At 61.6% G+C, this 54,266-nt stretch carries 8 protein-coding genes and 1 pseudogene; 5 read left to right on the top strand and 4 right to left on the bottom strand.

The genetic code is table 11. The features are described 5' to 3' along the window. The 4 genes from LIX91_RS24240 to syrB1 form a co-directional block, all read right to left on the bottom strand. On the bottom strand, positions 1-1,977 hold a 1,977-nt coding region (locus LIX91_RS24240; protein ID WP_226489326.1), incomplete at its 3' end, for a condensation domain-containing protein. 396 nt (positions 1,978-2,373) lie between these two features. Further along, a complete protein-coding gene (syrC, locus tag LIX91_RS24235; RefSeq protein WP_003426751.1) occupies positions 2,374-3,585 on the bottom strand; it encodes a syringomycin E biosynthesis aminoacyltransferase SyrC in 1,212 nt (403 codons plus the stop codon). A 72-nt stretch (positions 3,586-3,657) separates the two neighbouring features. Then, on the bottom strand, positions 3,658-4,590 hold the full coding sequence (syrB2, locus tag LIX91_RS24230; RefSeq protein ID WP_003383694.1) for a syringomycin E biosynthesis L-threonyl-[L-threonyl-carrier protein] 4-chlorinase SyrB2: 933 nt from the start codon (positions 4,588-4,590) through the stop codon (positions 3,658-3,660). A gap of 17 nt (positions 4,591-4,607) precedes the next feature. Continuing rightward, the gene (gene syrB1 / locus LIX91_RS24225; protein ID WP_103688503.1) at positions 4,608-6,452 is read right to left on the bottom strand and encodes a syringomycin E biosynthesis L-threonine--[L-threonyl-carrier protein] ligase SyrB1; all 1,845 of its coding nucleotides are present in this window, start codon (positions 6,450-6,452) and stop codon (positions 4,608-4,610) included. Between the two features lie 332 nt (positions 6,453-6,784). Here syrB1 and LIX91_RS24220 point away from each other — a divergent pair, with 332 nt between their 5' ends. The 5 genes and pseudogenes from LIX91_RS24220 to sypC all read left to right on the top strand — a co-directional run. After that, the gene (locus LIX91_RS24220) at positions 6,785-7,846 is read left to right on the top strand and encodes a TauD/TfdA family dioxygenase (RefSeq protein ID WP_003426763.1); all 1,062 of its coding nucleotides are present in this window, start codon (positions 6,785-6,787) and stop codon (positions 7,844-7,846) included. Between the two features lie 80 nt (positions 7,847-7,926). Then, positions 7,927-9,627: a cyclic peptide syringomycin export ABC transporter SyrD gene (gene syrD / locus LIX91_RS24215; RefSeq protein WP_099314617.1), complete on the top strand. Its 1,701-nt coding sequence runs from the start codon at positions 7,927-7,929 to the stop codon at positions 9,625-9,627. Positions 9,628-9,765: 138 nt separating this feature from the next. Further along, on the top strand, positions 9,766-25,905 hold the full coding sequence (gene sypA / locus LIX91_RS24210) for a syringopeptin non-ribosomal peptide synthetase SypA (RefSeq protein ID WP_226489325.1): 16,140 nt from the start codon (positions 9,766-9,768) through the stop codon (positions 25,903-25,905). A gap of 38 nt (positions 25,906-25,943) precedes the next feature. Beyond that, positions 25,944-42,317 (top strand): syringopeptin non-ribosomal peptide synthetase SypB, encoded by a 16,374-nt coding sequence (gene sypB, locus LIX91_RS24205; protein WP_226489327.1) that lies wholly within the window; start codon positions 25,944-25,946, stop codon positions 42,315-42,317. A gap of 425 nt (positions 42,318-42,742) precedes the next feature. After that, positions 42,743-54,266: pseudogene (sypC, locus tag LIX91_RS24200) on the top strand (syringopeptin non-ribosomal peptide synthetase SypC); the annotation flags it as partial.

Here is a 54,266-nt window from a genome sequence, read left to right as displayed (position 1 = left end):
GACCTGATAGGCGTCGCGGGCCCAGAGCAGGCGGTTGACCACGCCAAGGTGTTCGTTCATCACGCCCTTGGGCTGCCCGGTGGACCCCGAGGTGTAGAGCACGTAGGCCAGATGGTTCGGCTGCAGGCCCAGGGCCTTGGCATCCGGATTGCCGGTCGGCTGCCTGGTCAGCTGCGCGCTGTCATCGCGGTCATCGAGCACCAGCACCGGAAGGTCCAGGGCCGGCAGGTTGTCGCTCAGGTCCTGAGTGGTCAGCACCGCCTGCGACGAGCTGTCCTCGAGCATATAGGCCTGGCGAGCGCTGGGCAGGTCAGGGTCGATCGGCACGTAGGCGCCACCGGCCTTGAGAATACCCAAGAGCGCCACGACCATTTCAGCGCCGCGACGCAGGCTGACTGCGACCCGCGTATCCGGCTCCACACCCAGTTCGATCAGGCGATGGGCGAGCTGGTTGGCCTGTTGGTTGAGCTTGGCGTAAGTGAGCAACGGCCCGCTGTCGCCGCGTAAGGCGCAGGCATCCGGACGCTGGGCGGCCTGTTGTTCGATCAGTTGGTGGATAACGACATCGCGGGGATAGGCGAGGGCGGTTTCGTTGAAAGCTGACAGTTGCTGATGCTCGGTTTCGCTCATCAGCGGGAAGTGCGCCAAAGGCGTGTCGTGCTGATTCAGCACTGCTTCAAGCATGGCGAAAATGCGCTGCTGTACGCGCTGCGCTTCCTCTAAGGTGAAATAAGCCGTGTTGAAGTTGAAATCCAGGTGGATGTCTTCAGAGGGATGGTAATCGCGTACGAAGATCGCCATGGGCGTCTGCTCGTAACCATTGTCCAGCATCAGCACCCGTGCCGGGTCCTCGCAGCCGAACGTGACGTCACCATCGAAGCTTTCGAACGAAAGTGAAACATCGAACAGCTGGTGGCGTCCGTTTTGCGCCAGCCGCAGGCTGCGATTGAGTTCGGCAATCGGGAAACGCTGGTGGCGGTAAGTGCGACGTAGTTGCGTGCCGATGTTATTCATCAGGTCGACCAGCGTTTCATGCGGATCGAAGCCCACGCGAATCGGGCTGATAGACGAAAACATACCGATGGTGGCTTTCTGACGAGCATTGGTACGGTTATGCACCGGCATGCCGACAACGATCTCATCGACCCCCGCGGTACGGCAGAAATAGGTGCTGATCACTCCGACCAGTACATGAGCCACGGACAGGTTGCATTCGCCGGCAAACTGAGTCAGCGCGTTGTAAAGCGCGCGGGGCAACATGGCTTGAACCTGGTCACTCGGGGCTGGGCCGTTGGTTACGCCTGCCTTGAAATCTGCTCTGCGTTGCAGCAGAACCGGCGGCAGTTGGGCGTAGGCCTGCTCCCAGAACAGTCGATCACGCTCGTAGCGAGAAGACGTCATATAGGCCTTGTCTTCTTCAAGGAACGAGAGGTAAGAAGGCCCCTCGGCCAGCGTTTGCTTGCCTTCCAGCAAGCCTGAGTAGGCATCGCTTACGGCGTGCGCGATCAGCACTGCTCCAATACCGTCGGCGACCAGGTGGTGCAAGCGATTGAACCAGTAATAGAGTTGCGGCCCGCAACGAACCAGACGCGACTCCCAGAGTTGTCCGGTCATTGACTCAAAGGGTTGGCGGAAGGACTCGCGCAGATGCGCAATGGCCTGCTCGGCGTCGCCGTCGACGTCAGGCAAGTCGGTCACTTCAAGCGTGAACGGCGCCTTGGACAGAACCCGCTGGCCGCCCATGCCCCTTTCGTGGCTGAAACTCAGACGCAGCGCGTCATGGCCGTCGACGACCATCTGGATGGCTTTCTCGAACAGCGCAATATCGATGTCGCCCTTGATCTCCAGAGTCATGCCGATGTTGTAATAGGGCAGGTGCGGATAGGCGAGCTGATCAAGCCAGATACCTTGCTGAACCGAAGCCAGCGGAAGGAGCTCTTGTCCTTGCGTGCACAGATTGTCGATCAACGAATTCATCTCAAAGCACCTGTTTGCGAAATCAATTGGCTCGTCTCCGGTCGAAGGGCGGCGCGGCATGGCGCTGGACGAATGCCAGTCGGCGGGAGGATTAAGAACATTGAAAAAAAAATAGAGCATCCACCTGGGGATGTCTGTCATGGGAAGCTGGGACAACTGCGCGCGGTGGTCTTCCGGGCTGGGTGATCAATGACTCAAGGCTGCGCTGCGCCTCGCCGGTATAAAGGCCTGGACCGATTCCATTGGCCTATGGAGCGGGTCGGTGAAGGAAGGTTGGTGCTTCGCCAGTGTGGCGCTTTGAAGGTGAGCCGGTCGCCGCCGCGCTCAAGGTCGCCGCGCAGAGTAAAGTCAGGGGCCTGAGCCCCCTTTTTTACTCGACGAGGTATCGAACGACTGTCAGGCAACAGCGGGCTGAAGAACTTCTTCGAGGAAGCTGAAGGCGGTTTGTTTCGATTGGTGGCTTGAGGCAAAGAACGCGAGGTGGCTGCCATCGCGCTCTACGTGCAGCGTGGCGTCCTTGATCGACGCGGCGATATACCGTGAGCCGCCGATGTGCGTAGTCGAGTCGGCGTCGCCAGCCACTACCAAGGTTGGCGCGGTGATGCGCGTCAGTCGTGGTGCCAGCTCGGTCTTGTTCAGCGCGTCATTCAGGCGCGCATAGCGATAAAACAACTCGGGATTGACGTAGGGGTAAAGCACCACGTGGGCAATGGGCTCAGGGGTGGTGGCCAGCGTCGCCTGGTCCAGGAACATCGTTTGCAGGTCAGCAGCCTCGCCACGATCCTGAGCTGCGCTTTCCATCAGCCACTCGAAGTTTTGCTGGTGAGCGGTGCGCAGGTCGTTGTCGCCCAGGTTGTAATCCCCATGCCACAGGCTCAGGGAGTTGACCCGGTCGGCGTGGGCAGCAGCGGCGCTCAGGGCGATCACTGCGCCGCCGCAGATACCCATCAGATGTGCGGTTGATAACCTGAAGTGATTCATTACGCTGATCATGTCGGCAACCTGGGCATCGGTGTCCACCGCGATCTGGTCGAATGCCTCGCAGGCACCGAACAGCCCTCGGGTCTCCCAGGTCACGACAAAAAACCGCTCGCTCAAGGCATTGAACCAGTCGCGGCAGAGATCGAACGGAATGCCGCAGGGCAATGCCAGAACCACAGGAGGCAGCTCGCGGTTGGCGCTCGCATGCACCAGCAAAGGCGCATGGTCACGGGTGGTCAGGTGCAATGTCTCGATGTGCGGCACTGCACCGCTGAATTCAAAATGCTTGAGCAGTCGATTGAAGGCGGTGACGTCTTCAGCATCGTCGAAGTGCTCGTAGCTGTAGTCGAGCGCCTCGCAGAGTTTGCGGCTTATAAAGTATTCGAACGACGACAGTTGTGCCTCGCCACCGTGCAAGTACTGCAGGGTGCGCACACCAATGCGCGCAAACGCGGCATTGATCGCCCGCTCTGTGGCTCGCACGCTGGAGCACGCCGGCTCTGGCAGAGGGTCATTGTCCCGGGCGAGAAAGCTCAGGCACACGGGATCGGGCAAATTGAGGGCAAGGTGCCTGAGCATCCTCACCGTCTCGCACAGACGCATCGCTGCATCGGAGGAAATAGTCATGGATCTACACTCTTTGTTGGGCGCTTTTTTCAGGCACATTGCGCGAGGCTACGTTCGTCTGACGTCTGTGGGTCAAACCGCTTCGAATTTCTTGCCGCGTGTGGTGTGGGTCACGAGACGGTTGTATTCGGGTGTTTCGTCACCGATCACCTGCACCGCGCCGTATTTCTCGAGACTGATGCGGCCGCCGTACTCTTCGATGTGGTCCGAATCCGGATAGACGTGCACGAACGACGGTACGTAGCGTGACGCGAAGCCCATGCGCATCTCCTGTGATTCGCCGCTGTGCGGATAGGACGCATGCATCAGCGTTGACCAGAAAATGATGAACTGCCCGGCTTTCATCTGCATGGGCACAGCAGAGGCCTCGTCGGGTTTCCAGTTCTCATCGATCTGTAACTGCCGATAGTCGTAACCGAAGAAACCGCGACGCACGCCATCCTTGACCACCGAGTTGTTGGCATCGGGTTCATAGCTCATGCGCTTGGTTTCGTCGTAATTCATGCTGTTCTGGGTGCCAGGAATGAACTGCAGGCAACCATTGGCAATGTTTGCGTCGGTGAACGCCGTCCAGACGGTGATGGTGCCGCCGAACTCTTCATTTTCCGGCCAGATGATCTGCGGCTTGCCGGAGGCATTGGCGAACGTATCGGCCTGATGCCAGTCGGTGCCTTCATCGCCCGGGTACTTGGGAAAGAACTCGGTGCGCCAGCAGAGCACATTAGGGCCGAGGATGCTTTCGACACGGTCACAGATTTCCGGGCGGCAGATATGGCTGGCCAGGAAGTCATCATCCAGATGGCGGTCGTAGTTGGCGATGTTGGTCCCCCCGGAAATGGCGTCCAGATCCTGGTAGGCCGCGGCGCTGCGGTCGAGCAGGCGCAGACGGGTGCGCTTCCAGGTTTCTTTCATTTCTTCTGGCGAATAGGCGTCAAACGGACCGATAAAACCATTTTTTTCGAACGAGGCACGCTGTTCCGCAGTTAAAGCGAATTTTTTGCTCATGAGCTTTTCCTTTTCGGTCAATGGGCTTGAACAAGGCTACGGGAGATGTGGTCGGCCAGAACTTTGGCCGTTGCGCCATCCGCCAGGATCCCGGGGTCGAGGTTGATTTTGTAATGTGTCTTGAGCTTGCTCAGCGAGCGGATCAATGCCAGTGAAGTGCCACCGGAATCGAAGAAATCATCATTGACGCCGATGTTTTTCAGACCCAGGTCTTCGCTCCAGACCTTGAGCACGAAGTGCTCCTGTTCACTGAGGCCCTTGACGTCTGCCGCGCTTGAAGGCGCCGTGCCAGCGGCAGGCGAGGGCAGTTGTTGCTTGTCGATTTTGCCGTGATGAGTCACCGGCAGTTCTGCCAGCGGCACATACACCGAGGGCCGCATGTACTCCGGCAAATTTTCGGCCATCAACGCGGCAACTTCGCTGCGAGCCTGTTCGGTCCAGGCATCGACGCCCTGGCCTGGTACCACGTAAGCCACCAGACGCAGGTCGCCATCACCGTAATCATGTACGCCGACATGGGCAGCGGCCACGCTCGGGCTGGTTTGCAGAGAGGCTTCGATCTCGCCTGGCTCGATGCGGAAGCCGCTGATTTTCAATTGCTCGTCGCAGCGACCGGCATAGCGGTATTCACCATTACTCTCCAGGGTCATCAGGTCGCCAGTACGGTAAGCGCGTATGGCACCGGGCAACTCGACGAAGCGCTCGACGTTGAGCGCCTCACGGTTCAGGTAGCCCTTAGCCACGCCTGCGCCTTCGATGTACAGCTCGCCGGTAGTGCCTGCCGCCACCGGCGCCAGGCTGGCGTCAAGCAGGTGCAGGCGCCAGCCGTCCAGCGGCTTGCCCAGCGACACCATGGCTGCTGTTTCCAGGTCCTGCGCCAACACTCGCTTGAAGGTGGTGTGAACGGTGGCCTCGGTGATGCCGTACATGTTGATCAGCGCGGGCTTCTGGTCGCCGTGACGCTCGACCCAGGGACGCAGCACGCTGGCGGGCAACGCTTCGCCACCGAACACTACGTAGCGCAGCGCCAGCGGCGCGGTGTTGCCACGATCGGCCTCATCAAGACCACGGAAAGCCGATGGCGTCTGGCTGAGTACGGTGATGCGCTGATCGGCGAGCCATTGACGCAGAGCGGCAGGAGAGCGCGAGACGTCATACGGGACAACGGCCACCTGGCCGCCGTGGGCGAGGGCACCCCAGATTTCCCAGACCGAGAAGTCGAAACCGATGGAGTGGAACATCGACCAGACGTCCTGGGCGTTGAAGCCGTAGGCGCGTTGAGTACTTTCCAGCAGGCGACTGACGTTGCCATGAGAAACCTGTACGCCCTTGGGCTCACCGGTGGAGCCAGAGGTGTAGATGATGTAGGCAGTGGAATTACTCGGGTCGATACGGGTGTCTTCAGCGGCCGGTTGCAGCGCCGGCGCGGACAGTAACTCGTCGAGCGCCAATACGCGCAGGGACGGTATTTTCGGCAGGTTGGCGGCATCACCGATGATCAGGCTCAGCTCGCTGTCGCGCACGATGTGCTCGACGCGTTTGCCAGGGTATTGCGGGTCGACCGGCACATAGGTGCCACCGGCTTTGAGAATACCCAGCAGGCTGGTGACCAGATCGACGCTGCGCGGCAGGTACATACCTACACGCGTGCCATAGGTCACACCTTCATCGCGTAACCGTGCAGCCAGCTTTGTCGACAGTGCGTCGAGCTGTGCGTAGCTCAACGTCCGGGCCGCATCGCTGACGGCGGTACGCTCGGGAAATTGTCGCGCCCTGTCACTGAATATCTCGTGCAGGAACGCACCGGGTTTGAGAGGGGCTGACGCGGCGCTAAGCGATTCGTCAGTGTTCGTAATCGGCATGACCAAGGCTCCTGTGTAATAACCAGATGCAGCGTACAAATCCGCTGCAATCGAGACATCCCTGCGGCCTGACGAATCCGTCAATGGGCCGGCATGATCCGCAGTTGGCGCATTTCAGCACCGTCTGCCGGCCTGCGTCTGTCGAGGGAAATGGGGACAAAGCCTGCCGAACTGGATCAGTACGCATCGACACGCTGTGCGACCGATGTCCCGGATTGCGGTGACAGACGCCCCTGGCCATCAGTGTTTTTATTCTTGCGCGGTGCCGGAGCGTGTTGGTCTGGCTCCCTACAAAAAGTGGATGTGAAGGGCTGAGGTCCAGGAGTTTGTTCATGAGTCTTCAAGCTAACACTGCGTCCGTTTTCGCTGATGAGCAGCAAACGGATACGCCAACCTGGCCCGACAGGGCCGCTGACCCGTCGGTACGGTTGTCCTTGCTGGCTACCGGTAACAGTTTGCCTGTGGTGATCGAGCCAACAGCTGACGAGCTGGACCCGGTGCTGTGGGCCAGCGCCCGGCGCGAAGCGATCGAGACGCTGCTGTGCCGTCACGGCGCAGTCTTGTTTCGGGGATTTGATCTGCCTTCGGTCGCCGCCTTCGAATCGTTCGCCGAGGCGCTTTCGCCTGGCTTGCACGGCACGTATGGCGACCTTCCGAAGAAGGAAGGTGGGCGCAATGTCTATCGCTCCACGCCGTATCCCGAGCGCGAGATGATTCTTTATCACAACGAGAGTTCGCACCTGGAAAGCTGGCCACGCAAGCAATGGTTCTTCTGCGAGCAGCCATCGCGGGTGGGTGGGGCAACGCCGCTGGCGGACATCCGTCAAGTGCTCGCGTACCTGCCGAAAGAGGTGGTCGAGCGCTTCGAGAGCAAAGGTCTGCTTTACAGCCGCACCTTCACCGCCGGTGTCGAGCCAAGCTGGGAATCGTTCTTCGGCACGTCCGAACGCAGCGTTATTGAACAGCGTTGCCGCGAGCAAGGTACAGACTTCGAATGGCTTGACGGCGACACTTTGCAGCTGCGCACCCAGTGCCCGGCGGTGATCACCCATCCCTTCACGGGCGAGCGTTGTTTCTTCAACCAGGTGCAGTTGCATCACCCGTACTGCATGGGCGAGGAGTTGCGCGAGGACCTGCTTGACATGTTCGGCCCCGACCGCCTGCCACGGTTGGTCAGCTATGGCGACGGCTCAGCCATCGAGGACCCGGTAATGGCCTTGATCGGTGAAGCCTACGAGGCTTGCGCTGTGCGTTTCGAATGGCGCAAGGGCGATGTGGTGATGCTTGACAACATGCTTGCCGCCCACGCCCGTGACCCCTATGAGGAACCCCGGCTGATCGTTGTCGCCATGGGCGAAATGACCGCTCGGGGCGACGTTTGGCAACCGGCCTGAATGATCGACATCCCGTTATCAAGCCAGGACTTTCAACCACCGGCGCCCGCGCTGGCTAATGCATTCAAGGGCAGCAGCTAATGAAAACCAAGCAAGAGAAGAAGGCCAGACCAGGCTCGATCATGCGTCTGTTATGGAGCAGCCATCCCTGGCTGACGTTCTTTACGCTTCTGACAGGGCTCATCAGCGGCGTTGCGTCCATTGCCGTGGTCAACGTGATCAACCAGGCGATTCATGAGGAGACCTTTCAGCGTCAGTCGCTGTTCTGGTTCGTCGGCCTGAGCGTGGTGGCGCTACTGTTCCGCAACGGTGCGTCGCTGTTTCCGGCTTATGCCAGCATGCGCATCATGACCCGTCTGCGCATTGCCCTGTGCCGCAAGATCCTCGGCACGCCGCTTGAGGAAGTCGACCGCCGCGGTGCGCCGAATGTGCTGACCCTGCTGACCAGCGATATTCCGCAACTCAACGCCACGCTGTTGATCATGCCGACGATCCTGGTGGAGTCGGCGGTGTTCCTGTTCGGTATTGCCTACCTGGCCTACCTGTCCTGGGTGGTGTTTGCGATAACCATCTCGCTGATGATGCTGGGCGTTGCAATGTACCTGCTGTTTTTCATGGGTGGCATGAAGTTCACCCACAAGGTGCGCGACGAATTCACGGCCTTCAACGAATACACACACGCGCTGGTGTTCGGCCTCAAGGAACTGAAACTCAACGGTATTCGCCGCCGCTGGTTCAGCCGCTCGGCGATCCAGGAGTCTTCGATCCGGGTCGCGAAGTACAACTACATCGAACGGCTCTGGTTCACTGCCGCCGAAAACGTTGGCCAGTTGACCCTGTCGTTGCTGGTCGGCTGCCTGCTGTTCGCTGCGCCGATGTTCGCTGTCATCGATGCCAAGACCATGAGCGCCAGTGTGCTGGCGGTGCTGTACATCATGGGCCCGCTGGTGATGCTGGTCAGCGCCATGCCGATGCTGGCCCAGGGACGCATTGCCTGCACGCGACTGGCGGATTTCGGATTCTCCATCAACGAACCGCATCCGGAGCCGGAAACCAGCGATACAGACAATGTGCTGCTTCTCGATCACAAGAAGTCCTGGGGCAGTATCCAGCTCAAGAACGTACACATGAACTACAAGGACCCGCAAAGCAGTTCCGGTTTTGCCCTGGGACCTATCGACCTGACGATCCACTCCGGTGAGCTGGTCTACATCGTCGGCGGCAACGGTTGTGGCAAAAGCACCCTGGCCAAAGTGTTCTGCGGCCTGTACATCCCGCAAGAAGGTCAGCTACTGCTCGACGGTGCGGCGGTCACAGACGACTCGCGCGGCGACTATCGCGATCTGTTCTCGGCGGTGTTCTCTGACTTCCATCTGTTCAACCGATTGATAGGTCCTGACGAGAAAGAGCATCCCAGCACCGATCAGGCGCAGACATACCTGTCGACTCTGGGCCTGGAAGACAAGGTTCAGATCGAGGGACTGGGTTACTCGACCACCACGGCCTTGTCATACGGCCAGCAGAAACGCCTGGCACTGGTTTGCGCCTACCTGGAAGACCGTCCGATTTACCTGCTGGACGAGTGGGCCGCCGACCAGGACCCGCCGTTCAAGCGTTTCTTTTACGAGGAACTGCTGCCGGACCTCAAGCGTCGCGGCAAGACGATCCTGATCATTACTCACGACGATCAGTACTTCCAGTTGGCCGACCGCATCATCAAGTTGGCGGACGGTTGCATCGTCTCCGACGTGAAGTGCGCGGTTGAGGGCAAACGCGCCTGATCTGAAGCGCTGTTCAACTTTCCAGGGACGATCCTTCATGAAGTTGCATGAAGCCGGTTGCTCCCTGGCCACGAACTGACTACCGGCTGCCGCCGCCTTTTGCGCGCGGCGAGGCCGACCCTTTGCGAGAAGAAATGTATGGCACTTGCCCTGACCGCTGCCCAACGCAATATCTGGCTGGATCAGATGACCCAGGGCGACTCGCCGCTATACAACATCGGCGGCCATCTGGAGATCGACGGCGCCCTCGATTACGAATTGTTCCAGCGGGCCGTGGACCTGTTGATTGCAAAACACGACGCTCTGCGCATGGTCCTGCTCGACCAGCGTGACGAGGAGGGCGTGCCGCTGCAGGCCTTCGCCACAAGCATGCCGATGCCGGTAACACCGATTGACCTGCAAGGGCAGGACGATCCGTTTCAGGCTGCCGAATGCTGGATGCAGCGTCAGCTTGAGCGTGCGTTCCGGCTCGATGGCGAACCGCTGTTCCGTATACATTTGCTCAAGCTCGAAGCACAGCGCTTTTACTGCATGATTTACGCCCACCACATTGCACTCGACGGCTGGGGCATGGACGGGCTCTGCGCGTCGCTCAGTGAGCTTTACAATGCGCTGCACGATCAGCAAACACCCGATCTGACAGCACCGTCCTATGTCGACTTCATCCAGGACGACAGCCAGTATCGCGGATCGCGACGGTTTGCCCTCGATCAGGCTTACTGGCTGGACAAGTACCGCGACATTCCCGAGCCCTTGCTGGTGCCACGCCCGCGTCCGGCTCAGATTCAGAACGAAGCACCAAGCCGCAGCGGCCACCTCAGCTACGGTCTGGCCCGTGACCTGGAACAGCAGATCGACGACCTGGCGCTGGGACTGAACGCCTCGTCGTTCCATGTTTTGCTGGCCGTGCTTTACGTGTACTTCACCCGCGCCTATCAGCGTGATGAACTGGTTATCGGCTTGCCGATCCTCAATCGCCCCAATGCCAGCTACAAAAAGACCCTTGGGCTCTTTACCCAGCTCAGTTCAGTGCGTCTGAAATTCAGCGCCGACCTGCCGTTCGGCGAGCTGGTCCAGGGCATCTGCCGGGCGGTCAAGCAGGATTACCGCAGCCAGCGCTTTCCCGTCAGCGACCTCAACCGTTTGCTTGAGTTACGCCGTGCAGAGCGTACCCAACTGTTCGATCTGACGTTCTCCTATGAGCGCAACGATCACCTGCTGCGCTTCGGCCAGGCAACCGCCCACGCCGTCAAATCTTCGAACAATCACGAACAGACACCGCTGGCCATACACCTGCGCACCAACGCTTACGAGACTGAATCGCGACTGCACTACATCTACAATGAGGGGTATTTTCAGCACGACGAAATCGCCCCCCTTGCCGAGCGCTTGCAGCATGTCATAGAGCAGGGGCTGGCGAACCCGCACCTGCCTGTACACGGGTTCTCGCTGATCGGCAAGACCGACACTTTGCAGATGCAGGCGTGGAATGCCGGTCAGCCACCTTTCGCCAATGACCTGACGATTCACCAGCAGTTTGAAGCCCGCGCCGCAGAGCGACCAGACGCCGTCGCGCTGATGTTCGAAGAGCAGACCCTGAGCTACGGCGAACTCAACGCGCGTGCCAATCAGGTCGCCCATCGTCTCTTGGCCCTGGGTGTACGTCCTGACGATCGCGTGGCCCTCTGCGTCGAACGCGGCCCGGCGATGATTATCGGCTTGCTGGGCATCCTCAAAGCCGGCGCCGGTTATGTGCCGCTGGACCCGGCTTACCCGCTTGAGCGCCTGGCCTACACGCTCGGCGACAGTGCGCCGGTAGCATTGTTGAGCCAGCAGTCAGTACAGCCGGTATTGCCGGTGTCGGATGTGCCGCTGATCTATCTCGACGATGTCGACCTGCAGGACGAGCGCGCCTGCAATCCGCAGGTATCGGTCAGGCCCAGCGACCTTGCCTACGTGATCTACACCTCCGGTTCCACCGGCCTGCCCAAGGGCGTAATGATCGAGCATCGCAACGTTGCACGGCTGTTCTCGGCCACCCAGGACTGGTTCAGTTTCAATGAACAGGATGTCTGGGCGCTGTTCCACTCGTTTGCCTTCGACTTCTCGGTCTGGGAAATCTGGGGCGCGCTGTTGCACGGCGGACGTCTGCTGATCGTGCCGCAATTGGTCAGCCGTTCGCCTGATGACTTCCACGACCTGCTGTGCAGTGCCGGGGTCACGGTGCTCAACCAGACGCCGAGTGCATTCCGCCAACTGATCGCGGCCCAAGGCGACAAAGAGCAGGCACATTCGCTGCGCCAGGTGATTTTCGGCGGTGAAGCGCTGGAAACAGCGATGCTCAAGCCGTGGTATGCCCGCAAAGTAAACGCCTCAACACAACTGGTAAATATGTATGGCATCACCGAAACCACGGTGCATGTGACCTATTACCCGTTACAGCCTGAGGACGCGCAGCGCGTCGGCGCGAGCCCGATCGGCAAGCGCATTCCTGACCTTCAGCTTTACCTGCTGGATACCTACGGCCATCCGCTCCCACCGGGTGCGGTGGGCGAGTTGTACGTCGGCGGGGCGGGTGTGGCCCGTGGCTACCTCAATCGCGACGAATTGAATGCGACGCGCTTTCTCGACGATCCATTTGCCTCGGCGCCCGGCGCGCGGATGTACCGCTCTGGTGATCTGGGTCGCTGGTTGCCGGACGGCAGCCTGGAATACCTGGGCCGTAACGATGAACAGGTCAAAATCCGCGGTTTCCGTATCGAACTGGGCGAGATCGAAGCCCGATTGAGCGCCTGCGAAGGCGTGCGTGACGCCGTGGTTGTGGTACGTGAAGACGAACCGGGCGACAAGCGTCTGGTGGCCTATGTCACCGGCACAACAAACCGGAATCCGGACGCTACGTACTTGCGTGAACAGCTGCGCCTGTCGCTGGCCGAGCACATGCTGCCGAGCGCTTTTGTCAGCCTGGAGGCTTTCCCGCTGACCGCCAACGGCAAGCTCGACCGCAAGGCTCTGCCGGTGCCAACTGCCGAGGCCTTTGCCCGGCGTCAATATGAGGCGCCGGAGGGCCTGGTGGAAACCAGGCTGGCCAAATTGTGGGTAGAGCTGCTGGGCGTCGAGCGGGTAGGCCGTCATGACCAGTTCTTCGAACTGGGTGGGCATTCGATGCTGGCGGTAAAACTGATCGAGCGCATGCGCGACATCGGTCTGAATGCCGACGTGCGCGTACTGTTCGGCCAGCCGACCCTGGCCTCGTTGGCGGCCGCCAGCGGCAAGACCACAGACGTGCAGGTGCCCGCCACCAGGATTTCAGCCGACTGCCGGCATATTACGCCGGATATGCTGCCCCTGGCCCGACTCACCCAGGCACAGATCGACCGTGTGGTCGCCACAGTGCCGGGCGGGGTGAGCAACGTGCAGGATATCTACGGGCTGGTGCCGTTGCAGGAAGGCATCCTCTATCACCATTTGTCCAGTGAGGAGGGTGATCCGTACCTGTTGCAGGCGTTGTTGCGGGTCAATAGCTTCGAGCAACTGCTGGACTTCACGGAGGCCTTGCAGCAAGTCATTGACCGTCACGACATTCTGCGCACGGCGGTAGCCTGGGAAGAACTCGACGAGCCAGTGCAGGTGGTCTGGCGTCAGGCACGGCTGCGCGTCGAGGCGTTTTTGCCGCATGCGGAGCAGGGTGATGTCGCGGCCCAATTGCAGGCACAGTTCGACCCACGACGGATACGCATGGATCTGCATCAGGCACCGATGATGCGCCTGCATTACGCAGAGGATCCCGTCAACCAAAGCTGGGTGGCGGTGTTGCTGTTCCATCACCTGATCGATGACGCCACCTCGCTGGCCCTGCTGGGCGCAGAGATCGAGGCGTTCAGACAAGGGCGCGGCGACCATCTGCCAGCGTCGGTACCGTATCGCAATCATGTGGCTCAGGCGCGATTGAGCATGAGCCGCGAGGAGCACGAAGCGTTCTTCCGCGACATGCTCGCCGATGTTGACGAGCCGACCCTGCCGTTCGGCCTGCAAGACGTGCAAGGCGATGGCAGCGGAGTGGACGAAGCCCTGCTAACGGTTGACCCGGAACTGGCCGAACGTCTGCGCGCCCATGCCCGGCGCCTCGGCGTCAGCAATGCCAGCCTGCATCACCTTGCGTGGGCTCAGGTGATCGGGCGCCTGTCAGGGCGTCAGGATGTGGTCTTCGGTACTGTGCTGATGGGCCGCCTGCTCAGTGGTCAAGGCGCCGAGCGGGCCTTGGGCATGTTTATCAATACCTTGCCATTGCGCGTCGCTGCCGGAGAGCAGGGCATCGAGGCTGCAGTGCGCACCACCCACGCACGGTTGGCGGCGCTGGTCAGTCATGAGCATGCACCGTTGTCCCTGGCCCAGGGATGCAGCGGCGTGGCAGCACCGACACCGTTATTCAGTGCACTGATGAACTACCGCCATGTTGCGGTCGGCGCCCAGACACCTCAGCAGGCGGGACAGACCAGAACCTGGGCCGGTGTCGAGGTACTCGGCGGTGAAGAGCGCACCAACTATCCGTTGTCGTTATCGGTGGACGACCTCGGCGAATCCTTCGGCCTGACCGTTCAGGCGGTGGCCGGAATCGATGCCCGGCGCATCTGCGGTTACATGCACACCGTCCTGGAGCAACTGGCCGACGCGCTGGACAGCCGGCCCGATGCACCCTTGCACAGCCTCGATTGGTTGCCCGTGCACGAGCGTCGCCAATTGCTGGAAGACTTCAACGCATTCGATCGCGCCTACCCGCAAGACCTTTTGCTGCACCAACTGTTCGAAGCACAGGCGGCTGCGCAACCGGATTCGGTGGCGGTGACCTACGAAGGCCAGCGCCTGAGTTACGCCGAGCTCAATCAGTGGGCCAACCAGATTGCCCATCGGTTGATCGCCCAAGGCATTAGTGCCGACGACCGGGTGGCAATCTGTGTGGAACGCAGTCTGGAAATGATCGCCGGCCTGGTGGGCATTCTCAAGGCCGGTGCAGGCTACGTGCCACTCGACCCTTCTTACCCTGAAGAACGCCTGGCCTATATGCTTGAGGACAGCGCACCAAAAATGCTGCTGACCCAACGTGGTTTGCGCGAGCGCTTTGCGCAGGCCGCCATGCCGGTGTTGCTGCTGGAAGCTGACGCCCGCGCCGAGAACGGTATCGGCCGCGCGCCGGTGACCAATCCGCAGCTCGCGGGGCTTGATGCACAGCACCTGGCGTACCTGATCTACACCTCCGGCTCTACCGGTCAGCCCAAAGGCGTGGCCATGCCCCATGCTCCGCTGGTCAACCTGATGCATTGGCAGATCGCCCAGACTGCTGAGGACCGTCGCCCGAGACAACGCACCTTGCAATTCGCAGCACTGGGTTTTGATGTGGCTTTTCAGGAAATCTTCAGCACCTTGTGTGCAGGTGGTGAGTTGTCGCTGATCCACAGCGATACCCGTCTGAATTTCCGCCGCCTGTTCGAGCATATCTGTGAACAGCGTATCGAACGCCTGTACATGCCGTGCATTGCCCTGCAGGCATTGGCCGAGGCCATGGTCGCCGAGCCCGAACAGCCTGAGTGCCTGTTGCAGGACGTGATCACTGCCGGCGAACAACTGCGAATCACCGAGCCGATGCGCCAGTTCTTCGCGCGTCTGAAGGATGCTCGCCTGCATAACCACTACGGTCCGACCGAGTCCCATGTGGTCACGGCGCTGACCCTTGATGGCGACCCACAGGCCTGGCCGACCTTGCCAAGCATCGGCCAGCCGGTGGCCAACACCCGCATCTACCTGCTCGACGAACACATGCGCCCGGTGCCGGTGGGCGTGGCAGGCGAACTGTACATCGGCGGCGCGTGTGTCGCCCGTGGCTATCTGAACCGCGATGACCTGACCGCTGAACGCTTTATCGCTGATCCGTTTGCCGCCAGCGATGTCGGCAACCCGTGCGCACGTCTGTACAAGACCGGCGACCTGGGTTGCTGGCAGGCGGACGGCAGGATCGCCTACCTGGGCCGTAACGACGACCAGATCAAAATCCGTGGTTTTCGTATCGAGCTGGGGGAAATCGAGGCACGCCTTGGTCAATATCCAGGCTTGCGCGATACAGCGGTGCTGGCCCGCGAAGACCTTCCCGGTGAAAAGCGCCTGGTGGCGTACTTCAGCGTGCAGAAAGGCGAGGCTGCGCCCGAAGCCGACCAGATGCGCCTGCACTTACAAGCGTTGCTGCCTGATTACATGATCCCGGCGGCCTATGTACACCTGGAAAACCTGCCGGTGTCGCCCAATGGCAAACTGGATCGTCGCGCGTTGCCGCAGCCATCTGCCAATGCCTTCGTCAGTCGCGACTATCAGGCGCCACTCGGCGATACCGAAACCACGCTGGCCGCGCTCTGGTGCGAAGTACTGAGTGTGGAACGGGTCGGTCGGCAGGACCATTTCTTTGAGCTGGGCGGTCATTCGCTGCTGGCGGTGAAGCTGATCGAGCGCATACGCCAGGCTGGCCTGAGTGCCGATGTGCGCGTCCTTTTCGGCCAGCCCACCCTTGCCGCACTGGCGGCAGCGGTTGGCGGCGGCATCGAGATCGAAGTGCCCGCCAACGGCATCCCCGAGGGCTGCACACACATCACCCCGGACATGCTGACCCTCACCACGCTGGACCAGGCGAGTATCGAGCGTATTGTCGCCGGCGTTCCCGGTGGCGCAGCGAACGTGCAGGACATCTACCCGCTGGCACCGTTGCAGGAAGGCATTCTTTACCATCATATCGCTGCAGAACAGGGCGACCCGTATCTGCTGCAAGCGACCTTCGCCCTGCGTGACCCGGCACATATACGACGCTTTGCCGAGGGCTTGCAGGCGATGATCGATCGCCATGACATTCTGCGCACGGCGCTGGTCTGGGAAGGTCTGGAACAACCGCTGCAAGTAGCTCTGCGCCGGGTCGAGCTGTCGATGGAGCAGATCACGCTGGCCCTGGACGGCGGCGACATCGTCGCTCAGTTGCAGAACCGTTTTGATCCGCGCGAGTGCCGCCTCGATCTCAGTCAGGCCCCGCTGATTCACCTGGCCTTTGCCGAGGACTCTGAGAACCAGCGCTGGGTGGCGATCCTGCTTTTCCACCATATTGCCCTCGACCACACCGCGCTGGACGTGATGAGCGCAGAAATGCTCGCCCACTTGCAAGGCACTGCGGCGCAACTGCCGGCGGCGATGCCTTACCGGAATTACGTGGGTCAGGCCCGTCTGGGCGTGAGTCGCGAGCAACACGAAGCGTTTTTCCGCGAGATGCTTGGTGATGTCGATGAACCGACCCTGCCGTTCGGCCTGCTTGAGGTGCAGGGTGACGGGCAGGGCATCAAGGAGGTTCGCCACGCGCTTGCGGCTGATCTGTCCCAGCGTCTGCGCACTCAGGCGCGGCAACTGGGGGTGAGTGCAGCAAGCCTGCATCACCTGGCCTGGGCGCGAGTACTGGGCAGCGCCAGCGGGCGTGAAGATGTGGTGTTCGGCACCGTGTTGCTGGGACGCATGCAAAGCGGCCTGGGTGCTGACCGCGCCCTGGGGATGTTCATCAACACCTTGCCGCTGCGGGTCGATGTCGGTACCTGCGCCGTGCGTCAGGCCGTACGTCAGACACACGCCCGGTTGACCGCATTGCTCGGCCACGAACATGCGCCGTTGGTGTTGGCCCAACGTTGCAGCGCGGTGGCCGCAGCCTCGCCGCTGTTCAGCGCGCTACTCAACTACCGCCACAGCCCGGCGCGCGAAGCCAGCGGCGGCGAGCGGTGGGCGGATACCCAGGTGCTCGGCGTACGCGAAAGGACCAACTACCCGTTGACCCTGTCGGTGGACGATCAGGGCGACGGCTTCCTGTTGAGCGTACAGGTGGCGGCCGGATTCGATGGCCAGCGGATCTGCAGCTACATGCAGACCGCCTTGAACCATCTGGTCGAGGCCCTTGAGTCCGCACCGGATTCAGCCGTGCGTGACCTGTCGGTAGTGCCGGAAACCGAAAGCCAGCAACTGCTGGTGGCGTTCAACGACACCACGCGAGATTACCCGCAGCAACAGACCGTGCATGGCCTGTTCGAAGCTCAGGTGCGGGCGTACCCCGAAGCCTGCGCGGCAATCCACGATGGTGTTGCCGTGAGCTACGCCGAACTCAACACCCGGGCCAATCGCCTGGCGCGGCATCTGCTGGGGCTCGGTGTGCAGCCGGGTGACAGAGTGGCGATCCTGCTGGAACGCAGCCACGATTTGCTCGCCAGTCAGCTGGCAGTACTCAAGTGCGCGGCGGTGTACGTGCCGCTGGACGTCAACGCGCCTGTAGAGCGACAGGCGTTCATGATCGAGGACAGCCAGGCGCGTGTCCTGCTGACTCGTAGCCACGTATCGCTGACGACTGGTGCCCCGCGTGTCGATCTCGACGGCCTGACCCTGGACGGTATGAAAGACACTGATCTGGCACTGCCGCAGTCCAGCGAAAGCGTCGCCTACATCATGTACACCTCTGGTTCGACGGGTATTCCGAAAGGTGTGCTGGTGCCGCACCGGGCCATCAGCCGCTTGGTGATCAACAACGGTTATGCCGACTTCAATGCTCAGGATCGCGTAGCGTTTTCCTCCAACCCGGCGTTTGACGCCAGCACCCTGGATGTCTGGGCTCCGCTGCTCAATGGCGGCTGCGTGGTGGTGATCGGGCAGAACGACCTGCTGTCTCCGCTGAATTTCCAGCGCCTGCTGCTGGAACAAGCCGTAAACGTGCTGTGGATGACCGCCGGATTGTTCCACCAATACGCCTCGGGTCTGGGCGAGGCCTTTTCGCGCCTGCGCTACCTGATTGTTGGCGGTGATGTGCTGGACCCTGCCGTCATAGGCCGAGTGTTGGCCAACAGTCCTCCACAGCATCTGCTCAACGGTTATGGCCCGACCGAAGCGACGACGTTCTCCGCGACCTACGAGGTTGTGTCGGTCGACAATGGCTCGATCCCTATCGGCAAACCCGTGGGCAACAGCCGTTTGTATGTGCTCGATAACCAAGGCCAACCGGTGCCGTTGGGCGTGCCCGGCGAGCTGTATATCGGTGGGCAGGGTGTCGCCAGGGGTTATTTGAACCGTGATGAACTGACCCTTGAGAAGTTCGTCGCCGACCCGTTCGACAGCGCCCCACAGGCTCGCCTGTACCGCACTGGCGACCTGGTTCGCTGGCGCGCAGATGGCAATCTGGAATACCTGGGTCGTAATGACGATCAGGTGAAGATCCGTGGTTTCCGCGTTGAACTGGGTGAAATCGAAGCACGCCTGGCCGAGCACTCGGATATTCGTGAAGCCGTGGTGCTGTGCCGTCAGGATGAGCCTGGCGACAAGCGTCTGGTCGCTTATGTCACGGCGCAGCAGCCTGAAACTGCACTGGACATCGAACACCTGCGTAACCATCTGCAAGGGTTGTTACCTGACTATATGGTACCGGCGGCCTACGTGCAGCTCGATGCCCTGCCACTGACCGCCAACGGCAAGCTCGATCGCAGGGCGCTGCCGGCGCCGGATGCGCAGTCGCTGATCAGCCGTGGCTATGAATCCCCGCAAGGCGAAGTCGAAACCCTGCTGGCGTCTATCTGGGCCGACGTGCTACAGGTCGGGCAGGTAGGGCGTCATGATCATTTCTTCGAATTGGGCGGCCACTCGTTGCTCGCGGTGACGCTGATCGAGCGCATGCGTCAGGTCGGCCTGAGTGCCGATGTCCGCGTGCTGTTCAGCCAACCAATCCTGGCCGCGCTGGCAGCGGCGGTCGGCGGTGGTACGGAAGTTGTAGTGCCGGCCAACCTGATTCCCGAACGCTGCGAACTTATCACCCCGGACTTGCTGCCGCTGATCAGCCTGCCGCAAATGCAGATCGATCAGATAGCTGCCAGCGTGCCGGGCGGCATGGCGAACGTGCAGGATATTTATCCACTGGCGCCTTTGCAGGCCGGGATTCTCTATCACCACATCAGCGCCGAAGAGGGTGACCCCTACACCTTGAAAGCGTTGTTCGGGCTATGTGACCGGGCGCGACTGGACGATTTCAGCGGTGCTCTGCAAGGCGTGATCAACCGCCACGATATCCTGCGCACCGCGGTGCTGTGGGAGGGTCTCGCCGAGCCGGTGCAAGTGGTGCTGCGCAGAGCCGAACTGCAAGTCACCGAGCTGTTCCTCGACCCGGCGGACGGCGCGGTTGACGAGCAATTGCACCAGCGCTTCGATCCTCGGCATTACCGCCTCGATGTGCGTCAGGCGCCACTGATGCAGATTGTCTTCAGCCACGACCCGGTCAACGATCGCTGGCTGGCGATGCTGCTGTTCCATCACATGGTCAACGACGCCACCTCGCTGCAGGTAGTGCTGCATGAGGTTCAAGCGCACCTGCTTGGCCAGAGCGCAGCCTTGGGCGAGCCAGTGCCGTATCGCAATTATGTTGCCCAGGCCCGTTTGGGTGTCAGCGATGCCCAGCAAGAAGCGTTTTTTCGCGACATGCTCGGCGATATCGACGAACCGACGCTGCCATTCGGTTTGCAGGATGTTCAGGACGGTGGCCGCGACATCGAAGAGGCCTGTGTGACCCTGACCACAGAACTGAACCGGCGTCTGCGGGCTCAGGCCCGGCAGGCGGGCGTCAGCGCCGCGAGCCTGATGCACCTGGCCTGGGCGCGGGTGCTGGGCAGTGTCTCGGCCCGCGAACAGGTGGTGTTCGGCACGGTACTACTGGGCCGTATGCAGGCCGGTGATGGCGCCGACCGCGCCCTGGGCATGTTTATCAACACCTTGCCACTGCGCGTCGATGTCGGTGCCGCAACGGTCGTTGAGGGGTTGAAAGCGACTCATGGGCAACTGACGGCCTTGCTGGGCCATGAACATGCACCGCTGGTGCTTGCCCAACGCTGCAGCGGTGTCGCTGCACCGGCACCACTGTTCAGCGCGTTGCTCAACTATCGGCACATGGCGCAGACCAGGATGACGGCGCAGTACGAAGCCGCCTGGCAAGGGATCGAGACCTTCAATGCCAAGGACAACACCAATTACCCGCTTACCCTGAACGTCGACGATGCAGGCGATGGCTTCCGATTGTCGGTGCTGGTCACTGCCGAGATCGGTGCACAGCGTCTGTGCGATTACATGCAGGCAGCGATTGAGCAACTCGTTCAGGCCCTGGAGCAAACGCCTGCGGCGCCGCTGAACAGCCTGTCGATTCTGCCAGCGGCGGAGCGTCGGCAGGTTGTGGTCGACTTCAACGCCACGGCTACCGATTCGCCGCGGCAGATGACTGTGCATGCGCTATTCGAGGCTCAGGCGCAGCGCACACCCGAAGCCGCTGCGGTGGCGCATGATGCGACGACTCTGAGTTACCACGAGCTGAACCTTCAGGCCAATCGTCTGGCGGCAAAACTGCTGGAGCTGGGCGTGCAGCCGGGGGACAGCGTGGCCCTGCTGTTGCCGCGGTCCATCGACCTGGTGCTCAGCCAGCTTGCCGTGCTCAAGTGTGCAGCCATCTACGTCCCGCTGGACATCAATGCCCCGCAGGAACGTCAGACCTTCATGGTGCAAGACAGCCAGGCGGTGCTGGTGCTGACCTACAGCACTGAAACCCTGGATTCGGGTACGCAGCGTCTGGACCTGGACACCCGGCCAGCGAGCACGGTGCCGGCAGACAACCCGAATCCCGTGGCCTGCGCCGATTCTGTGGCCTACATCATGTATACCTCCGGCTCGACCGGCACGCCCAAGGGGGTGCTGGTGCCGCACCGTGCCATCAGCCGTCTGGTCATCGACAACGGCTACGCGGACTTCAATGGGCAGGATCGCGTAGCTTTCGCCTCCAATCCGGCCTTCGACGCCAGTACACTCGATGTCTGGGCACCGTTGCTCAACGGCGGCTGCGTTATCGTGGTCGAGCAGTCGGTATTACTCTCGCAGGAGGCATTCCGGGCGCTGTTGCTGGCGCAGTCGGTCAGCGTGCTGTGGCTCACCGCAGGCCTGTTTCATCAGTATGCCGACGGCCTGATGGAGGTATTTGCGGGCTTGCGCTACCTGATTGTGGGCGGCGATGTGCTGGACCCGGCGGTCATCGCCAGAGTCCTGGCACGAGGCGCGCCGCAACATCTGCTCAACGGTTACGGCCCGACCGAAGCCACGACCTTTTCCACGACCTACGAGATCACTGCGGCGGACCACGGTGGCATTCCGATCGGCCGACCGATTGCCAACAGCCAGATTTACGTCCTCGATGCCTTGCGTCAACCCGTGGCGGTGGGCGTGCCCGGCGAGCTGTACATAGGCGGGCAGGGCGTGGCCAAGGGTTACTTGAACCGTGATGAATTGAGCGCCACACAGTTTGTCGCCAATCCATTCAGCGAGCATGACGATGCGCTGATGTACCGCACCGGCGACCTTGGACGCTGGAGGGCAGACGGCAATCTGGAATACCTGGGCCGCAACGACGGTCAGGTGAAAATTCGCGGTTTCCGTATTGAACTGAGTGAAATCGAGACCGTTCTGGCCACGCACCCAGCGGTACAGGAAGTCGTGTTGCTGGCACGACAGGATTCAGGAGAAAAACGCCTGGTCGCCTATTTCACGCTGCGTGAGCCACAGCAAACGCTGGAAATCGAAACCCTGCGCAGCCATCTGCAAGCCCGCCTGCCGGACTACATGGTGCCCGCAGCTTATGTGCGCCTCGACGCGCTGCCACTGACAGCCAACGGCAAGCTTGACCGCAAAGTACTGCCTGCACCGGATGCGCAGGCATTGGTCAGCCGTGGCTACGAAGCGCCGCAAGGCGAGGTGGAACACCTGCTGGCGACGATCTGGGCCGAGGTGCTCAAGGTCGAGCAGGTCGGTCGACATGACCATTTCTTTGAATTGGGCGGGCACTCGCTGCTTGCCGTCAGCCTCATCGAACGCATGCGCCAGGCCGGCTTGAGCGCAGACGTTCGCGTGCTGTTCGGCCAGCCGACCCTGGCAGCGCTGGCTGCAGCGGTGGGTGGCGGAAGTGAAATAACAGTTCCGGAAAATGCTATCCCGGACGATTGCACGCGCATCACTCCGCAGTTGCTGCCGCTGGCCGACCTCGATCAGGTCGCCATTGACCGTATTGTCGCCAGCGTGCCGGGTGGCGTCAGTAATGTGAAGGATATCTACCCACTGGCACCGTTGCAGGAGGGGATTCTCTACCACCATCTGGCTGCCGAACAAGGCGACCCGTACGTTCTGCAAACGCTCTTCGAGATCGCTGATCGCCAGCGTTTGAACGCTTTTGTAGACGCCTTGCAAAGTGTGATCGACCGTCACGACATCTTGCGTACCGCAGTGCTGTGGCAAGGTCTCGAAACACCGATGCAGGTCGTCTGGCGGCAGGCCCGCCTGCATCTGGAGCAGATCGAACTCGACCCGGCCGATGGCCCGGTCATCAATCAGTTGCAACAGCGCTTCGACCCTCGCCATTCGCGGCTGGACTTGAGCCAGGCACCGTTGCTGCGTGTGGTCTTCGCCGAAGATTCGCCCAACCAGCGCTGGGTGGCAATCCTGCTGTTCCATCATATGGTCCTCGACCATACGGCGATGGAGGTGGTGCTGCATGACATGCAGGCACATTTGCTCGGCCAGGCTGGCCAACTCGACGTTGCCATTCCGTATCGCAATTATGTGGCCCAGGCTCGCCTGGGCGTGAGCCGCGAGGCCCATGAAACGTTCTTCCGCGAACTGCTGGGTGACATAGACGAACCGACACTGCCGTTCGGCCTGCTGGATGTGCAGGGCGACGGCCGCGATATTGAAGAAAGCAGCCTGACACTGGACGCTCAGCTCAATCTGCGCCTGCGTGCCCAGGCCCGCCAATTGGGAGTTAGCGCTGCGAGTCTGGTGCATCTGGCGTGGGCTCAGGTATTGAGCAAGGTGTCGAGCCGGCACACGGTGATATTCGGCACGGTGCTGATGGGCCGCATGCAGAGTGGCGAAGGCGCCGACCGGGCGTTGGGGATGTTCATCAATACCTTGCCGCTGCGCGTCGATCTGGCCGGGCAGGGGGCGCGGGACGGGGTGCGAGCGACCCATGCCCGGCTCACTGCGTTGCTCGGCCACGAACACGCGCCGTTGGTGCTCGCGCAGCGTTGCAGCGGCGTGGCGGCGCCCTTGCCATTGTTCAGTTCGCTGCTCAACTACCGTCACAGTGCCGTGGCTGAGCCCTCCGACGAGTCGATTGAAGCCTGGCGCGGTATCGAGGTGCGCAGTGGCGAGGAACGCACCAACTACCCGTTGACCTTGAACGTCGACGACCTGGGCGATGGTTTCAGGTTGTCAGTGCTGGTAACCGGCAAGGTCGGTGCCGGACGAGTCTGCGGGTATATGCAGACCGCGCTGGAAAATCTGCTCGTTGCACTGGAACAGTCACCGGATATTGCCCTCGACAGCCTGCCGATCCTGCCCGCTGCCGAGCGCGAGCAGTTGCTGGTGCGGTTCAACGATACTGCTCTGGATTACCCGCACGAACAGACCATTCACGGGATGTTTGAAGCGCAAGTCGAGCGCACGCCGGAAGCGCTGGCAGTGGTTCACGGCGAGCAGCGCCTGACGTATCGCGAGCTTGACGAGCAGGCCAACCGTCTGGCGCATGCCTTGCGTAAGAAGGGTGTTCAGCCGGATTCCAGAGTCGGAATCTGTGTTGAACGCAGTGCGGAAATGGTCGTCGGTTTGCTGGCGATTCTCAAGGCGGGCGGCGGTTACGTACCGCTGGATCCGGCGTATCCGGTAGAACGAATTGCCTACATGTTGCAGGACAGCGCTCCGGCAGCCGTGCTGGTTCAAACCGCTACACAGAATTTGCTGGCGGACGCTTCGGTGCCCCTCATCCATCTTGATCTGAGCGATTGGCAGGATGAATCCGTCCAGAACCCGCAGGTGCCCGGGCTGACTTCGGCGCATCTGGCGTACCTGATCTACACCTCGGGTTCCACCGGCTTGCCGAAAGGCGTGATGATCGAGCACCGCAATACCGTGAACTTCCTGACCTGGGCGCATAGCGCTTTCGACGCCGGGACAGCCACTTCGGCACTGGGAAAAACGCTGTTTTCCACTTCGCTGAACTTCGACCTCGCGGTCTACGAATGCTTTGCGCCGCTGACCTCGGGCGGCAGCATCGAGGTCGTCAAGAACGTTCTGGAACTCCAGCATCTGGATGACGATATCAGGCTGATCAACACTGTGCCGTCGGCGCTGAAGGCGCTGCTGGAGACGGGCAGCCTGCCGAAGTCAGTGCACACCGTCAACGTTGCCGGTGAAGCGCTCAAACGCAGTCTGGTCGAAGCGCTGTTCGAGCAAACCGGCGTGCAGCGCCTGTGCAATCTCTATGGCCCTTCGGAAACCACTACCTACTCGAGCTGGGTGGCGATGGATCGCGAAGACGGCTTCGCTGCGCACATCGGCAAACCGGTCGGCAATACACAGTTCTACCTGCTGGACGAACAGCAACAACCTGTTCCTCTGGGTGTTGCGGGTGAGATCTATATCGGCGGCGCCGGCGTGGCACGGGGTTACCGGAACCGCGATGACCTGACCGCCGAACGCTTCCTCAAGGACCCCCTCAGCCAGCAGCCTGCGGCACGCATGTACCGCACCGGCGACCTGGGTCGCTACTTGCCGGACGGCAATATCGAATACCTGGGCCGTAACGATGATCAGGTGAAAGTCCGTGGCTTCCGTATCGAGCTGGGTGAGATCGATGCCTGTCTGGCCAAGCATCCTGCAGTGCAGGACGCGGTAGTCACCGCCCGTGAAGACGTCCCCGGCGACAAACGCCTGGTGGCCTATTACACGGTCCAGCCCGCACAAACGGAACCGGCCATCGACAGCCTGCGCGGCTGGCTGCTAGGGCAGTTGCCGGCCTACATGGTCCCGGTGGCTTATGTGCGTCTAGACGCATTGCCCCTCATGCCCAACGGCAAGCTCGACCGCAAGGCTTTACCTGCGCCGGGCGAGGGCGCTTTGATCAGCCGTGGCTATGAAGCTCCGCAAGGCGAGAGAGAAATACTGATTGCAGAGATCTGGCAAGCATTGCTGGGGGTCAAGCAGGTTGGACGACATGACCACTTTTTCGAACTGGGCGGCCACTCGCTGCTCGCGGTGAGCCTGATGGAACGCATGCGCCAGGAAGGCCTGGAAGCCGAAGTCAAGTCGCTCTTCGAGCACCCAACCCTTTTGGAATACGCGGCAACGACGGAAAGAATGGAGATTGTTCTGTGAGCATGATCGAACTGCTGGCAATACTGAAAGAGAAAGATGTGCAGCTTGCCGTCAAGGGCGACCAACTGCTCGTCAGTGGCAAGCGGCAGTCCCTCACCGAGCCCGCCGTGCTGGCGATGTTGCGTGAAAACAAGGCAGCGTTGATCGAACTGATCAATGCCGGCGAGTATTACAGCGGCAAGGCCGATGACGTGGAGGTTCCTGCCCAGGCGATCGTGCCGGGCTGCGAGCGCATCACCCCGGACATGTTGCCGTTGATAGAGCTCGACCAGGCAGCCATCGAAACCATCGTTGCCCGCGTCCCTGGCGGTGTGCGCAATGTGCAGGACATCTACCCGCTGGCGCCATTGCAGGAAGGCATTCTTTATCACCACATCGCCGCCGAGCAGGGCGACCCTTATGTCCTGCAGGCACAGTTCACGATTGCCAGCCGGGAACGTTTCGACGAGTTCACCACGGCCTTGCAACAGGTCATCGATCGCCACGACATCCTGCGCACCAGCATCATATGGGAAGGCCTGGCCGAGCCGGTGCAAGTTGTCTGGCGCAAGGCTGATCTGGTGCTCAGCGAAATCACCATTGACCCTGCCGCCGGCCCCGCCAGCGAGCAATTGCAACAACGCTTCGACCCACGGCATTACCGCCTCGATATCAGCCAGGCACCCTTGCTGCGGCTGGCCTTCACCCACGACGTGGTCAACCAGTGCTGGGTGGCGATGCTGCTGTTTCATCACATCGCCATCGACCATGCAGCCCTGGAACTGGTCCAGCATGAAATCCATGCGCACCTGTACGGCCAGGCCCACACCCTGGGCGAGCCGGTGCCTTATCGCAACTACGTGGCCCAGGCCCGACTCGGCGTCACGAACAAACAGCACGAAGGTTTTTTCCGCGAGATGCTCGGCGACGTCGATGAACCGACGTTACCGTTCGGCCTGCACGATGTGCGCGGCGACGGCCATGGCGTCGAAGAAGCACACCAGACTTTGCCCATCGAGCTGAGCCAGCGTTTGCGGACTCAGGCCCGGCTGCAAGGGGTGAGTGCGGCGAGCCTGCATCATCTTGCCTGGGCACAGGTGCTCGGGCGCCTTAGCGGGCGCAATGATGTTGTGTTCGGTACGGTGCTGCTGGGGCGCATGCGGGGTGGCGAAGGGGCCCGCCGGGCCTTGGGGATGTTTATCAATACCTTGCCGCTGCGGGTGGCCTTGGGAGAGCAGGACGTGCGCGCCGGTGTCAAGGCGACCCATGCGCATTTGACAGCGTTGCTCGGCCACGAACATGCCTCGCTGGCGTTGGCCCAGCGTTGCAGCGGCGTATCCGCACCGACGCCACTGTTCAGTGCGTTACTCAACTACCGCCATAGTTCCGCTGAGGCGGTGACCGGTCAGGCGGTTCAATTATGGGAAGGGATCGAGGTGAGGGGCGGCGAAGAACGCACCAACTACCCGTTGATTTTGTCCCTCGATGATCTTGGCGAAGGATTCAGCCTCAATGTTCAGGCTGTCGCCGGTATCGGCGCCCGGCGGGTTTGCGCGTATATGCAGACGGCGCTGGAAAGCCTGGTGCATGCACTCGAACAGACGCCGCAGGCGCCCTTGAACAGCTTGCCGATCTTGCCAGCCGATGAGCGTGAGCAGTTGCTGGTGGGTTTCAACGACACCGCAATGGATTACCCGCAGCAACAGACCATTCACGGCTTGTTCGAAGCACAGGTCGAGCGCACTCCGCAAGCGCTGGCAGTCGCCCATGGCGAACAACGCCTGACGTATCGCGAGCTCAACGAGCAGGCCAACCGTCTGGCTTATGCGTTGATTAAGCAGGGCGTTCAGCCGGATTCCCGCGTCGGTATCTGTGTTGAACGTGGCGCCGCGATGGTCGTGGGTTTGCTGGCGGTCCTCAAGGCGGGCGGCGGTTACGTGCCGCTGGATCCGGCCTATCCGGCAGAACGAATTACTTACATGCTGCAGGACAGTGCTCCGGCCGCAGTACTGGCTCAAACCGCTACCCAGGGCTTGCTGGCCGACGTTTCGGTGCCAGTCATCAATCTTGATCTAAGCGATTGGCAGGACCAATCCGTCCAGAATCCGCAGGTGCCAGGGCTGACTTCGGCGCATCTGGCGTACCTGATCTACACCTCCGGCTCCACCGGTCTGCCGAAAGGCGTGATGATCGAACACCGCAACACCGTGAATTTCCTGACCTGGGCGCACAGTGCTTTCGACGCTTCTGCGCTGGAAAAAACACTGTTCTCCACCTCGCTGAACTTCGACCTCGCCGTCTACGAGTGCTTTGCGCCGCTGACCTCGGGTGGCAGCATCGAGGTGGTCAAGAACGTGCTGGAACTGCAACACGGCGAGCACAATATCGGCCTGATCAACACCGTGCCGTCGGCGCTTAAAGCACTGCTGGACGTGGATGGGCTGCCGGAATCGGTGCACACCGTGAACGTGGCCGGTGAAGCGCTCAAGCGCAGCCTGGTCGAATCTCTGTTCGAAAAAACCGGCGTGCAGCGCCTGTGCAACCTCTATGGCCCGTCTGAAACCACTACCTACTCAAGCTGGGTGGCGATGGACCGCGAACAGGGCTTTGCTGCGCACATCGGCAAGCCGGTCGGTAATACGCAGTTCTATCTGCTGGATGAGCAGCAACAGCCCGTGCCACTGGGTGTTGCGGGTGAAATCTACATCGGTGGAGCCGGTGTGGCACGGGGTTACCTGAACCGCGAAGACCTCACTGCCGAACGCTTCCTGCAGGACCCGTTCAGCCAGCAATCAACGGCACGCATGTACCGCACCGGCGATCTGGGTCGCTATCTGCCAGACGGCAATATCGAATACCTGGGCCGTAACGACGATCAGGTGAAAATCCGCGGTTTCCGTATCGAATTGGGCGAGATCGATGCACGCGTGGCCAAACACCCGGCGGTCCACGAAGCGGTGGTCACCGCCCGCGAAGATGTGCCGGGCGACAAGCGTCTGGTGGCTTACTACACGCTGGCGGCCGGGCACACCTCGGTGGACATCGACAGCCTGCGCGCTCATTTGCAGGAGAAATTGCCTGAATACATGGTTCCGGCCGTCTACATTGTGCTGGAAAAGCTGCCGCTGACACCCAACGGCAAGCTAGACCGCAAGGCGCTGCCAGCGCCGGACAGTGAAGCACTGAGCAGTCGTGGTTATGAAGCTCCACAAGGCGAAACCGAAACGCAGATCGCGACCATCTGGCAAGACTTGCTGGGCGTGGCCAGGATCGGGCGTCACGACAACTTCTTCGAACTGGGCGGACATTCGCTGCTGGCAGTCAGCCTGATCGGGCGCATGCGTCACGTCGGCCTGAGTGCTGATGTAAAAGCGCTGTTCAGTCAGCCAACCCTCGCCGCACTGGCCCGTGCCGTGGGCGGCGCTGAACCAGGTAACGGGGAAGTCAATGTACCGGCCAACCTGATTACCCAGGGTTGCGAGCGCATCACTCCAGACCTGTTGCCACTGATCAACCTGACCCAGGCGCAGATCGATCAGGTAGTGGCCTGCGTCCCCGGCGGCGCAGCGAATGTGCAGGACATCTACCCGCTGGCGCCATTGCAGGAAGGCATTCTCTATCATCATATCGCCGCCGAGCAGGGCGACCCTTACGTGTTGCATTCACAGTTCACACTGTCGGATCGTCAGCGTCTTGAGGCCTTTGCCAAGGCTCTGCAACAGGTCATCGACCGCAATGACATCCTGCGTACCGCAGTGATCTGGCAGGGGCTGGACGAGCCGCTGCAAGTGGTCTGGCGCAAGGCCGAGCTGAGTATCGAACAGGTCCATCCGGACCCGCGCAACGGCGATATCGCACGCCAGTTGCGAGAGCGCTTCGATATTCGTCACTCGCGCCTTGATCTGAGCAGGGCGCCACTGATGCAACTGGTGTTTGCCGAAGACGAAGCCTGCCAGCGCTGGGTGGTCATGCTGCGCTTCCATCACATGGCGCTGGACCACACTACGCTGGAGGTGGTGCGCCATGAGATTCAGGCGTATTTGCTCGACCAGCCAGACACCCTCGGCGCGGCAGTACCGTATCGCAACTACGTGGCCCAGGCCCGCCTGGGTGTGAGCCGCGAACAACAAGAGGCGTTCTTTCACGAGATGCTCGGCGATGTCGATGAACCGACGCTGCCGTTTGGCGTACGCGATGTGCAAGGCGACGGTCAGCCGGTCAAAGAGGCCACCTGCGTGCTGCCGTCGACGCTGAGCCTGCGTCTGCGCGCCAGTGCCCGACAACTGGGGGTGAGTGCCGCCAGCCTGCATCACCTGGCCTGGGCTCAGGTGCTGGGCAAGGTATCGGGCAAACAGGATGTGGTGTTCGGTACCGTACTGATGGGCCGGATGCTGGGCGGCGAGGGCAGCGAACGGGCACTGGGGATGTTCATCAACACTCTGCCACTGAGGGTCGTCGTGAACGAACAGGGCGTGCGCGCCGGAGTCAGGGCGACCCACGCGCGCCTGACCGAATTGCTCGGCCATGAGCATGCATCCCTTGCCCTGGCCCAGCGTTGCAGCGGCGTAGCCGCGCCGACCCCGTTGTTCAGCGCCTTGCTCAACTACAGGCACAGCGCCCCGGCCAGTGTGTCCGAACAGGCCAGGCAAGCGTGGCAGGGTATCGATGCCCTGAGCAGCGAAGAACGCACCAACTACCCGCTGACCTTGAACATCGATGATCTGGGTGAGGGCTTCAGCCTCAATGTATTGGCGGTCGCGGACATCGATGCTCAGCGCGTCTGCGATTATATGCAGACGGTCTTGAGCCATCTGGTCGAGGCTCTTGAATCTGCGCCGGACTCAGCGGTGTGCGGCCTGCCGATAGTGCCGGAAGCCGAACGTCGGCAACTGCTGGTCGCATTCAACGACACCGCACGGGATTATCCGCAGCAACAAACGGTGCAGGGTCTGTTCGAAGCTCAGGTGCGTGCGTGCCCCGAGGCTTGCGCAGCGATCCACGACGGTGTTGCCATGAGCTACGCCGAACTCAATACGAGAGCCAACCGCCTGGCACGGCATCTGCTCGGTCTTGGCGTGCAGCCGGGTGACAGCGTGGCGATCCTGCTTGAGCGCAGCCTCGACCTGCTCGCCAGTCAGCTGGCAGTGCTCAAGTGCGCGGCGGTGTATGTACCGCTGGACATCCACGCACCGGTCGAGCGTCAGAGTTTCATGATTGAAGACAGCCAGGCGCGCGTCCTGCTGACCCACAGCCAGGTGCCGCTGAAAACCGGCGTCCAGCGTATAGACCTCGATTGTCTGACGCTGGAACGCCTGAAAGGCACTGACCTGGCATTGCCGCCGCAGTCCAGCCAACGTGTTGCCTACATCATGTACACCTCCGGCTCCACCGGCACGCCGAAGGGGGTGTTGGTGCCGCATCGCGCCATCAGCCGCTTGGTGATCAATAACGGCTACGCCGATTTCGATGCTCAGGATCGCGTGGCATTTGCCTCCAACCCGGCGTTTGACGCCAGCACCCTGGATGTCTGGGCGCCGCTGCTCAATGGCGGCTGCGTGGTGGTGATCGGGCAGAACGACTTGCTGTCGCCGCCGAATTTCCAGCGCCTGCTGCTGGAACAGTCCGTAACCGTGCTGTGGATGACCGCTGGATTATTCCATCAATACGCCTCGGGTCTGGGCGAGGCCTTTTCGCGGCTGCGCTACCTGATTGTCGGCGGCGATGTGCTGGACCCTGCTGTTATTGGCCGGGTATTGGCGAACAATCCTCCACAGCATCTGCTCAACGGCTATGGCCCCACCGAAGCCACGACATTCTCCGCGACCTACGAGATCGTTTCGGTCGGCAATGGCTCGATCCCTATCGGCAAACCTGTGGGCAACAGCCGTTTGTATGTGCTCGATAACCAAGGCCAACCGGTGCCGTTGGGCGTTGCCGGCGAGCTGTATATCGGTGGGCAGGGTGTCGCCAGGGGGTATTTGCACCGGGATGAACTGACCCTTGAGAAATTCGTCGATGACCCGTTCGACAGCGACCCGCAGGCTCGTTTGTACCGCACTGGCGACCTGGTGCGCTGGCGTGCCGACGGCAACCTCGAATACCTCGGTCGCAATGACGAGCAGGTGAAGATTCGTGGTTTCCGTGTTGAATTGGGTGAAATCGAAGCACGTCTGGCCGAACACGCTGAGGTTCGCGAAGCCGTGCTGCTGTGCCGTCAGGATCTGCCCGGAGACAAGCGTCTGGTCGCTTATGTCACGGCGCAGCAGCCTGAAACTGCGCTGGACATCGAACAGTTGCGCAGCCATTTGCAAGGCTTGCTGCCGGACTATATGGTGCCGGCAACCTACGTGCAGCTCGATTCACTGCCGCTGACCGCCAACGGCAAGCTCGACCGCAAGGCCCTGCCAGTGCCGGATGCGCAGTCGGTGGTCAGCCGTGGTTACGAAGCACCGCAAGGCGAAGTCGAAACCCTGCTGGCCTCGATATGGGCTGATGTACTCAAGGTCGAGCAGGTCGGTCGCCATGATCACTTCTTTGAACTGGGCGGACACTCGCTGCTCGCGGTGACGCTGATCGAGCGCATGCGTCAGATGGGTCTGAGTGCCGATGTGCGTGCGCTGTTCAGCCAACCGACCCTGGCCGCGCTGGCAGCAGCGGTCGGCGGCGGCACGGAAATCGTAGTGCCGGCCAACCTGATCCCGGAACGCTGCGAACACATCACTCCGGACTTGCTGCCGCTGATCAGTCTGACCCAGGCGCAGATCGACCTGGTGGTTGCCGGGGTGCCGGACGGCGCGGCAAACGTGCAGGACATCTACCCGCTGGCCCCCTTGCAGGCGGGGATTCTCTACCACCACCTCAGCGCGGAACAGGGCGACCCCTATGTGCTGCAATCGCAGTTTGCTTTTGCAAGTCAGGAGCGTCTGGAGGATTTCGTCGTGGCGCTGCGACGGGTTATCCAACGCCATGACATCCTGCGTACCGCGCTGGCCTGGGAAGGACTCGACGAGCCGGTGCAGGTGGTCTGGCGTCATGCCAGCCTGATCCGCGAACGTCTGCATCCGGACCCGCAAGGCCCCGATGTGTCTGCACAGCTTCATCAGCGCTTCGACGCCCGGCACTATCGTCTGGACATTCGTCAGGCACCGATGATGCGGTTGATTCATGCCTGGGATGAGCCCAACCAGCGCTGGCTGGCCTTGCTGCTGTTTCATCACCTTGCGCTCGACCACACGGCGCTGGATGTGCTGCGACACGAGATGCAGGCCTGCCTGCTGGGCCAGCAAGCGCAATTGGGCGAGCCGGTGCCGTATCGCAACTATGTGGCTCAGGCGTGTCTGGGCCTGAGCCGCGAGGAGCACAAGGCATTCTTCCGCGACATGCTGGGCGACGTCGACGAGCCGACGCTACCATTTGGCCTGCAGGATGTGCAGGGCGACGGTCACGCTATCGAAGAGGCGACGCGGGTCTTGTCTGCGGCGCTGAACCTGCGCCTGCGGGCTCAGGCACGGCAACTGGGCGTGAGCGTTGCCAGCCTGGCGCACCTGGCGTGGGCGCAAGTTCTGGGTAAGGTGTCGGGCAAGCAGGATGTGGTGTTCGGTACCGTACTGATGGGCCGGATGCAGGGTGGTGATGGTGCTGACCGGGCCCTGGGCATGTTTATCAACACCTTGCCGCTGCGGGTTGCCGTAGGTGAGCAGGGCGTGCGGGCCGGGGTCCAGGCGACCCATGCGCGACTCACTGCATTGCTGGGCCATGAACACGCGTTTCTGGCACTGGCCCAGCGTTGCAGTGGCATAACCGCGCCAACACCGTTGTTCAGCGCCTTGCTCAACTACCGGCACAGCGCCGAGGCCAGGGTGTCCGAGCAGGCCACCCTGGCCTGGCAGGGTATCGAAACCCTCGGTGGAGAGGAGCGCACCAACTACCCGCTGGCCTTGAATGTCGACGACCTGGGCGATGGTTTCAGCCTGAATGCGCAGGTCAGCGGCAACGTCGGCGCCATGCGGGTGTGTGACTATATGGAAACCGCGCTGGAGCAGCTGCTTCTGGCGCTGGAACAGGACCCCGAAGCGCCGCTGAACAGCATTGCGATTCTTTCGGCTGCCGAGCGGGAGCAGCTACTGGTCGGGTTCAATAATACCGCGCTGGATTACCCGCACCAGCAGACCGTGCATGGCCTGTTCGAAGCCCAGGTCCGTAACCATCCAGAAGCTTGCGCAGCGATCCACGACGGTGTTGCCATGAGCTACGCCGAACTCAACACCCGGGCCAACCGTCTGGCCCGGCATCTGCTGGGGTTTGGCGTGCAGCCGGGTGACCGCGTGGCTATCCTGCTGGAGCGCAGCCATGATTTGCTCGCCAGCCAGCTGGCAGCACTCAAATGCGCGGCGGTGTATGTACCGTTGGACGTCAACGCCCCGGTAGAGCGCCAGGCGTTCATGATCGAGGACAGTCAAGCGAGTGTCCTGCTGACCCTCAGTCAGATGTCACTGACAACCAGCACTCAGCGCGTTGACCTTGACCGCCTGATGCTAAACGGCCTGGATGACGACAATCTGGCTCTGGCGCAGTCCAGCGAAAGCGTCGCCTACATCATGTACACCTCAGGCTCCACCGGCACGCCGAAGGGTGTGCTGGTACCGCACCGGGCCATCAGCCGTTTGGTGATCAACAACGGTTATGCCGACTTCAATGCGCAGGATCGCGTGGCGTTTGCTTCCAATCCTGCGTTTGACGCCAGCACCCTGGACGTCTGGGCGCCACTGCTCAATGGCGGCTGTGTGGTGGTGATCGGGCAGCACGACTTGCTCTCGCCGTTGAATTTCCAGCGCCTGTTGCTGGAGCAATCGGTCACCGTATTGTGGATGACCGCCGGGCTGTTCCATCAATACGCCTCGGGGCTGGGTGAGGCCTTTTCGCGCCTGCGCTACCTGATTGTCGGCGGCGACGTACTGGACCCTGCCGTTATTGGCCGGGTGCTGGCGAACAATGCGCCGCAACATCTGCTCAACGGCTATGGCCCGACCGAAGCGACGACCTTCTCCGCCACCTACGAGATTGTGTCGGTCGACAATGGCTCGATCCCTATCGGCAAACCGGTGGGCAACACTCGCCTGTATGTGCTCGACAGCCAAGGCCAGCCAGTGCCGTTGGGCGTGCCCGGCGAGCTGTATATCGGCGGGCAGGGCGTTGCCAAGGGCTATTTGAATCGAGCTGAGTTGAGCGCCACGCAGTTTATCGTCGATCCGTTCAGTGAAAGGGTCGATGCGCTGATGTATCGCACGGGCGATCTGGTTCGCTGGCGCGCCGACGGCAATCTGGAATACCTGGGTCGCAATGACGATCAGGTAAAAATCCGTGGTTTCCGCGTTGAACTGGGTGAAATCGAAGCGCGCCTGGCCGAACACGCCGATGTGCATGAAGCCGTAGTACTGTGCCGTCAGGACGCGCCTGGTGACAAGCGTCTGGTGGCTTATGTCACGGCGCAGCAGTCTGAACCTGCGCTGGACATCGAACACCTGCGCAACCATCTGCAAGGCACGTTGCCGGACTACATGGTGCCCGCAGCCTACGTACAGCTCGATGCGCTGCCACTGACTGCCAACGGCAAACTCGACCGCAAGGCGCTGCCGGCGCCGGATGCGCAATCGCTGATCAGTCGTGGTTATGAAGCCCCTCAGGGCGAAGTCGAGACCCTGCTGGCAGCGATCTGGGCGGACGTACTGACGGTCGAACAGGTCGGTCGTCATGATCACTTTTTCGAACTGGGCGGTCATTCGCTGCTGGCAGTGATGCTCATCGAACGCATGCGTCAGGTCGGCCTGAGTGCCGACGTGCGTGCGCTGTTCAGTCAGCCGACCCTGGCCGCGCTGGCAGCGGCGGTGGGCAGCGGTCGTGAAATTCACGTCCCGTCCAATGGCATTACAGCCGCCTGTCAGCGGATTACACCGGACATGGTGCCGCTGGCCAACCTCGATCAGGTCGCCATCGACCGGATCGTTGCCACGGTGCCCGGTGGCGTCGCCAACGTGCAGGACATCTACCCGCTGGCGCCGCTGCAGGAGGGCATCCTCTATCACCACCTCAGCGCCGAACGCGGTGATCCGTATTTGCTGCAATCACTGTTCAGCTTCGACAGCCAGGCGCATGTCGACGATTTTGCCCGCGCCTTGCAGTTCGTGATCCAGCGTCATGACATCCTGCGCACCGCGCTGGTCTGGGAGGGCCTGGACGAACCGATGCAAGTGGTCTGGCGTGAGGCGTTGCTGGTGCGCGAAAGCTTCGATGCCGACCCGCACGGTAGCGACATGGCGGCACAGTTGCACCAGCGTTTCGACGCCAGGCACCATCGCCTGGACATTCGTCAGGCGCCGATGTTGCGGTTGATTCACGCCTGGGACGAGCAAAACCAGCGCTGGCTGGCCTTGCTGCAGTTCCATCACCTGGTCATGGACCACACCACGCTGGACGTGGTGCGCTACGAGATGCAGGCCAGCCTGCTGGGGCAGGAGGCGCAACTCGGCGCGGCGGTTCCATATCGCAACTACGTCGCTCAGGCCCGACTGGGCGTGAGCCAGGACGAGCATGAGGTATTCTTCAGCGACATGCTGGGCGACGTCGACGAGCCGACGCTGCCGTTCGGTTTGCAGCAGGTGCATGGTGACGGCCATGGCATCGAAGAGGACCAACTGGCGGTAGGTGCAGACCTCAGCCGTCGCTTGCGGGTCCAGGCCCGTCAACTGGGAGTGAGTGCAGCTAGCCTGGTCCACCTGGCCTGGGCGCAATTGTTGGGTCAGGTCTCGGGCCGTGACGACGTGGTGTTCGGCACCGTGCTGCTGGGCCGGATGCAAGGCGGCGACGGCGCCGATCGGGCGCTGGGGATGTTTATCAACACCTTGCCGCTGCGTGTGACGCTGGGCAGTCGCAGCGTGTGTGAAAGCGTCAGGGCGGTGCACGATAAACTGACCGCGTTACTCGGCCATGAGCACGCACCGCTGGCACTGGCCCAGCGTTGCAGCGGCGTGGTTGCACCGGCGCCGCTATTCAGCGCCTTGCTCAACTATCGTCACAGCAGCGTTGCCGTGACCGATGAGGCGCTGACGGCCTGGAATGGCATGCAGTCGCTGGGCGATGAAGAACGCACCAACTATCCGTTGACCCTGAACGTTGATGACCAGGGCGAAGACTTCCTGTTGACGGTCCAGACCGTGCCGCTGATCGAGGCCGCACGGATCTGCGCCTATATGCAGCAAACCCTGAACAGTCTGGTCGATGCACTGGAACAGGCGCCGCAAACTCCACTGCACGCCATTTCAATACTGCCGCTCAACGAGCGTACGCGATTGCTCGAGCAATGGAACGAGCCTGGCAAGCACTACGCCAATGACACACCGATCCACCAACAATTCGAATCCCATGCTGCAGAATGCCCAGACGCCGTAGCGCTGATGTTCGAAGAGCAGACCCTGAGCTACGGCGAGCTCAACGCACGTGCCAACCAGGTCGCTCATCGCTTGCTGGCGTTGGGTGTGCGCCCGGATGATCGCGTGGCGATCTGCGTGGAACGTGGCCCGGCAATGATCATCGGCTTGCTGGGTATCCTCAAATCCGGCGCTGGTTATGTGCCGCTTGATCCGGCTTACCCCCCTGAGCGCCTGGCCTACACCCTCGGCGACAGCACGCCGGTGGCATTGTTGAGCCAGCAGTCAGTGCAGCAAGCCTTGCCGGTGTCGCAAGTGCCGGTGATCTATCTCGACGATGCCGGTTTGCAGGACGAATCCGTCTGCAATCCGCAGATTTCGGTCAAGCCCGGCGACCTGGCCTACGTGATCTACACCTCCGGCTCGACTGGCCTACCCAAAGGCGTGATGGTCGAGCATCGCAATGTTGCACGGCTGTTCTCGGCCACAGAAGACTGGTTCGGTTTCAATGAACAGGACGTGTGGGCGCTGTTCCACTCGTTCGCCTTCGACTTTTCGGTCTGGGAAATCTGGGGCGCGTTGCTGCACGGCGGTCGTCTGTTGATCGTGCCGCAGCTGGTCAGCCGCTCACCCGAAGACTTCTACACGCTGCTGTGCAGTGCCGGTGTCACGGTGCTCAACCAGACGCCAAGTGCGTTCCGTCAACTGATTACTACCCAGGGTCAGAACGAGCAGGCGCATTCGCTGCGCCAAGTGATTTTCGGCGGTGAAGCGCTGGAAACAGCGATGCTCAAGCCGTGGTACGCCCGCAACGTGAATGCTGGTACACAGTTGGTAAACATGTACGGCATCACCGAAACGACCGTGCATGTGACCTATTACCCGTTGCAGCCTGAAGACGCCCAGCGAGTCGGCGCCAGCCCGATCGGCACGCGCATCCCGGACCTGCAGCTTTACCTGCTCGATGCCTATGGCGAACCGGTACCGGTCGGCGTCGTCGGCGAGCTGTACGTGGGCGGGGCCGGTGTGGCGCGCGGCTACCTGAACCGTGAAGCACTGACGGCCGAGCGCTTTCTCGATAAGCCGTTCAGTACGGCGCCGGGTACGCGCCTGTATCGCACCGGCGACCTGGGGCGCTGGCTGGCCGACGGCACCCTGGAATACCTGGGGCGCAACGACGAACAGGTCAAGATTCGCGGCTTCCGCATCGAGCTGGGTGAAATCGAAGCACGTCTGGCCGAACATGCCGACGTCCGCGATGCCGCGGTGCTGTGCCGTGAGGACGTGCCCGGCGACAAGCGTCTGGTGGCCTATTTCACGACGCAGCACCCGGAACGCCTGCTGGACATCGAAACCCTGCGCGAGCATTTGCAAGAGACATTGCCGCAGTACATGGTGCCGGCAGCCTACGTGCAGCTCAATGCACTACCGCTGACCGCCAACGGCAAACTCGACCGCAAAGCCCTGCCAACGCCCGACCGTTCGGCGCTGGCCAGTCGTGGCTACGAAGCGCCTGAGGGCGACACCGAGATGGCCATTGCACGGATCTGGCAAGACCTGCTGCAACTGGAGCAGGTCGGCCGGCATGACCACTTCTTCGAACTGGGCGGTCACTCGCTGCTGGCCGTGAAACTGATCGAGCGCATGCGCCAGATAGATCTGGTTGCCGACGTGCGCGTGCTGTTCAGCCAGCCGACCCTGTCAGCCCTGGCGGCAGCCGTGGGTGGCAAGGGGGCCGTCGAAGTGCCGGCCAACCTTATTCCCGCCGACTGCGGGCGCATCACCCCGGACATGCTGCCACTGGCGTCGCTCAGCCAAAACGATATCGACCGTGTGGTCTCCTGCGTGCCCGGCGGTCTGGCCAACGTGCAGGACATCTACGCGCTGGCGCCGTTACAGGAGGGGATTTTGTATCACCACCTTGCCGCGGCCGAGGGTGACCCGTATCTGCAATACGCACTGTTTGCCTTTGACAGCCTTGAACGACTGCACAGCTTCGCCCATGCCCTGCAAGGTGTCATAGCGCGGCACGATATCCTGCGCACCGCCGTGCTTTGGGAGCGCCTTGATACCGCGGTGCAAGTGGTCTGGCGTGAAGCCCCACTGTGCCTGGATGAACAGGTGCTGGACCCGGCCAATGGCGACATCGCCGAACAACTGCTCAAGCGCCTGGACCCTCGCCATACGCGCCTGGACATCCGTCAGGCACCGATGCTGCGCATCGGCTATGCCCACGATTCGGTAAATAACCGCTGGCTGGGCATGCTGCTGTTCCATCACCTGGTGGACGACGCTACGTCACTGCGCATACTGAGCAGCGAAATCGAGGCGCACATGCTCGGTCAGCAAGCCTCGCTGCCGCCGTCCGTGCCTTATCGCAATTACGTGGCCCAGGCCATGCTTGGTGTCAGCCGTGAAGAGCACGAAGCATTTTTCCGCGACATGCTCGGTGACATCGATGAGCCGACGCTGCCGTTCGGTCTGCAGGACGTGCAGGGCGACGGGCGTGGTATCAAGGAAGCGCGCCAGTCGGTCGACATCGACCTGAGCCGACGCCTGCGCGTGCAGGCTCGTCAGCTTGGGGTCAGCTCAGCCAGCCTTTACCATCTGGCCTGGGCCCGCGTTCTGGGTGCGGTGTCAGGCAAAGAGGACGTGGTATTCGGCACCGTGTTGCTCGGTCGCCTGCAAGGCGGCGCCGGGTCCGACCGTGCCCTGGGGATGTTCATCAATACCTTGCCGTTGCGTGTCAAGCTGGGAGAGCAGGGCGTGCGCAGTGGTCTGAAAGCCACTCACGCACGACTCAGCGGCCTGCTGGCCCATGAACACGCGTCGTTGGTACTGGCCCAACGCTGCAGTGGTGTACCCGCTTCGACGCCACTGTTCAGTGCCTTGCTCAACTACCGGCATGTCGCCGCCGAGGTCAATCAGCAGACGTTCGATGCCTGGCAGGGCATCGACAACCTGCACGGCGAGGAACGCACCAACTATCCGCTGACCCTTTCAGTGAACGATGAGAGTGACGGTTTCAGCCTGACGGTTCAGGCCATTGCCAGCATCGACGCGCAGCGGGTCTGCGCCTATGTGCAGACTGCGCTGGAAAATCTAGTCAGCGCACTGGAACAGTCGGGCGAAGTGCCGTTGGCCGGTTTGTCGGTTCTGCCGGCAGCAGAGCGTGAGCAGTTGGTGTTCGGGCTCAACGCTACCGAGCTGGATTATCCGCATGAGCAAACCATTCACGGGCTGTTCGAAGCGCAGGTGCAGCGTACTCCGGAAGCGCTGGCAGTGATCCACGGCGAGCAGCGCATTACGTATCGCGAGCTTGACGAGCAGGCCAACCGTCTGGCGAATGCCTTGCGCAAACAGGGTGTACAGCCGGATTCCCGCGTCGGGATCTGCGTTGAACGCGGCGCGCAAATGGTCGTCGGCTTACTGGCAATCCTCAAGGCAGGGGGTGGTTATGTACCGCTGGATCCGGCCTATCCGGCGGATCGGATTACTTACATCCTGCAGGACAGCGCGCCAGCGGCAGTATTGGTCCAGGCGGCGACCCGGCATTTGCTGACAGGCGTTTCGGTGCAGGCCATCGACCTTGATGATCAGAGCGCCTGGCAAGACGAGCCGGTACAGAATCCAGACGTCGAGGGCCTGAGCTCGGCGCATCTGGCGTACCTGATCTACACCTCCGGTTCGACCGGTTTGCCGAAAGGCGTGATGATCGAGCACCGCAACACCGTTAACTTTCTGACCTGGGCCCACCGTGCTTTCAACGGTTCGGCACTGGAAAAGACGCTGTTCTCCACCTCGCTGAACTTCGACCTCGCAGTCTACGAATGCTTCGCGCCACTGACGTCGGGTGGCAGCATCAACGTGGTCAAAAACGTCCTTGAACTGCAACACGGCGAACACGATATTGGCCTTATCAATACCGTGCCGTCGGCGCTGAAAGCGTTGCTGGAAATCAACGGTTTGCCAGCATCGGTCCACACCGTAAACGTCGCCGGCGAAGCGCTCAAGCGCAGTCTGGTGGAAAACCTGTTCGAAAAAACCGGCGTGCAGCGGCTGTGCAACCTTTACGGGCCGTCTGAAACCACCACCTACTCAAGCTGGGTCGCCATGGATCGCGAAGACGGCTTCGCTGCGCATATCGGCAGGCCGGTGGGCAACACCCGGTTCTATCTGCTGGACGAGCAGCAACAGCTCGTTCCACGAGGCGTGCCAGGTGAAATCTACATCGGCGGTGCCGGTGTAGCCCGCGGTTATCTGAACCGCGATGATCTGACCGCCGAACGCTTCCTCACGGACCCGTTCAGCCTCACACCGGAGGCGCGGATGTACCGCACCGGCGACCTGGGCCGCTACTTGCCGGATGGCAATATCGAATACCTGGGGCGCAACGACGATCAGGTGAAGATTCGTGGTTTTCGTATCGAACTGGGCGAGATCGATGCGTGTCTGGCCAAACACCCGGCGGTACACGAAGCGGTGGTCATGGCCCGTGAAGACGTGCCGGGCGAAATCCGTCTGGTGGCGTATTTCACACAGGCCGACCCGACAGTGATAACGGACAGTGGGAGTCTGCGCACGCACCTGCAAGGGCTGCTGCCGGACTACATGCTGCCGGCCGCGTATATGCCGCTAGAGGCATGGCCGTTGACGCCGAATGGCAAGCTGGACCGCAAGGCCCTGCCGGCACCGGACAGCAGTGCTTTTGCCTCGCGTGCCTACGAAGCCCCGGTGGGGGACGTGGAGATCAGGCTGGCAGCGCTCTGGGCAGAGCTGCTCAATGTCGAAAAGGTCGGGCGTCATGACCATTTCTTCGAGTTGGGCGGGCATTCATTGTTGGCGGTGACCCTGATCGAACGTATGCGTCAGGCGGATCTGGAAGCTGACGTGCGAGTGCTGTTCGGTCATCCGACGCTTCTTCAGGTGGCAGCCTCGGTGGGTCAGGTCAAGCGGGTGGAGGTGCCGCAGACGAAAATCCCGATGCTCAATCGCAAACGCCGTATCTGAAACCACGGCAACCGCCCGGCCGATCGGCAATCGGTCGGGCGGTTGCCTTTCACCTTGAAGCCCTTCTCAAGACCTTCTTTCAAGGTCAGTTCGCAACCCCCCAGTCCGTATCCGTCTGACTGAACGCCCCGGTATCGCTGCGTCGACGTCACGCTCAAGTCTTGTCCCAGCTTCCCACGACAGACAGTCGCCCATGGATGCTCTAATTTTTGCGGCGTGTGGGAAGCACGGCGAACGGGAAGTTTCGTGTGTGTATCGGAGGACCGCAGCCCTTTGTTGCTGCGGGTTCCATCATACCTGCGCCCGAACCCCGCTCTGTCTTCGAGTTTCGAAGCCCCTCCGTTTTTATCGTGCGAAACACTGTTTGCGACTCCGTGCTCCAGAGTCGTCAACCCTCTCCGAAATGATAAACAGCAGGTTACTCGATGCACTTCAGCGAATTGATGGCAGTTCTTTCCACGCACGCTATCCGTCTTCAACAGGAAGAAGACGATCTGGTGATTCTCGGTGACGACGAGGGGCTGGACAGTGCCACTCTTGAAAGCCTGAGCGTGCACAAGGCGGAACTGCTTACGCTGGTGGCTCGAATGGGCGGTGACTGGCTCAGCCCGGCCTTTCGCATTACTGCAGACATGCTGCCGCTGGCCAATCTGAGCCAGGAAGCGATTGACAGGATCGTCGACGCGATACCGGGTGGGGCTGGCAATGTGCAGGACATCTACCCGCTGGCGCCCCTGCAGGAAGGAATTCTCTATCATCACCTGACGGCCGGGCAGGGCGACCCCTATGTATTGCGGGCTTTGTTCGGCGCCGAGAGCCGCGAACGTCTCGACGACTTCGCCCAGGCACTGCAGGCGGTGATCGAACGCCATGACATCCTGCGCACGGCGATGGTCTGGGAAGGCCTCGACGAACCGGTGCAAGTGGTGTTGCGCGAAGCAACGCTGGCTGTGGATGAGCTGACGCTGGACGCGGCTGGCGGCGACATCGAAATCCAGTTGCACGAACGCTATGATCCCCGGCATTTCCGGCTCGATCTGCGCCAGGCTCCGTTGATGCGCATGGTGTGCGCTGAAGATCCGGCCAACGCCCGCTGGGTCGCTATCCTGCTGTTCCACCACATAGCCATTGACCACGCTGCGCTGGACCTGGTGAAGCACGAGATGCAGGCTTTTCTGCTCGGCGAAGGCCATGCCTTGCCCGAAGCAGTGCCTTATCGTAACTACGTGGCACAGGTCCGACTGGGTGTCGGAGCTGATGCTCATGAAGGTTTTTTCCGCGAGATGCTGGCCGACATCGATGAGCCGACGCTGCCGTTCGGCGTGCTCGAAACGCCGGGCAGCGATCCACTGATCGAAGATGTGCACCTGCCCGTCGATGACGCATTGAGCGCGCGCCTGCGGACACAGGCCCGGCAGCTTGGGGTCAGTGCCGCGAGCCTGCATCACCTCGCCTGGGCGCGGGTGGTGGGTGCGCTGTCGGGCAAGTCGGATGTGGTTTTCGGCACGGTGCTGATGGGCCGGATGCAGGGCGGCGATGGCGCTGACCGGGCGTTGGGCATGTTCATCAACACCTTGCCGTTGCGGGTAAAGCTCGAAGGGCATGCGGTGCGTGAAGGGGTCAGAACCACCCATGCACGGCTGACGGCCTTGCTCGGTCATGAACATGCGTCGCTGGCCCAGGCCCAGCGTTGCAGCGGCGTGGCCGCACCGGCGCCGTTGTTCAATTCGCTGCTCAATTACCGTCACAGTGCCAGCGAATCGGTGGCTTCGGCCGAAGCGCTGCAGGCCTGGAACGGCTTGCAGAGTCTGGGCAGCGAGGAGCAGAGCACTTACCCGATCACCCTGTCGGTGGATGACCTGGGCCAGGGCTTCAGCCTGACGGTTCAAGCCCTGGCGCAGATCGGTGCACAGCGGATCGGCGAGTACATGTTGACGGCACTCGGCGCGCTGGTAGAGGCGCTGGAGCAGCAGCCGCAAACCCCGTTGCAGCGTCTGCAAGTCCTCTCTCCAGCCGAACGCCAGCAAGTGCTGCATGACTTCAATGACACGGCACGCGACTACCCACGCAATAGCAGCCTGCAGGAACTTTTCGAACAACAAGTGGCGGCGCAGCCTGATGCACTGGCTGCTGTACAGAATGACCAGTGCCTGACCTACCGGGAATTGAACGGTCGCGCCAACGCGCTGGCTCGTCACCTGGTCGACCTCGGCGTGCAACCGGGCGAGCGGGTGGCACTGCTGCTGGAGCGCTCCCTTGATCTGCTGGCCGGTCAATTGGCGATTATCAAATGTGGGGCGGTGTATGTGCCGCTGGACACCAACGCCCCCGCCGAACGTCAAACGTTCATGCTGCAAGACTGCGGCGCGCGGCAGATGTTGACGCTGGCTCGCCACGACCTTCCCGAAGGCATTCAGCGGATTGACCTTGACCTGCTGGAACTGCAAAGCGATGCGCCCAACCCGGTACCGTCAGCGTCCGCCGAGTCGGTGGCCTACATCATGTACACCTCCGGTTCCACCGGCATGCCCAAGGGCGTACTGGTGCCGCACCGTGCTGTCAGCCGGCTGGTGCTCAACAACGGTTATGCCGATTTCAATGCCGGGGATCGTGTAGCGTTCGCCTCCAACCCGGCTTTCGACGCCAGCACCCTGGATGTATGGGCGCCGCTGCTCAATGGCGGCTGCGTGGTCGTGGTCGAGCAGTCGGTGTTACTGTCACTTGACGAGTTCCGCGCGCTGCTGCTTTCTCAGTCGGTCAGCGTGCTGTGGATGACCGCAGGCCTGTTCCATCAATATGCCGACGGCCTGATGAAGGCCTTCGCCAGATTGCGCTACCTGATCGTCGGTGGTGACGTGCTGGACCCGGCAGTAATCGCCCGGGTGCTGGCAGAAGGCGCGCCGCGACACTTGCTCAACGGCTACGGCCCGACCGAAGCGACGACCTTTTCCACGACCCATGAGATCACCTCGGTCGGCAACGGCGGTATTCCCATCGGCCGCCCCATTGGCAACAGCCAGGTCTATGTGCTCGACGCCCTGCGCCAACCGGTGGCGATGGGCGTGGTCGGGGAGCTTTATATCGGCGGGCAGGGCGTGGCCAAGGGTTACCTGAACCGCCCGGAGCTGAACGCCACACAGTTCGTCGCCAACCCTTTCAGCGATGACACTGGAGCCCTGTTGTACCGCACCGGCGACCTTGGTCGCTGGAACGCAGACGGGGTTGTCGAGTATCTGGGCCGTAACGACGACCAGGTGAAAATCCGTGGTTTCCGTATCGAGCTGGGTGAAATCGAGGCGCGTCTGGTCGAATGCCCTGGCGTCAGAGAAGCCGTGGTGCTGGCCCGCCAGGACGAACCTGGACAGAAACGCCTGGTGGCGTACGTGGTCGGCGAAGAAAACAGCGCCTTGTCAGCGGTCGAACTGCGCCGCGAACTGGCGGCTTCTCTGGCCGAATACATGGTGCCAAGCGCCTTCATGGTGCTGGATTCTTTCCCGCTGACCGCCAACGGCAAGCTGGATCGCAAGGCCTTGCCGGTACCGGACGCCGACGCCTACGCCAGCCGCGAATTCGAGGCTCCCGAGGGTGAAGTGGAAATCACCCTGGCGCGCTTGTGGTCCGAATTGCTCAACGTTGAGCGCGTCGGCCGTCACGATCACTTCTTTGAGCTCGGCGGGCACTCGCTACTGGCCGTCAGCCTGATCGAGCGCATGCGCCAGGCGGGCCTGAGCGCCGATGTACGCGTGCTGTTCAGCCAGCCCACGCTGGCCGCACTGGCCGCAGCCGTCGGCGCAGGCCGTGAAATCAATGTGCCAGCCAACCTGATTGGCAAAGACTGCGAACGCATCACTCCAGAGCTGTTGCCGCTGGCGAGTCTGACCCAGGCGCAGATCGACCAGGTGGTGGCCACCGTGCCCGGCGGCGTGGCGAATGTTCAGGATATCTACGCGCTGGCGCCGTTGCAGGAAGGCATTCTTTATCACCACATGGCAGCCGAGGTCGGCGACCCCTATGTGTTGCAGAGCCAGTTTGCCTTTGATGACAGCGAGCGCCTGGACGCCTTCGTTCAAGCCTTGCAGATGGTTATCGACCGTCATGACATTCTGCGTACCGGGGTGGTCTGGGACGGTCTGGACTCACCGGTGCAGGTGGTCTGGCGCCAGGCGCAGTTGCACCTTGAAGGGCTTGAGCTTGACCCGGCAGACGGTGAGATCGGCGCGCAACTGCATCGCCGCTTCGACCCGCGTCACTACTGCCTCGATATGACTCAAGCGCCACTGATGCGCCTGGTCTATGCCGAGGACCCGCTCAACCAGCGAATCACCGCGATGCTGCTGTTCCATCATATGGCCCTGGATCATATGGCCATGGACGTGGTGCAGCATGAAATGCAAGCCTGGCTGCTTGGCGAGAGCGAAACCTTGTCGACACCAGTGCCATACCGCAACTACGTGGCTCAGGCGCGTCTGGGTGTCAGCCAGGCTGACCATGAAGCGTTTTTCCGCGACATGCTGGGTGATATCGACGAACCGACGCTGCCGTTCGGCCTGCAGGATGTGCAGGGTGATGGGCGTGATATCGAAGAAGCCGTCCTTACCGTGGACAGCCAGCTGAACCTGCGCCTGCGTGCTCAGGCCCGACAACAGGGGGTGAGTGCCGCCAGTCTGGTCCACCTGGCCTGGGCCCAGGTGCTGGGCAAGGTTTCCGACCGTCGCGATGTGGTGTTCGGCACCGTACTGCTGGGCCGTATGCAGGCCGGTGAAGGCGCCGACCGGGCACTGGGGATGTTCATCAACACCTTGCCGCTGCGGGTTGCCGTGGGCGGGCAGGGCGTACGCGCCGGGATCAAGGCGACACACGCGCAACTCACCGCGTTGCTCGCTCACGAACATGCATCGCTGGCGCTGGCTCAGCGTTGCAGCGGTGTTGCCGCACCGACGCCACTGTTCAGCGCGCTGCTCAACTACCGCCACAGTGCGGTTGGCAGCGTGTCCGAACGTGCCGTACAGGCCTGGCAGGGTATTCATGCCCTGAGCAGCGAAGAGCGCACCAACTATCCATTGACGTTGAACGTCGATGACATGGGTGACGGCTTCAAACTGGCAGCGCTGGCGACGAACGCGATCGGTGCGCAGCGCGTGTGCGGTTACATGCACACGGCTCTGGAGCATCTGGTGGATGCTCTAGAGCTAATGCCACAAGCGTCGTTACAAGGTTTGTCTATCCTGCCGGCTGTCGAGCGTGAGCAGTTGCTGGTGGGTTTCAACGACACCGCGCTGGATTACCCGCACGAACAGACCATTCACGGCTTGTTCGAAGCACAGGCCGAGCGCACCCCGCAGGCGCTGGCAGTGGTCCACGGCGAGCAGCGCCTGACGTATCGCGAGCTCAACGAGCAGGCCAACCGCCTGGCCCATGCCTTGCGCAAGCAGGGCGTGCAGCCGGATTCCCGCGTCGGTATCTGTGTCGAACGCGGCGCGGAAATGGTCGTCGGTTTGCTGGCGATTCTCAAGGCGGGCGGCGGGTATGTGCCGCTGGATCCGGCCTATCCAGTGGAACGTATTGCCTACATGCTGCAGGACAGTGCGCCTGCCGCCGTGCTGGCGCAGTCGGCGACTGAAGCGTTACTGGCCGACGCTTCGGTGCCAGTGATCAACCTTGATTTGGGCAACTGGCAGGACGAATCCGTCCAGAATCCGCAGGTGCCGGGGCTGACTTCGGCGCATCTGGCGTACCTGATCTATACCTCGGGCTCCACCGGTCTGCCGAAAGGCGTGATGATCGAACACCGCAACACCGTGAACTTCCTGACCTGGGCGCACAGTGCTTTCGACGCTTCTGCGCTGGAAAAAACACTGTTCTCGACCTCGCTGAACTTCGACCTCGCCGTCTACGAGTGCTTTGCGCCGCTGACCTCGGGTGGCAGCATCGAGGTGGTCAAGAACGTGCTGGAGCTGCAACACGGCGAACACAATATCGGCCTGATCAACACCGTGCCGTCGGCGCTGAAAGCGCTGCTGGACGTTGATGGCCTGCCGGAATCGGTGCACACGGTGAACGTGGCCGGTGAAGCGCTGAAGCGCAGCCTGGTCGAATCTCTGTTCGAAAAAACCGGCGTCCAGCGCCTGTGCAACCTCTACGGCCCTTCGGAAACCACCACCTACTCGAGCTGGGTGGCGATGGAACGCGAAGACGGCTTCGCTAAGCACATCGGCAAGCCGGTCGGTAATACGCAGTTCTATCTGCTGGACGAGCAACAGCAGCCCGTGCCACTGGGTGTTGCGGGTGAAATCTACATCGGCGGTGCCGGTGTGGCACGGGGCTACCTGAACCGCGACGACCTGACCGCCGAACGCTTCCTCAAGGATCCGTTCAACCAAAACCCAGCAGCACGCATGTACCGCACTGGCGACCTGGGTCGCTATCTGCCAGACGGCAATATCGAATACCTCGGTCGTAACGACGATCAGGTGAAAATCCGCGGTTTCCGTATCGAATTGGGCGAGATCGATGCACGCCTGGCCAAACACCCGGCGGTCCACGAAGCCGTGGTCACTGCCCGCGAAGACATTCCCGGCGACAAGCGTCTGGTGGCTTATTACACCCTGGCGGCGGGGCATACCTCGGTAGACATCAACAGCCTGCGCAGCCATTTGCAGGAAAAGCTGCCCGAGTACATGGTGCCGGCCATTTACGTGCTGCTGAAGGCCATGCCTCTGACACCGAATGGCAAGCTCGACCGCAAAGCCCTGCCGGCGCCGGACAGCGATGCACTGATCAACCGCGACTATGAAGCTCCACAGGGCGAAACCGAAACGCAGATCGCGGCCATCTGGCAAGACCTGCTGGGCGTGGCCAGGATCGGGCGTCACGACAACTTCTTCGAACTGGGCGGACACTCGCTGCTGGCGGTAAGCCTGATCGGGCGTATGCGCCAGTTGGGCCTGAGCGCCGATGTGCGCGTGCTGTTCAGTCAGCCAACCCTGGCCGCACTGGCTGCTGCAGTTGGCGGTAGCACGGACATCGTGGTGCCGGCCAATCTGATCACCGAGGATTGCCAACGCATTACGCCCGACCTGCTGCCACTGGCCAGCCTGACCCAGGCGCAGATCGATCAGGTGGTCGCCACAGTGCCGGGCGGCGTGGCGAATGTGCAGGACATCTATCCACTGGCACCGTTGCAGGAAGGCATTCTCTATCATCACATCGCTGCCGAGCAGGGCGATCCCTATGTGCTGCAGGCCCATTTCGCCTTTGATGACCGCGCGCGCCTGGATGCTTTCGTCCAGGCTTTGCAGACGGTTATCGATCGTCACGACATTCTGCGCACCGGTGTAGTCTGGAAAGGCCTGGACTCACCCGTGCAGGTGGTCTGGCGCCACGCACAATTGCCTCTTGAGATGCTGCAACTCGACCCGGCAGCCGGTGATTTCAGCGCGCAACTGCACAGCCGCTTCGACCCGCGTCACCACCGCCTTGATGTCACTCAGGCACCGCTGATGCGCCTGGCCTATGCCGAAGACCCGCTGAATCAGCGCATCTGCGCGATGCTGCTGTTCCATCACATGGTCCTCGATAACATGGCGATGGCCGTGGTACAGCATGAAATGCAGGCCTGGCTGTTGGGCGAAGCTCAAAACCTGTCGACACCGGTGCCATACCGCAATTATGTGGCCCAGGCACGCCTGGGCGTCAGCCAGGCCGATCACGAAGCGTTTTTCCGCGACATGCTCGGTGATGTGGACGAGCCGACGCTGCCGTTCGGTCTGATGAATGTGCAGGGCGATGGGCTTGATATCGAGGAAGCCAACCTTGCGCTGGCCCCTCGGTTGAGCCTGAGACTGCGCGCTCAGGCCCGACAACAGGGTGTGAGCACCGCCAGTCTGGTGCACCTGGCCTGGGCTCAGGTATTGAGCTCGGTTGCAAACAGACAGGACGTGGTGTTCGGCACCGTACTAATGGGCCGGATGCAGGCCGGGGAAGGCGCCGAGCGGGCATTGGGGATGTTCATCAATACCTTGCCGCTGCGGGTTTCGGTGGGCGGGAAAAGCGTGCATGACGGGGTCAAGGCCACTCATGAACGCCTGACTGCCTTGCTGGCCCATGAGCATGCTTCGCTGGCGCTGGCTCAGCGTTGCAGCGGCATTCCCGCACCAACGCCACTGTTCAGTTCGCTGCTCAACTATCGCCATAGTGCGCCTGGCAGCGTATCCGAGCGGGCGAGCCAGGCCTGGCAGGGTATTCATACGCTGAACAGCGAAGAACGCACCAACTACCCATTGACCTTGAACGTCGATGACTCCGGTGAAGGCTTCAACCTGAACGTACTGGTCACCGGCGCCGTGGGTGCCAAACGGGTCTGCGCTTACATGCAGACCGTGCTGGAACATCTGGTGGATGCGCTTGAGCAGTCACCGTCTGCGGCCCTCGACAGCCTGTCGATCCTGCCTGCTGCCGAACGTGCGCAGTTGCTGGTGGGGTTCAACGACACAGCAATGGATTACCCGCAGCAGCAGACCATTCATGGCTTGTTCGAAGCACAGGTCGAGCGCACCCCGCAGGCGCTGGCAGTGGTCCACGGCGAGCAGCGCCTGACGTATCGCGAGCTTAACCAGCAGGCCAACCGCCTGGCCCATGCCTTGCGCAAGCAGGGCGTGCAGCCGGATTCCCGCGTCGGTATCTGTGTTGAACGCAGTGCCGAGATGGTCGTCGGTTTGCTGGCGATCCTCAAGGCGGGTGGCGGTTATGTGCCGCTGGATCCGGCCTATCCAGCGGAACGTATCGCCTACATGCTGCAGGACAGCGCTCCGGCGGCAGTTTTGGTTCAAACAGCTACTCAGGGCCTGCTGGCCGACGCTTCGGTGCCTGTCATCAATCTTGATCTGAGCGATTGGCAGGACCAATCCGTCCAGAATCCGCAGGTGCCGGGCCTGACTTCGGCGCATCTGGCGTACCTGATCTACACCTCGGGTTCGACCGGCCTGCCAAAAGGCGTAATGATCGAACACCGCAACACCGTGAACTTCCTGACCTGGGCGCATAGCGCCTTCGACGCCGGGACGGACACTTCGGCACTGGAAAAAACGCTGTTTTCCACTTCGCTGAACTTCGACCTCGCGGTCTACGAGTGCTTTGCGCCGCTGACCTCGGGCGGCAGCATCAACGTGGTGAAAAACGTCCTTGAACTGCAATACGGCGAGCACGATATCGGCCTGATCAACACCGTACCGTCGGCGCTGAATGCGCTGCTGGAAGTCAACGGCCTGCCGGAATCGGTGCACACCGTGAACGTGGCGGGTGAAGCGCTGAAACGCAGCCTGGTGGAATCGCTGTTCGAGAAGACCGGCGTGCAGCGCCTGTGCAACCTCTACGGCCCCTCGGAAACCACCACGTATTCAAGCTGGGTCGCCATGGATCGCGAAGACGGCTTCGCTGCGCACATCGGCAAACCGGTCGGCAATACACAGTTCTACCTGCTGGACGAGCAACAGCAGCCCGTGCCATTGGGCGTCGCGGGTGAAATCTACATTGGTGGTGCCGGTGTGGCCCGTGGCTACCTGAACCGTGACGACCTGACCGCCGAACGTTTCCTGCAGGACCCGTTCAGCCAGCAGCCGGCGGCACGCATGTACCGCACCGGCGACCTTGGCCGGTATCTGCCAGACGGCAATATCGAATACCTGGGTCGTAACGACGATCAGGTCAAAATCCGTGGTTTCCGAATCGAACTCGGCGAGATCGATGCGCGTCTGGCCAAACACCCGGCGGTCCACGAAGCGGTAGTCACCGCCCGCGAAGACATTCCCGGCGACAAGCGTCTGGTGGCCTATTACACCCTGAGCGCAGGGCATGCTTCGGTGGACATCGACAGCCTGCGCGGCTGGCTGCAGGAACAATTGCCGGCCTACATGATCCCGGCAGCCTATGTGCTGCTCGACGCAATGCCGCTGACCCCGAACGGCAAACTCGACCGCAAGGCCCTGCCAGCACCGGACGGTGATGCACTGATCCGTAGCGGCTACGAGGAGCCACAAGGCACAGCCGAAATCACTCTGGCGAAGATCTGGAGCGACTTGCTCAACATCGAGCGTGTCGGTCGCCACGATCACTTCTTTGAACTGGGCGGCCATTCGCTGCTGGCGGTGAGCCTGATTGAACGTATGCGCCAGGCTGGCCTGAGTGCCAACGTGCGTAAGCTGTTCAGCCAGCCGACCCTCGCGGCACTGGCTGCGGCGACAGGCGCGGTCGACGAGCTGGTGATCCCGGCCAATTGCATTCCAGCAAACTGCCAGAAAATCACCCCGGACATGCTGCCGCTGATCAACCTGACCCAGGTGCAGATCGATCAAGTGGTCGCTGGCGTGCCTGGCGGCGCGGCGAATGTGCAAGACATCTACCCGCTGGCACCCTTGCAGGCGGGCATTCTCTATCACCACATCAGCGCCGAACAGGGCGACCCCTATGTATTGCAGGCGCAGTTCGCCTTTGACAGCCGCACTCACCTGGATACCTTTGCTCAAACGCTGCAAGCGGTCATCAACCGCCATGACATCCTGCGCACGTCCATGCACTGGGAAAGCCTCGACGAGCCGTTGCAGGTGGTCTGGCGCCATGTCGAGCTCAGCATGGAAGAGATTGAGTTCAACCCTTGCCTCGGTGATATATCCCGTCAGTTGCAAGAGCACCTGGACCCACGCCAGATACGCCTGGATATCCGTCAGGCACCCTTGATGCGTCTGGTGTGTGCTTTGGACACCGTCAACCAGCGCTGGCTGGCGACCTTGATGTTTCACCACATGATCCTTGACCACACCGCGCTGGATCAGGTGCGCTATGAAATGCAGGTCTGCCTGCTCGGTCAGGCCGATCAGCTTGGCGACTCCATCCCTTACCGCAACTATGTCGCTCAGGCCCGACTGGGCCTGAACGAACACGACCACGAGCTGTTCTTCAAGGACATGCTTGGCGACATCGACGAGCCGACGCTGCCGTTCGGCCTGCACGATGTACAAGGCGACGGCAACGCTATCGATCAGGCCCGCCTGATGCTGGACAGCGGTTTGAGCCAGCGTCTGAGGGTTCAGGCGCGGCAACTTGGGGTCAGCGCGGCAAGCCTGATCCATCTGGCGTTCGCGCAAATGCTGGGTCGCCTCAGCGGACGTGAACACGTAGTGTTCGGCACCGTATTGATGGGCCGGATGCAGAGCGGCGAGGGTGCCGAACGAGCCCTTGGCATGTTCATCAACACCTTGCCGCTGCGCGTGGACTTGGGCGAACAGGGCGTGCGTGACGGGGTCAAGGCCACGCATCGGCGGTTGACCGGCTTACTCGGGCACGAGCATGCGTCACTGGCGCTGGCCCAGCGTTGCAGCGGCGTAGTCGCACCGGCGCCGTTGTTCAGCGCCTTGCTCAACTATCGTCACAGCAGCGTAGCCGTGACCGATGAAGCGCTTACCGCCTGGAATGGCATGCAGTCGCTGGCGCTGGACGACGAAGAACGCACCAACTACCCATTGACCGTCAATGTCGACGATATGGGCGAAGGCTTCCTGTTCACCGCGCTGGTGGCCGCGAGCATCGGCGCGCAGCGTCTTTGTGACTATCTGCAGTTGGCAGCAGAAGGGCTGGTCGATGCGCTGGAACAGGCGCCGCAAACTCCGTTGCGCGCCATTTCGATACTGCCGCTCAACGAACGTACGCAGTTGCTCGAGCAATGGAACGAGCCTGGCAAGCACTACGCCAATGACACACCCATCCACCAGCGATTCGAAGCCCGCGCTGCAGAACGGCCAGACGCCGTAGCGCTGATGTTCGAAGAGCAGACCCTGAGCTACGGCGAACTCAACGCGCGTGCCAACCAGGTCGCTCATCGCTTGCTGGCATTGGGTGTACGCCCTGATGATCGCGTGGCGATCTGCGTGGAACGTGGCCCGGCGATGATTATCGGCT

Origin of the sequence: Pseudomonas sp. B20 (assembly GCF_020515755.1) — a bacterium.
Lineage (GTDB): Bacteria > Pseudomonadota > Gammaproteobacteria > Pseudomonadales > Pseudomonadaceae > Aquipseudomonas > Aquipseudomonas syringae.
This window is presented reverse-complemented; position numbering and strand designations above follow the sequence as displayed.

Coding starts and splice junctions, on each gene's coding strand:
- syrC (WP_003426751.1), bottom strand. CDS start 3,585: ATGACTATTTCCTCCGATGCAGCGATGCGTCTGTGCGAGACGGTGAGG.
- syrB2 (WP_003383694.1), bottom strand. CDS start 4,590: ATGAGCAAAAAATTCGCTTTAACTGCGGAACAGCGTGCCTCGTTCGAA.
- syrB1 (WP_103688503.1), bottom strand. CDS start 6,452: ATGCCGATTACGAACACTGACGAATCGCTTAGCGCCGCGTCAGCCCCT.
- LIX91_RS24220 (WP_003426763.1), top strand. CDS start 6,785: ATGAGTCTTCAAGCTAACACTGCGTCCGTTTTCGCTGATGAGCAGCAA.
- syrD (WP_099314617.1), top strand. CDS start 7,927: ATGAAAACCAAGCAAGAGAAGAAGGCCAGACCAGGCTCGATCATGCGT.
- sypA (WP_226489325.1), top strand. CDS start 9,766: ATGGCACTTGCCCTGACCGCTGCCCAACGCAATATCTGGCTGGATCAG.